This window comes from Pseudovibrio denitrificans JCM 12308, assembly GCF_001310815.1.
GTDB classification, from domain to species: Bacteria; Pseudomonadota; Alphaproteobacteria; order Rhizobiales; family Stappiaceae; genus Pseudovibrio; species Pseudovibrio denitrificans.
The window spans coordinates 1-57,671 of record NZ_BAZK01000029.1 but is presented as its reverse complement, the minus strand read 5'-3'; the positions used below and the strand labels follow the sequence as shown (position 1 = coordinate 57,671).

Below are 57,671 nucleotides of genomic sequence, written 5' to 3'. Positions count from 1 at the left end.
TCAACAAGGGCTCAATGTGGAGGTTGAAGTAGGTGATGAGGTCTGTGTTATCGTTTTGGTTCGTAGCGGATCATCTACACCCGTACAAAGTCGCTTAACTTATGATGTGACAGCACGAACATCCTTTGAGGGAACTGAACAATCAGATTTGAGAAAGAATACAGATCAGATTGTTTTGCAAAGTACCGTATTGAAACTTTTGAAATCTGGAAGCGCGTGTAACAAATCAGGAGAAGATTGCAATGGCGGCATTGCAACTGTTTCGCCTGGCGCAATCATTGAATACGAAATCCAGTTTGCCAATCCATCGGAAGAGCAGGCTACTGACTTGAAAATTTTCGACAGAGTTCCAGATTTTACCGAACTCTTCTCACAAGTGCAGTGCCCCAGTTCCCTTCCCTCAGGTATTGGATGTGAAGTTACAAGACCAGGGACTGGAGATAATAAGAAAGGGTATGTTGGACCATTGCAGTGGACGTTTTCAGGGAACTTTCAGCCAGGAGCTGAAGGCGCCGTGAAGTTCCGTGTGAGGGTGCAATAAGCAATAATTGTTGCTGCGTTTTGAAATGCGAAAGATTTATGGCGGCCTCGTTAGCTAGTAAGTACCACCTCATAGCCAACGAGGCCTAGCAAGTACCAAAACAGTCTTAGCACTCGCATAGGAGAAGCTACAACTTTAGTAAAAGTGTTGTAGCGTGTTTTAAGCAATTATAAATCGCGGATCTTATCTGAAACTCTCCGAAAAGACGATGGACTTAAGTCTCACGATAACTGTTATCCAATAAAAATGATAATATCTTTTCGGAAGTTATGCTTTAGTTCCTGAAGACAGGTTACGGATTCAGTAGTTTTCTAGATCACAATTTTGAGTTTGTTTAGGCGAGCTACAACTAAAATTACATGCTTATACTGAATAGGATCTCTTTACTTACGTTAAGGGAATGCCGCTGTCTTTTGATCAAATTCCCAAGAGATAACTCGGTAGCTTTTCTACTTGCCCAAACCACGTTAGTTGGCGTTGCTCGTATAGCTTGTTTCACGGATTTTGTTTTGAAAGCTGGAAAACAGGCGTTTGCTTATGAAAGAATGGATGACGGCCCGCTAATAATCCCTACCAAGGAGCACTCCTAGACAACATTTTTGTTGGTGGCAGACTTCTGCAGGTCTCTATCCAGAGCTTACCGAGTGATCAGACGGAAACTATCTGCCTGTTTCCTGAAACTGCTTTTCACGCTCAGCTATTTCGGGATAGGCATCGGTGAGTAGTTTGCCTCCAACGCCGATGTTGTCGTAGGAATGCTCTTCAATATGGATGGTCAGTAGGTCTGCGCCCAGACCTGTACTTTCTTCAAAAGCTTTGGTCAGCGCGGCGACACAGGCAACCTTCTTCTCCCGAGTAAGGCGCGGTGAATAAACAACGATGTGTGGCATAGTGCATTCCTTTCCTATCCTTAGATTTGTCTGATTTGAATGCTCAGGCGCTCAGCTTATCATGAATGAGCCAGCAATAAGGGTCTTCTGCCATCATATCATGGTCCACGGCCCATGCAGCCGCTCTACACCCACCGCACTGCCACTTGAAAGAGCAAGAGGCACATCCGCCTTCACATCGCGTTTATGAAGGGTCTTGATGTGTGGGGAGTTCGACCAGATTTCGCCAAATGAAGCTTCCTTCACATTACCCAATGATAAAGGGAACATGACACATGGCGTTACGTCTCCTTCTGGAGTGATACAAGCAATACTGATCCCGGCTTGGCATCCCCCCCGACATGCAGCAACATCTGGTGTAAGGGAAGCCAATCCAGAAGAGTGCGCGGACAAATACATGTGCGGATAAGCAGCCTTTGCAACAAGCCAAGTCTGCAACAGGGTTCTTGCTGTGTTTGGTTCCAATCCTTCAGTCAGTGCTCCACGCCCGGTGGGAACAAATTGGGACAGATTGAAACCATCAACTCCAAGCTGTGCGCAAAGCTCTAACATTTCTGGTAGCAAATGCGCATTGCGGCGCATGGCTGTGAAGCAAATGTGGGTTTTAAGTCCTGCTTCCAGCGCCAGTTCAACTGCCTCTAGTGCCTTGTCAAATGAGCCTGATCCACGAATAGCATCATGGGCCTCTCGGGTTCCGTCAATACTTATCTGTAAACGGGAGAGGCGAGCCTCCTTGAGCTTCCAAGCTGTCTTTTTCGTTAAAGGATATCCGTTGGTGCTTGTGCCCACGGTCATGTTGAGACTGCGGGCATATGCGATCAGTTCTGGTAAATCACGGCGTAGTAGTGGTTCTCCGCCGGAGAAGGCAACGTCGACCACGCCAACACTGTTCATCTGCTGCAAAATCTCTTTTACGCGATTGGTGGTGTATCCCTTGTCTCCCTCCTTGTCTGCATTGGAAGAGCAATGAATGCATGACAGGTTGCAGTGATTGCTTAGGATGAAAACCACATGCAATGGATAGGAGGGTTTAAACATGATCACCTCTCAGAAAAAGGATTGCAGGATACGGCTTTCGACAGATTTCAGATCCGGGTTCATGCCGCTGGTTTCATAAAACTCTTCAACTACATGCAGATGTTGAGCGATAAACTTGCGCAATCGCTGCGAGGCATTGCAAATATCTTCATAACTGCAGCCCGTGCTTTTGTGAGTGATGGTGTCTGAAAACAAGACGGCTTCTGCTAGCGTGGCCTGAGAAAACTTTGAGTAGTCCTGAAAGTTTTTAAAGCGCGGCTCCACCCCAAAACGGGCCGGATCCTCATGAATGGGCGTGTGCGGAAACAAGATCATCGGGCTTACCCAGCGCGGAATACCGCCAACTTTCATCGTGTCCAGGATTAATCGTTCTGTATCGCAAAGGGCAGTTTCATCCTCGCCGGGCAGCCCTGCCATCCACCAAGTAAATGGTTCTACGTTTGCTCGCACGGCCTCTGAAACACTGAGTACGACCTCTTCACGGTCAAAGTGACGGTTGTTGATTTTCGCCACTTTGTAAGAACCTGTTTCAACGCCAAAATCCACGCTCGCCAACTCACAGCAGGCTGAAAGGGAGGCATAACCCTCATAGCTATAGCTTTCAGGATGCGCAAAAATGTTGAGATGGTCGGGATGAATATCTCGGCAGATCAACTCCTCACTCAGTTCAATTAACTTGGCATTCCCACCCACGAAGAAGTTGTCCTGAATGGTGAAGCGCGAAACCCCCTCCCCCATGAGTACTTCAATCTGGTCCACGATCCGTTTTGCCGAATGGAACATGAGTTTGCGGCGGCCCTGAAGGCGGCCAATTACCGGCTCAACACACCAAGCACACTGGAAGGGACATGCTCCGCGCGTGGTTGAGATCGCGCCCGCATCTGGTCGAAGAGAGCGAGGTTTAAGAACGGAGTAGCGGTAGACCGGGAGCTCATCCATGTTTTCTTGCACCTGCGGAGCCTCGTTGTTTCCTGTGCAGGTCACCACTCCAGGCACCACTTTTGTGACTTTCCCAGCCTCAGCAACTTGTTGGCAGATGGAAAGCAATGGATGTTCTGCCTCTCCTAATGACCCCATCCACACTTAAGGCATTGGAGCGGACGATCTCTTCAGCAAACATAGTGGCGTGCTGTCCGCCAATATAGACGGGCACATGCGGGAGTAGTGTTTTTGCAAGGTGAGCGACCTCAAGGGCTCCAATACTGAAATGAACCCAGTTGAGACCGATAGCTATGACGATTGGATTCTCTTTGAGGATGAATGCTTTCACATCTTCTTCATCAAAACCATAGTGTAGAGCTAAAGGAACATGGAGCCCGCGCACTTCAAAGCCGTTTGCCTCAAGCCAGGCAGCATTGGCCAGCAACCCTAGCCCAAACTGCTTGTCATCTAAACAAGGGGAAGTCTGACTAAAGGCGGTTGGAGGCTGGATGAACAAAACCCGATTACGCTGCACCATGGCTTCACTCGAACTCAATGAGATTACGCTTGTTCAGTTCCTGCAAGAAAACAAGGACGGAGCTTCTTAGAGTTTCCTCCTCTTGGTCGGTTTCTTGAGCAAGTAGTTTGCCACCCAGATGAACAACATCATCTATTTCCTTGCCATCGCACTGATCAAAAATTGCTTTGCCATTGTTGCTGACAATATGAAGCTGGTCAGTTTTGGGATGATAGAGCAGGAAGTTACCTCCCTCTTCTGTTCGGCAACGCACACCCTCAGCATGGCGTACGGTTGTAAAATGCTGGCTCATCCTTGTGCCTCCTCTTTGCGAGTTGTACCTGAGCCAAACTCTGGCAAATCCGGTTTGATCCAGCAGGTAGGATCGCCGGCATAAGCGTCGCCATACCAGGCATAGCTGGCTGCGCGGCATCCGCCACATTTTGCCTTGTGCTCACACACTGAACAGTTGCCTGAGTTGATATTGTCGCGGGAGCGGATTTTGTGTAGCTCTGCCGCACTACGCCAGATTTCTGCAAAACTTTGTTGTTTTAGATTGCCGACCGGAACGGGCAGCACCACGCAAGGGGTAACATCCCGATCAACCGTAATTCGGCAATGAGTATATCCAGCCCCGCATCCCTTGTAAGGGTCGGCTTCAGCTCCTGGCAGTAGTAAGCCGACACGGCAATCGTGCCAGTCGACGTCTATTTTGCCTTTCCACTTTTGGCCTGCCTTGATCCAGGTATCTAAAAGGGTGCCCAACTCCTGTGGTGAGGGCATTAGCTCAACACCTCCGCGCGTCGTATAGACGTACTCAGTTAGGTTGATTTTCTCTGCACCAAGACGATATGCCAACGCAATCAGATCCTGTGCTTCACTCAGGTTCGGTTTCATAGGCGTGTAGTTGACTGTCACCCGTACGCCTGCTTCAGCAAGGTGTTGTATGGCCGCACATGCTTTTTTGAAGATGCCAGGCAGACCGCGATGGCATCATGGTTTTCAGCGGTTGCTCCATCCAGACTAACGCTCACATTGGAAACTCCAAGCTCCTGAAGCCTTCTGGCTACATCCGGTGTGACGAGTATTCCATTTGTTGCAAAGGTGACCCGCATTCCTAAGGAGGTAGCGTGAGCGATAAGTTGCTCCCAATCCGGCCGCAGCAAAACCTCACCACCAGAAAGCGCAAGAATAAAGACACCAGCCTCTGCGAGCTGATCAATCAACTCTAGAGATTCCTTGAGGGGCCAGTAATCCGGACCTCGGCCGAACAAAGCATCGGAATAGCAATGAACACAGCGAGCGTTGCAATCCAATGTGGTTTCCCAAACAACATAAAGAGGAGAAGAGAGCTTCATCGCGACACCTCAAGTATGAAGGCTCAACGGCGTCGAGACGCCGTTGTCCTTTACATATTTCTGAAGATAGATCTGTGCTCAGTTAGGCAACCATCCATGCCATCGCTGAGAGTGAGCCAAGGTCTTCGATTGTAAGCGAGCCGATTGGTGCAACCTCAGTTTTATCTGGCGTGCCGACATGAATGTCGAGAGAGCTAATCCGACCGTCTGACAGGCGGAAGTTGTGCGTAAATGGGGCTTGTAGTCCTTGCCCTTTCTGATCGACGATATAGCGCATGCCACTTACGACGATATGCTCATCATTTTTTGAGTTGGCGACGTTAACCTTAGATAGGTTGGTCGAGAACAAGCCTTCTACGCCCCTGGCACGATTTTTATAAAAGCCTGCTATTTCATCTTGTTTTGCAAATTGCTTTTCGCCAATTGCATCCTTGCCTGAAATACTCAACTGTCCATCTTCGTGCCACAACTCCATAATGGCATCAGTGTCAAACTTCTCACCTTTTACGGCTAGGGCGTCCATTTTTTTGACTGCAGAAAAGTACTTCTCTATCACGCACATATTACTTAGCGGCGTAAGACTGGCTTTGCTGAGATCACGAATATCCATGATTGTATTCCTCTCTTTTACGTAATTAGCTACTAAAAGGAAGTCACACGGCTATTTAATCTCAATGTTAATTGTTCTTACTTGACGTAAATCAACGCTAAGATTTTGAACATCGCAGTAATTAAATTGTATTAATCTATGTTTGTATTGTCTTTTTTGCTTTTTCTATAAAGTGTCTATTTGTGTTGTGTTTATGAGGGCGATGAATGAGATAGGAACATCTCGTTATGTGATTTGAGCATATTTGGATTAGAAATTATACTTTGATTTTCATCCCTTCAGTAAGCCGTAGTGTGTGCCAGTTTGTGACTTAGTGGGCTATTGTCTTTTAAGCGGTGCAACGTTCCAAGGATTGATATGTAGAAAATTTTGAGTTGCGGTTGGCGCACGCCAGCCACCGACTGGAAGTCTAAATGCCCTTTGAACTAAGTGCACTGGTTGTAGAGTGCACTTAGTCAGTTACGCTTCTAGCGCCATTTTTGTGCGTGTGGATCCCAGTTAGGCGAGGATGTTGATCCCCAATCTGGTGAAAGACCATAAAGTGTCTTTAGTTCTTCATCCGATAGCCGTCTGGTTTCTCGAGCGCTGTTTATCTTCTTTTGGTCGTCATTGCTCATCATGAGACCTTGATTGATTCCAAACGGTAAATCATTGTCTGCACTGGTGTGATCTTGCCTTACGCCAGGCAGCTGATTACCGACTTGACTATTGGAGTACTCGGAAGCCGTAGTACTTTGATCTTGTAAAGAAATGTCCCCGAATGGGTTGTCGGTCTTCGATCCTTTTTGATCGTTCGCAAATGTTGGCGCACACAGGGCTAACGAGAATGCGAACATGAGCATATGCTTATTCATTCTTCCCTAATCCATACTTTTGAATATTCTTGCTTATAGGCTGGTGATCTTTGAACTCATCAGATTTAATTCGTCGATAGCTGCGTTATTTTGAAGTCATAATGATGACGATTGCCCAGCCAATCGCGAGCCTTTATCGTAAAAGATAACTCGCTGGCGTATCTGTGTGAAAACAGCCGGATGACTTCAGCAAAACTAACAGCGTGCACGACCTCATAAAAATCGACGTCATCGTCATCATCAGTCCCGTCATTTAAGTATAGAGCAACTTTGCAAGCCACCTCCCCTTCTTCGAGAGGCATCTGCATAATTCGCTCTTTCATAGATAGCCTGGTAGCTGCACTCTGATGTGGTTTTGGCTTCCATTCGTTCACATTGGTGCGCACGTAATCGTTGATATCATAAACTTCGAGTTTGGGTGAGTAGGCGGCAACGATGTAAGCGTCGCCGTAGCGCTCAACTGCCTTCTCTGCAATGTCCTCATAACTCGTTGCTTTCTCAATAAAGGTGATGTCATCACCTGCTGATGTGAGCTGAAGAATCCACTTGTCTTCATAAGGATTGACGTTTTCATCAAAGAAAACCTTCAGTGCTTGCTTGGCTTCGAACTTATTAATTGTAGAATCCGCTTCCGTGCTGAACTGAAGGCACCAATCTTCAAACTCGCTTTTGTCATACTGGGCCATTTTACAAATCTCACTACAAAGGATGAAAACAGGGCGTACGAGCAAGGCATTGGCGACATGAAAGCACGAGAGGCAGTGTTGCTGTTATTGTGAACCCGTGAGAGCATCTAGCACGAATGCAAACTTGCAAATCTTTGATTTTTAGGACCTAAAACACCGAAGGAGTTTGAATATTGGGAAGGGAGTAGTGTTTATCATTGCGGACATGTTAGTCGTCCTTTCTCGAGTTATTGCGACTGTTTTGGTTTTGAACTCAGTAAGTAATGAGGTGGTATGTGATACGTTACTGAGCGTGCTTGACAGAAGTTGAATGCCGATGCTCTGTTTGAGGCTTGCTGACGAGTTATTGCAACTGCCCTACTCGTTTTTTTTCTTATGAACGAGTAATACCTTCCCACACGGAGAGAGAAACCAAGTTAAGTTCTTGTATTCACTTGCATCAATCTTCGTGTTGGTTTCATCGTACTCCTGTGCGTTGCATAAAAATGCATGTGGTATATGAAGATGATCTAATCCCGTATCCCAGATTGCAAAAGCAGCAGGTGTTGCGGTTTGACTGACATAATAGACGTCTTCAGAACTACGGAGTTGAGAGCTGACCTGACTTAACTGGTCCTGCGAGCGTGGTTTAATACAGTCGCAGGTGAAAGCTGATAGCGTTGCATTAATCGAGCCATTATGTGGAAGTTGAGCCGAGTTGCAATGAGCGCTACCCGTTTTTTTTATTGATATTTTTTGCTACCAGTTTGTAAAATGCGGGCAAACCCATAGTTATTAGACCTTCTGATCTAAGTACATTGTAAATGTACTTCCGGTTGAGTCCAGAATTTATACTTTTGTAAACCCGATCTTTTACTAGTTTAAACTGATTTTGAGCCTCTCCCCATGCAAGTGCCATAGGTTATACCTCTTTACCGTCGATGAATACACACGTGTCTTGGATTTTCGACATTGCAAAACACAATAAGCCACAGCGCACTGAGTTTGCTTGCTCAGTGTTTTGCAGTGTCAAAAAGACTAGTAAATTGGGTGTTCAGTTCTCCTATGCGAGTTCCAAGACTGTTTTGGTACTTGCAAGTCCAGCTAGCTATGAGGTGGTACAGAATAGCTAACCGGACTTACGTAGATATAATTCTACGTAGACAAGTAAACTCTATATATCTCAAATTGAAAAAAAATGACTAGGTATATTCAATCACAATTTTCAAAAACCCTTATGAAGATCAGGTGGTTGAAGGGATTTCGCAATAAACATGTTTAGATGATTAAAGTCCATATATCTTTTAAGCCGTTGAATATATTATCAAATTTATGATGTAGCCAAAGAAAAAGAGAGTTTGGCATTTTTAATAGGTGTGCTCGCGATTATTTCCACACAACATGAAAATTATAGTTCTACTGGAATTTTGTGCATAATAACATCATATATAATTATGTATAATCTGGCTCATATGAAAATATATACATATATTTATTTTTAAATACATGATTTATGCTTTCCGGCATTCAAGTAGTTTAATATCTGAATTCACTGCAAAATAGTATGAATTTTTGCATGGATGTATGAGAAGAGGATGGAGGAATAAGATGGTACGAATTTTATAGTGTGCCATGACCAAAGCTAAATCCCAAAGGTCTTAGCTTTGCATGTGTGTTTATCCGACTTTGTTTGGGCTGTTTTGTTACAAAAGGTCTCTTTGGCAACAAAATTTGGTATCCGCGAAGATTAGATGCGGGATTATCGCGATTATGGCTCAGATTAAGTAGAGGGAAGACAGCGTATTGGGGCGGGAAGGTTTTGGATTGATTATGCTGTTTGTACATTGAAAATACGCGGCCTTATAGCCTACAATTTTCCATATTCTTTTCCAGTATCCGTGTTGGAGATGATGATTAGATGACTTGCTTTAGAGCGCTTCCTTCCTGTTCATCGCACAAGGATGCGCGCCAAAGCTACTCCCTGCTGAGACACTTCCCGAGCTAAACATGGGGACCAACTTTGCCGGGAAGAGTTTGAGTAATGAGGGCTATCTGTCCGTGCGGCTAAGTCTTTGAGAGCAAGTAACTCTCGAAGCGCAGCACATATCTAAGGTTTTCGCTATCGTGTGGTGAGCTTAGAAACCGGCCAATTGCAGCTTGCCCCGACTGTCTGTTCTGCTTCCAGGTTAGTGACAACAAACAGCCTGCTCCAAGAAAACTTAGTGCCTTGAGCCTAGGGCAGCTCTCTCATCTCAGTTACGATTTTTGAAAGACTATTTATAACCACATCTGTAATCATTTGGCCCTTTTTTGCGCTTGCAGTGTTTGCATCACCAACGACACCGCTTCCGCCAGAAATGCGTTTCATGGATCTAATGTAATCGACCGAGTTTCCTCCACTCAGTCCTGCATCATAATGCTCCCCCACTTGTTCAAACTGTAAACCTTTTGGCACTCGTTCCATCTTTATTTTCTGAGGTTGCGCTAAAAGCATCACAGAAGTCTCGAACTCGCATGCATGTCCTGTGCCGAGTTTTCCAGTATCTGAGATACTGGTCAGTTGTTCTCCTGCAGCTCTCCACCAAGCTGTAAACAGAATGCGGGCACTCTTTCCGTATTTTGCGCCGAGTTTTTCCGCAATAACTTTGCCAATAGCGTTGTTTCCACCATGGGAGTTGAGAATGAGGATGTTTTTAAAGCCGTGGTGAAGGACAGATTCGAGAATACCCAATACATAGTTCATGAATGCTTCATGAGTAACAGTGAGTGATCCTGCGAAGTCCATGTGATGATCAGAACACCCAACCTTAACACAAGGCAATGTCAGCACCTGGTCACCGAGCCTTTTGTTAAGTTCCTTTAAAAAGAACTCTCCAATGTCTGCATCAACTGAGACTGGCAGGTGAGGTCCGTGCTGCTCAATTGCAGCAACATTTAAAACAACCGGTGTTTCACGATCGAAATTGTCTAGATCGACCGTGCTTAGATCTTCCCAGTTCATATCTCACTCCTAATCACTCGTATAACTTCAGATCGACGGGTCTAGCGATGCACGGCCCACATCTCGATTTCGACCTTAAATGTTGAAAGCAGGCCGGCTTGCACTGCGGTGCGAACTGGTCGAGGTTCTGGCATATATTGCTGGTAGACAACATTGAACCTGTTCCACTCATCCAAGTCTGTTAAGAACACATTGACCTTGAACACATCGCTTAGATCGCAACCAACAGTTTGGAGCTGTTTCAGGCAGTTATCGAGAGTTACCCGTGTTTGTTCTTCAATTGTCTCTCCAATAACATTGCCCTCGTCATCAAGGGGTGCTTGGCCTGAAATCAATGCAATCTTATCTGCTTTTACGATCAAAACAGGAGAGTAAGGTCCAGCAGTTACGTGCTGGCTTGCCTCTGCAGGAAGGTGCTTTCCAATTTCCATGTGAATTTATCTCCACTTATGTGTTTACGCTCAGGATCATTTTGTCGAGAAATTCACGGCTCGCAGCCTCAGCTTTCTCTGGGTTGTTTTGCTCAATAGGCTCAGCAATTGCTTCCAATGAGCGCACCATATTGTTTCTGATGACCAGACTAACCCGGGTTTTTGGGCGTTCACCGCCATAGCGAACATCCTCACGAGCTTTGATGATCAAGTCGAAGATATGTAACAAAAAGCTGTTCTCGGTGATCTCATAAAGCAGGCGGAAAAACTGATAGACACCTTCTTTGTAGTCTAGCCAGTCTTCTGGATTGGCTACACGTTCCAGGCGCGCGCGCAGTTCTTGCTTATGTTCGGAGTTAGCATAGCGGGCCGCGGTTGCAACAACCCACGGCTCAAAGGCCGCGCGGGCTTCAACATGCTCGGCCAGATTGCCTCTGGTGATGTCTACGCCATGGTCAAAGGTTTCAACCGCACTGTCCAGCCTATCTGAAACAAAAGTGCCACTGCCAACTTTGCGCAGGATAAGTCCCTTCTCCTCAAGATCTTGCAATACCCGCTGGACTGCTCCCCGGCTGATGCCAAATTGATCGGCAAAGGAACGTTCCGTCGGCAAACGCTGACCGGGAGTAAGCTCACCATTCCTGAGTGCGTTCAGTAAATGGGTATGAAGATCGGGCGAATGTGCGCCTTGTTTCATGTCTCTTGCATTTCCTTAAATTCGTAATTCAAGAACTACTAATACAACCGTTTCTCATTTGGGATTCCATTTTGGTCGCATCAATCCAATTAATCAACCAAAATAGATCCAATGCAGGTCATTTGTGTGTATCACGATCATTTATCGACAGATACTCGGTATGGTACCTAATTAATTCTCGTTGACTTCTAGATATTTCAGTCCAATATAGGTCCAATAAATCCAATTCTGTTGCGATTCCCATTCCAGCAGTCGTCGGAGGAAGCGTTTTGCGCGTTCAATTTTCGGGAGAGACCTATGCGCAGTTTTTGCGGTCAGGCTTCTAGAATTATCGATCTAGCTTTAAACAAGATCATTATCGTCATGTTTGCAATCCTGCTTCTGGACGTTTGGTTCGCTGTTTTGGATCGCTATGTCTTCAAGTGGCAGATAATTTGGACAGAAGAAGCTGCACGCTATTTGATGGTTTGGACCATGCTTCTGGCCGTTGCGACAGCTATGTACCGAAGGCAACATGTCTTTATCTCGTTTATCTACGAGAAGGTTCCACCAAGGCAAAGACTGATACTCGCCGCCTTTATTGACCTAATAAGCATCGCTGTTTTTCTGGCAATTGCCATTTTGTCTATCAGCTTTTCCTTCAAGGCACTTGGTACGCAAACTTCAATTTTTGGAATGCCACTAACGATCCCTCATGCAGCGGTGGGCGTCTCATTCTTTCTTACAGCAGTTCAGCTCGTCCTCATGTTCATCCGTGATTTTGGCAAGCTACCTGTTCCAGAGCTTGAAGTGGACGTATCCAATAAGACCAATCAGGAGACAGACCAATGATTGTTGCATTCCTGTTCGTGGTCAGTTTGTTGATTGGTATGCCCATTGGAGTCGCAATCGGAGTTGCAACCTTTGCCGGTTACATTTCGCTGGGTGGAGGAGTTCTTGATAACAACTTCCTCGTCATGGTCCCAAGCAGAATGTTCGCAGCCCTGAACAGTTTTGCCTTTCTAGCAATGCCTTTCTTCATTCTAGCTGGCGAGATCATGAACAAAACCGGTATTACCGATCGGATCCTTTTGTTTGCTAAAGCACTTGTAGGCCATTGGCGAGGTGGTTTGGCCCACACGAACATGTTGGCTTCCCTACTCTTTGCAGGTGTTTCTGGCTCTGCAACGGCTGATGCTGCAGCTTTTGGCCGGACCCTTGTGCCTGCAATGACGCGCAATGGTTATACTCGCTCTTATGCCTGCGCAATTACAGCGGCCGGTTCTATCGTAGGCCCAACCGTACCTCCATCCAGCCTTATGGTGCTTTATGGCTCTATCATGGGAGTTTCCATTGCTGGACTGTTTGCTTCTGGTATTTTGCCAGGTGTTGTAATTACACTGTTGTGCATGGCGTTAATCGCCTTTCGCGGTAAAGCTAAGAACCTGCCGCGGGAAGACAATATCCTTAGTCTCCTTATCGTCTGGGCAGCGTTTAAACGGGCAATTCTAGCGCTCTTGATGCCTGGTATCATTTTGGGTGGTATTTTGGGTGGCATCGTTACACCAACAGAAGCTGCCGCAATTGCTGTTGCCTATGCACTTTTCATCGGGATCTTTGTTTACAAGAACCTCAAGTTTTCTGATTTGCCTGAGATTCTGGCAAGAACTGCTCGCATCAACGGCGTTGTGTTCCTCATTGTTGCCATTGCCTCCGCTCTTGGCTGGTGGCTTGGATTTGAGCGTATCCCTCAGAGCCTTGCCAAAGGCCTACTTGCCATCAGTGAGAACAAAGATCTCGTACTACTGATGCTGATTGGCATCTTGTTGGCCTTTGGCATGGTCATGGATATTGCCGCTGTTCTCATCATCATGGGTCCTGTCCTCTTGCCAATCATGGCGCATATCGGTCTAGACCCAATTCATGCAGGCATCGTCGTTGTGCTTGCACTCAACATATCTTTAATGACCCCACCTATTGGCGCATGCCTCTTCGTTCTTTCTTCTGTGACTGGCGAAAAGATCGGCGGGATCATGAAAGATCTGTGGCCCTTCCTGCTTTTGGAAGTTGCCATCCTTCTGGGCTTTGCATTCTCGCCAGATATAGCCCTCTTCATTCCGAGATTACTCGGCTTTTAAAATCTCTTGGATATTCGGGAGTTAACACCATGAGATCTTTTCGGACATTACTTGCCAGTGTTTGCATCACCGCTTTGTTGGGAGGAGTTGCCAATGCTGAGCTGATGCGTATCGGACATGATGCGCCACCAGAAGCAAAAGGGAACGTTACGCACGCTTACTCTGCTGTTCTGGGATCTGCGGTAGAAGCTGCAACCAATGGTGAAATCGATGTTGAAATCTACCCAAACAACCAGTTGGGTAGCAGTGAAGAGCGATTGCAGCAGCTTCGCGATGGCATAATTCAAGGTACAGTCGCATCACTTGGTTCATTGACCCCGGTATACCCTGATCTTGATATTTTGAACCTGCCATTTGCCTTCGATAATATGGCAGCTGTTTACAAGGTCTATGAAGGCGAATTTGGTAAAAAACTTGCCCGGGCAATTGAAGCAAAACTAGGTGACGTCATTGTTCTTGGTATTGCAGATCCAGGCGGTTTCTTTGCGCTGACAAACTCCAAAAAGCCTGTGAACACTTTGGAAGACTTCAAAGGCTTGCGCATTCGCACAATGACCGTCCCAGCTCACCAGCGTCTCATTCAGGCTCTGGGCGCAGAAGCCTATCCTCTGGCATGGAGTGAAGTTTACACTGGACTGCAGACTGGTGTTATCGATGGGCAGATGAACCCTGTTCCAACCGTTTACCGTACAAAACTTTATGAAGTGCAGAGCTCTACCAGTTTGATCAAGCACCTCTATAACCCGCTGTTTTTCCTGGTAAACAAAGACTTCTTTGAAGGGCTTACACCAGAACAGCAGGACATTATGAGAGCAGCCAGTATGGAAGCTGTTGTTGCTACCCGCGGACTAGGCCGCATCTCAGAAGCTGAAGATACCATCGACCTGAAAGAAAAGATGGATGTCAACACTCCATCTAAAGAAGAAATTGCTCGCATGCGTGAAGTCGCAGTGAGCGAGATGGATAAATACTTCGATGAAACCCTAACTGATAGCGGTAAAGCACTGCTCGCAGACTTTAAAGCAGCTATCAAAGAAGCAAATGCATCTGTCTATCTGAAATAGGCAACACATTGCATATCTGGTCGGGGTATTACCCCGGCCACATTCTCTCGTCACTATCGGTAGCCACCATGACAAAACACACAATCAAGAAGTTTGAATTCACCGAAGTCATCGTTCGTGCCAACCCTGGCGTCATTAACTCTGCTAGTTTGAACAAGCCATTGCATATGCTCCCTGTAGGAGCAAAAGGAACGTGGTCAACTCAGTTTGATGAACTGCCGAAACTCATCGTACGTATGACGCTTTCAGACGGTACCGTCGGTTACGGCGAGTTTATGAGAGATCACAACACCAAACTAGTACAAGAAATTGCAGATAGTCTTCTTGGCGTTGCAATTGAAGACTTGTGCTTGCAACAGCTGCCTATTCTTTTGTGCCGCGAGTATGATGGTTTTGAATGTGCTATCTGGGATGCTGCAGCAAAACTACAAGGTCTTCCTCTTCACAAGCTCCTTGGTGGGGCAATACAAAGCAAAGTCAAGGTCACGGCATGGTCCAGTCATAGAACATTGGACGAAGTTGGCCCATGGGTACGCCAGTACCAGGACATGGGCTTTGAAACCATAAAGTTCAAAGCTGATTTGGAAGACGATGCTGTTGGCATGTGTGAGAAGATTGCAGAACATGCCCCTAAGATGAAGGTTATCTTCGATCCAAACCAGCGCTTTGAAAACCTTGGAGAAACAAAGAAGATTGTGCGCGGTTTAGAAAAAGTCGGCAACGTGATGATCCTTGAAGATCCGATGCCAATCTGGATGCTCCAGGACTATAAGGCCCTTCGCGAATTTACCGATATCCGCATTATCCGACACATTTCTCTACCTTACATCTGGCAGGGACAGCGCCAGCATGACGTTATAAATGCACTGATCCATCAGTCTGTTGACGGCTTTAACTTCAATGGTGGGTTGGCTGCGTTCCATCGGTTGGCTCAGGTTGCTCATTGCACCAACTTCTATTTTTGGCACGGTTCAGAGGTCGATCTTGGCATTTTAGAAGCCATGTATGTCCATCAGGCTGCAGCAACCCAAAACTGTATCTGGCCAAGTGATATCTTCGGCCGCAACATCCGCTCGCATGACTTACTGAAGACCCCGCTTAAGTTCGAGCCTCCCTTCGTCAATATTCCAGAAGGGCCCGGATTGGGCGTAGAGCTTGATGAGGATGCCATCAGTCAGTTCAAGCAGTCAGAATTTATTGTCGATTAAGCCGTGTTTTGAACGCAGATTTCCAAAGCGAGCAGATCGTCTGCTTGCTTTGGCAAACATGTATGCACTTTGAAACTGGACGGACAGTGGTCTGTCTAGTGGCAACGTAGCCCACGTAGTCTCAGATGCCGTCGGGTACCAAATCTTTTTTCAAACCACAACGTTAGCTTTCAGGTCTCCTTATGCCACATGCAAACAAGACATCAATCGCATGCATTGGAGAATGCATGCTAGAGCTCGCTCCAGCTGGGAATGGCTTATTCTGGCAGTCGTTTGCTGGAGACACTTTCAATACTGCCGTTCATCTGGCCCGTCAGTTTGGCCAGGATCTGGATGTCTCTTACATCACTGGTGTAGGAGACGATCCATTCAGCCAAAAGATAACCGCTATATTTGAGAAAGAGAATATTCGCACAGACGCTCTTCAATACATTGAGGGGCGCTCTTTGGGGCTTTACATGATTGAAAATGACGCTTCAGGCGAACGTTTCTTCCAATACTGGCGCAATGCTTCTGCAGCTCGCCTAATGTTTGATGGTTGGACATCAGGTGAGATTGCAAAGCTGCTGGTTAACTACGATTGCATCTATCTTTCAGGAATTTCGCTTGCCATTTTGGATACAAAGCAGCGGCAAAGCCTGATCGAAGCACTACTCGATGTAAAACAAGACTGCCTTATTGCCTATGATCCTAACTATCGCGCATGCCTTTGGTCTGACATCGACATATCCCGCCAAATCAACAAACAGCTAGCACAACTGGCAGATATTGCTTTGATCTCTAAAGAGGATCACATCGCTTTATGGGGTGTCTCATCCTCCAGCTCGATTGCAGCCACCTGGTCCTCATGGGGGACGAGTGAGGTCATCGTGAAAGACGGGGGTAAAGAGTGCCTGATCTTAAGGGATACAGATGAACTCAGCGTATCTGCACGAAGTAACATAGTTCCAATCGATACGACAGGAGCGGGAGACGCATTTGCTGCTGGGTATGTCGGATCGCGCCTGCTAAAAGACACAATACTCGAAGCTGCAAATAAAGCGCACTCCATTGCAGCAGACGTGATTCAGCATCAGGGCGCAATTATTGCCTTAGCTAACTTCAAAGAGAAAAGCGAAGCATAATCTGCTGATCGACTGATCTTACGATAACGCTATTCGATGAAACCACGCGTTCATAGGGGCAAACCATATTTGTAGGGCCTTGAGACTAATACTGATCTGCTACAACGCCATCACAATAAGAGATTAAAGGCATTAAGCAATCTTGAGAGAAATCCAAGTGGGTGATGCAGTGATCTACGACTGGAGAATTGTCACTCAAGCTCGCAATTATACGGTACTTGAGGAGCCACAGGCAATTTGGAATGTATCTCAGTTACTGCTCGATGATTTACTTAGCTCATGGATAATTACGTGCGGATCTTCTAAATATACATGGGTTTTCTGCATAAATTGATCCATCACCTCTAGTGTCGCTGATGGGATTTCTCTACCAAATATGCACTCTTGAGGACTATCATCAGCGTGAAACAACAAATCTGCTTGATGTAGTTCGACCAGATAAATGATTGCTGTCGCTGCACAAGTTGGTCTGGTGAAGTTATACATACTTGACCTCAAAGGTGATGGTGTTTGATCGGACAATGCTAGTCTGAACTAATTGTCACAAGCTGCTCTTTTTCACTAGTTAGTAGCTAAGGGCGAAGTGCTTCTTGTCGAACGGGCCTGTGGCCTCGGCAATAGCGTGGTGGCAGACGCAATTGAGTTTATCGAAAAGAACATGGTTCTTGAGCTTGAAGCTGCTTAAGGCAGAGCAGTCTTACCGAAGGCACCCTTAAAACGAGTTTGCAACAGGACCAGGCAGACAGATAATGATATGTTATTATATATCGATGGTAACATTAGATATGCCATAATAGATCAAATATTGATTCCTTCAAATCTAGATGATATGCTTTTATATATCAAAGGCAGTGATAGATATATAAAAGCATATCAAAATGTCGTACGAGACTGAACATATAGCCGCTTCTTTAAAGAAGGCGAGAGCGAGTAAAGGGATAAGCCAGCGAGAGCTGGCCAAGCGTTCCGGCGTGCCCCAATCGCACATCTCCAAAATTGAAAGCAATGCTGTTGATCTCAGAATATCCAGCTTAGCCTCACTCGCCCACGCGCTTGATTTGGAACTTGAGCTCGTCCCACGTAAGGCTGCTCCTGCCGTGAGATCTATCGCACGTAATGCAATAACTCAAAACAATCGCGGCAATGCTGATGCGCTGAATGAACTAAATCGTACGCTTCGTGCCCTTAACACCTTGCCTAAGGCTCTTCAGGAGAACACGGCGACACAAACACTTCACAAACAGCTCTCTGAAATAAGTAATTTAAGAAATACTATTCATCAGACAGGTGCTCTACATCAACTCCGAACCACTTTAGAAGCCATTGAGGGAAACGATGGCCTGAAAGAGATTCGGAAAGCTGCTCGTGACGCTAAGCGGTTACGGAATGAGCTTGTACACAATGTGGCTCCAACTGAAACACAAGAAAGTAAGCCAGCTTACAGCCTAGACGATGAGGAGGATGACGATGCCTGATGTGTCCATCCTCAATGTCTCGCTATACGGCAAGTTCATCGGCACAATCACGCTAGTACCCGGTGATCGTAGTCTTTTTGCCTTCAACGATGACTACGTCAATGACTCAAAGCGCCCAACATTAGGCCTGTCTTTCAAAGATCAGCTAGGTGAGTTACGCACCGACTTTAAACCCGTGCAGAAGAAAATCATGCCTTTCTTCTCAAACTTGCTCCCAGAAGGGCACATGCGCAAATATCTGGCAGAGCAAGCAGGTGTGCATCCAGAACGGGAATTTTTTCTTCTTTGGGCGTTAGGACAAGACCTACCCGGCGCGATTACGATCACACCCGCCGATGGTGAAGCATGGCCTCCAGAAGAAACTCAAGGCGCAGATGCGCGCCCGATCGACAAGGACAACATGCTGCGCTTCTCTCTTGCGGGGGTGCAGCTAAAATTCTCTGCCATAGAAAGCGCAACTGGCGGCCTGACTATTCCAGCATCAGGTGTAGGAGGTGATTGGATCGTTAAGCTCCCATCCCGCGAATATGCTGGCGTTCCAGAAAATGAGTTCTCCATGATGCGGCTTGCTTACATGCTAGGCTTGGATGTCCCAAAGATCGACCTCATCGATATTGAGAGTGTTTCCGGTCTGCCAGAGGGAACAGAACGCTTTGGTAAAACCGCCTTTAAGATCCAGCGCTTTGACAGGCTACCAAATGGTAAGCGTGTCCATATAGAAGACTTTGCGCAAGTGTTCAGCGTTTACAGCGATGACAAATACAAAAGCGCCAGCATGCGAAACATCGCCTTCGTGATCGCAGCGGAGACAAGCGAGAATGATATTCGCGAGTTCATTCGCCGCGTGACATTCAATACCCTCATCGGCAATGGAGACATGCACCTAAAAAACTGGTCGCTGATCTATCCAGATGAACGCAATGCAGCTTTAGCTCCAGCCTATGATTTCGTTTCGACCATTCCTTACATACCAAACGATAGCTTTGCCCTGAAATACAGCCGTAAACGGGAGTTCACCGACCTTGATGAAGATGAACTTACGCATCTAGCTGCAAAATCAGCACTACCCGCAAAGATGGTCATCGACACCGCCCGCGAAATGGCAGCCGATTTCCTTGATCTTTGGCATAAGGAAAAGGCACACCTCCCAATGTTTAACGATGTTCGTGAGGCGATTGATATATTGCAGAAGATACTACCATTAACAAAGGGCGGTGTGAATTAACTGCAAGTTCGTCGCCTTAACGGCTGCAGGTCTAAGTTTGTCCGTAATCCAAGCTCAGTAGCGGTGCAAATCTAAAACTCAAACGATTCTAGCTTCATATAAATGAGGGGAACCATGAAAACGAAATTTTGATATACGCACCAGAAGAGAAGCCGGAAGACGGCTGATCAGGACGACTTTGGTGTGATGGTGATAGCGAAATACGTTGGTTTTTGAAGTGATCCGCTCAACAGACGCCCCAGCTTCCTATGAAGCTGGCGTTTGGAATAACGCCGAACTAGTAACCGTGTTGCTAGACTACCAAACACCGGCGGCACTCATCCGCCCTTTTTAGGTACTCCATATCCATATAACTAGGGCACATCGAAGATACATGTGAAATACCCTCACTTCACAATTTCTGCCTTTGGCGCTTTCCAGGTTTTCATTTTTTCGAGATCAGGCTGGTAGATGCGCATGATAAGGTCGATCCCTAAATCTTCACGCTTTATTGGAAGCCAGTTCTCGGCTGGTACACCCTCGGGTTGCTCCGCTGCAATGTAAATTGCGATGCCTCCATCTGCATCAAGTTGCATGCCTGCATTTTCACCGACACTGTATTTGTTCTCCTTGTTAGGGATGAAATAGCCGTGTTTGGTGTCGTAAAGTGTGGCTGACCAGAATGCTATAGCCGGGGGCAACTGGTCCTTTGTCATCTTAATCACATAGTCGTTCAATGCATTCATTGGCTTGCCATCAGTCGTGGTAATGCCGGGATACATTGCTTGTGAAGCTGGTTGACCAAGTGGGCCCACGACCGATTGCAGGAACATTGCATCTATCGTCATCTGCCCCTTGGGCAAGAATAACTTTGTAAGAAATGGCGCGGCTTCCTTGGGGGTGTTCCATATCTTAAGTTCCGTAGCAAACATCTTTGCAGCTTCTGCTGCCAGTCGCTTGTAGTCTACAGATGGTGGAACGCTGGCAGCAAAGTTTTTCCCAGGCTTTACACCAACCCTCGACAATGCAGCCAGTGCCTGTTTGTCCATTTCGTATTTGTCTGGGTCAAATGTGGTGTGATTGAACACCCACTGCATAACTTCCAGATAGTTCGTGGCGAACGTTGTCGCATCATTTGAATATTGAGGGATATCGTATGGATCGACTGGTTTCGCTTTATGACCCTGAAACTCAGCCAGGGTCTTGAGGGTGACTTTCTGGATTTGAGCCATGTTCGATTTGAATTTCTTCGGATCATTGGCCTGAGGCATTACGCGAAGAAAAGAAATTCCATAGTCACCTGACATCTCGATGATCTGATCTACGCCTTGAACAGGCTCCCCGGAATAACCATCGGTTCTTGCCGAGTAAAAAAGGATGGTTGCAGGTTTTTTGAAGTCACCGGCAGACGTTGCCAAAGGAATATCGACATAGTGATCCAGTGCGGAAACTTCGAGTGAAACAAACTTAGATTGGAAGGCAGGATACTCAATAACCACAGCATCATTTCGCAGATCCAACATGGAAATCACATAGAGCGTATCATTGTTTGGCCGAGGCAGAGCTCGGACCGAAGCGTTCGCCAATCCCTTGGGATATTCAGTCTTGTTCCACCCGCCCGTAGCAAGTGGGTTTTTCTTATCTATTACGAAGTTGTTGAGGGTATTGAACAGCGCCACATACTGCGTTGAGCGTTTGATTAGGTTCTGGAGATCAGCTTCACTCAACGTATTCGCCTTTAGCGGTGAGGCCGCCAAAAGTATGCTTGCAGATACCATAATGAATGCATTGAGAAGGCTTTGCATAAGCTACTCCAGCTCGTTTTTGAAAAAGAACGGATGGCTTGGTTACCTTACTCAGGGTTAGTTGAAGAAGTGTCCAAAAATACACCTACTTTGTTCTTTACAAATACCAAATCAGATTACTTATCGGTGTCTGCTATAACTCGGCCAGAGTATAGTTGCCTCTTCAGCCCCCACAGGCAATGAAGTTGCATATTAGAGAGATATAATGGCCTGAGATGTGATGATAGATAGTGGCGCTAGAACTACCATAGCAAATATGGTGTTCTCTGAGTAAATTGCATTCTTTCAAAATCATGTGAGCCCAACTAACAGCGCTGCTCGCCTCTGACCTCATAATCGGGCTAGTTTGAGTTTTGTCGCTTCACGCTTTCAATATTGATGTACAGCTAATCAATAACATATCGTGTTTAGTGGTGGGCCAACACCGGACATTTAGGCTGTTCCATCAAGGGTTGAAGTAACATCCGAGCGATGACGCTGTAGAGCTCTGTGAGGCGAACTCTTTTCATTTCACTTATTGCGCGGCCCGAACGAAGAGCCAAAGCACTCCCTTATTCAAACACGTAAGCCTGTTCTATCGGAGCTTATGACAGATAAAATTCTGCATAGCACCACTGAATACAAATGAGCGGATAATGCGCAAATTTGCTGGTCTGTTAACGATTTGCCGTTTAGGGTATGTTGAAGGTGAAAATAAACTGATTTCTTACTGGACTAGATCACTTCCATGGCATCGGCTCAGCAACTCATAGGTCTCGTTAAGAGTCACGCAGAAGGTGATGCAGATCGATTCTATGACCTGGCGATGCAGCTTTCCGCGTCCGAAGAACAGAAAGGTCATAGTCGTCTGGCTGAGCAGTTACGTCAGTGGGCGGAGGTGGGGCAAAAGCCTCCTTCTGACAGAGCGCCAGCGATCACACCCATAGCCGCACCTCGTGGCGATTTGGCGCAGTTCCTTGCAGCTTCATATCCATCCGAGCGGCTGATTGATGTAATTCTGCCGAAACACGTCGAAGACGAGCTTACTCACTTAGTGATTGAGACAAGGAGGCGCGATAAGCTCGAGGAAAAAGGCCTGAAGCCAAGGCGGCGCGTTCTGTTGTCAGGGCCTCCCGGAACTGGAAAGACATTAAGTGCGTTGGCTCTTGCTGGTGAGTTGAAGTATCCGATGTTCTCTGTGATGCTTCATGGGTTGATCACCAAATTTATGGGTGAGACTGCCCAAAAGCTAAAAATGGTCTTCGATGCCATTAAAACGACGCGCGGTGTCTATTTATTCGATGAGATTGACGCCCTTGCAGCAGCTCGTGGAAATGAAAACGATGTTGGAGAAGCACGCCGAGTTCTGAATTCATTCCTGCAGTTTCTTGATGAAGATACTGGGCCGTCGATAGTAATCGCTACCACAAATTTACCCGAAATTCTTGATCGTGCAGTGTTGAGGCGATTTGATGTTGTGCTGCCATATGAAATGCCTGGCGCACCGTCGATTAAACAGGCTTTAGAGCGGCGACTTATTGGTTTTTCTATTGGTAGAATAGGTTGGAAGAAAGTAACAGATTCTGCACTCGGGTTATCGACAGCAGATGTGGTTGCTGCGGCTGAAGACGCCGCTCGACGTGCTGTGATTTCCGATACAGATAAGATTGCAACACAAAATTTGATTAATGCTCTTGAGCGGCGACGCGTTTTGCAAGGGTTAGAAAACGATTATAATGTCAAGAAATCTTCGACACTTTCATCTTCGGGGTCTCGGAAAGCCTCACCCGTTTCAAGCCAAAGTCGGAGGCGGTCCCAAAAGACCAAGTGATGTCCCTAACCGAGTGGCACATGCGCAAGCTCTCCTAAAGGCTATTGACGCTCTTCCAAACATTGAATTAGCCAACCTTCCTGGGGTTTATCTTGAGGTATTGTCACGTCCAAACGAGCGCTTGAAAAAAGACAGCCTTAATGCAAGTGATCTCAAGCTGTTACATTACAAAGTTAGCTCAAGTGATCCTGCCGGAGAATACCAAAACGGCTAACTTCAGGTTAAGTTGATAGCATCGAAGAACTCCAGTAGACCCAGTTCCTCGCAAAATATACAACTTGTGTCACTGATGAGCAATCGGAGGGACAAACAAGGTACACATAGGCGAAAGGTCGTTGCTCTTCATTTCTTTGAATGTGATCCAGTTTAGCCTTGGCGGCAATGCGCTGAATTCTGCTGCCTCATATACACAGCAACTATGTGTCTCGCCATACAGTTGACGAAGCTTACCAAACAGCTGATCAAACGCAGAATTTTCATATCTGTTTGCCATGTAGTTGATGTCACCTACTAGGCCAACCTGCCAGAGAATCGTCGGAATGCTTGTATTAAGGGCGATGTCTTCCTTTAGTAGCTGGGTGGCTTCGAAGGCTTGCATGCCATTGTTAGCGGGATCTATTCCTAAATCAGCAATTAAGCAAGAATCGGCGGAAACTCCCGGCAGCATGCGTGCAAAGTAACCTTTCTCGCGAGCCTGTTCCATCGCCAGATGCCCAGGATAGGCAAGTACACCTGGATGACCATATAGTAAGACGGTTACATTACGTTCACGGCATACTTCGGCCATAATCTCATCAACCATTCCTCGATAAGCCACACGTCTTGCAATACCTGGCGTATAATGATGGTACAAGGGATGTGCGTTCCCATTCATCATCTGTATCCAGTTGATTGTGAGTTGATCTATCACTAGATAGAAGACTACATCGGCACTTTTCACTGCGGCAACTGCCTCCAGGGTCAAGTGCGCGATGCTCGTGATACCTGACCCAGCAACCAAAAGAGATCCCTTACCGGCTCTTCTATTTTCGTTCGCCAATGCTTCATTTTCCTTGCGGCCAGCAGGTGGTATGGACGCACTGATACGGCGTTTATCCTCCGTCACCAGAAGCTGTATTTCATCAGGGTTCAAAGTATAGTCTTGATACACAGTTTCTGGCTGAGTGCGCAGTTTGCGAACCAAATGTGGATCTTGGGCAGCATCAGCAATGAGGTCAGGCAAAGGCATGTTGAGTTTCTCTTTTCCGATATGCCAGAGCAGTGAGAGCGAGGTAGGCTTTGGCTGAAGGAAGTTGCTCCTTAGAGCTAAGGCTAAGTTTCACGTGATTCAAGGATCGGTACAAACAGACCTCGCCCTCTAATTCAGGAGCTTCGCCGTATGAACGGGTTCCCTGCCAGCCGAGAATGTTTTTCATTTTGCTTGCGGTGCAAAGGCCTGTGTCTCTCAATGATGTTAAAAGTCTAAACTTATTGTCTAAGTCATCTGCCAAGTCTATCGGCTTGCCTGCTGGAGATGCGTATAATTCAATCCCAATATTCAGCGAGATGTTCTCTTGAATATCGAGAGCAAGCGCAATTGAGCCTCCTACAGGCCAAAGAGATGATAAAGACGCACTATTCAGGGCAGCTGGATTTGGGTGCCCTGCCTCAGCAAGGAGGGCTATTAGCTGCTCAGGCGACCTTCGCAACTTCATAAACACCAAACGAAGACCTGTAGTCGGTCGTGATAACCAGAACCCTGTCTCAATGGCATCTGCGTGGGGTGCGATTATTTTTACAACTCTCCCCGCCTCATCCCTACAAGCACGACTAACCGGAAAACTGAGCAAATCAGCGAGCTGGTCAATGACATCCGCATATTTATTGACAGCTTTGACAGGGACATTGACAAATAGCGATGGTTCTAAATGCCCGTCAGTCTTCATTTGAAGAAGATCAAACTCTAGCCAACAGTTGGGGATGCAATCAAGAAAATTGCGGCCCTCCCGCCACTTTAAAGCGAACCGACGAAGCCTTCGCCAATTCTCGTCAGGAGATACAATGTTGAGGAGATGCCCACTTTCCTTCTGCCTACGTAAACATATGAGGAAGTCAGCACCCGGGCTACTTTCACCTAGTGGAACCTCAAAACCAGCATGACAAAACTGAGGGAACATCTTTGCCAGAAACTGCAACCTCTCCCAATCTTCTGATCGCACTAAACCATTTTGCAATTGTGCGGCGTGATCCCTAAGGATCAACGCCGTGTTTAAACAATAACTTTTCATAGACCTCCCCGGAAACCTACTCAGAATAGTTAAAGCAACCGATTGAAAGGTGTAATCGCATCAACCGTGCGAAGTTTCCTCACTGCCCCAGGTGTGGCAACAGAACCAACTACCAGCAGTAACCATCTCTTTTTCAGAAGGCTTCTCTTCCAGGGTTGGTTTCGGAGGCAAGGGAAGATGACGCAAGTTAGCTTTATCTTCCATGATCCTGACTTTCATTCCATCTGGTACCTTCAGATTGTGTTCGTTGAAAACACCTTCCGGGTCAGCAAGTAATCGTTGTTTGAAGTCTTCATCCTGCCAAGCTTTCTTTACAAGGGCCGAATACCCGTCCCAGAATTTGCGTTCCTGAAGTTCTGAACTCATGCGTGTACTCCTCAGTTCTTTTGGGGGGATGACCGTTGGGTTGTTAATCAGATTACTCCGATACAACCCACGGCGCGGGAATCGCGTAGCTTAGTCCTGATAAACCAGCTTCAGCCACAACAGAGCCAGTTGTAATTCCAATCTGTGAGGCTGTTCGACGAGAAGCGTCAGCATCGACAAGTTTTTCCGAAACTAAGAAAGCAATATCTTCTTCGACTAGATCCGCAGCAATGGCTGCCGACAGTTCCGTCATATGACGACTGACTTCACATAGGTCACTGTTTGGCTCAAACACAGAGCCAGTCGTATTGAGGTTATCGTGGTAACATCCGCCTGGACAATGATACCGCGAGAAACAGTTGGAACACGCATCTATGCTGCCTACTGGCTTATCCAGATAAGGCTCACGATCAATATGAAGATCTTCAATATGTCCAAGTCGATAGTCAGACAGATCGGAAAAACGGTGACACAAGTATATGTCTCCACTGTTTGCCACAGCGACTGAGGCTTTACCTGCACCGCAATGGTGTTCCTTCACCTCACCAGTTAAAAAGGTTCCGACACGCTGGCATAGATAGTTAAAAGGATTGCGAATTGCATCTGCGTCGCGGTTTGCAATAGCATTTCTTAAGGTAATTGCTTCTTTTTCCAAAAAATCTATTGCAGTATCAATGTTCCATACCTTACCACTCGTCATTTTTCTGTCCTCTGATGTAGCAGGTGTCACATTAGTTAATCCGATCCTCTTAAAGCCTAGCGCTGCAAGGCTTTCTTTCACCGTATCCAACGCTGTATCCCCACACATAGTTGCCTGGCAGGAAGTATCTGGCATTTCTTCAAGCAACTTGACTGCTTTGGGGCGAACAATGTCGTAGCTATCCTTTCCATTCAGCATAGGACGTTGAGTATTCTGAATCTCTTTATTGCCATCCATACTGACTGTAACTTTGATGCTATGAGTTTTCAAAAATGCAATAATTTCATCATTCAGCAATGAACCATTGGTGGTCAGGCTGAAACTGAAGCTTTTTCTGGCTTCCTGTGCGCGTAGGTTCGCATAGGCTACAACTTCTTTAATCAATGAAAAATTCATCAGGGGTTCGCCACCAAAGAAACCTAATGACAACTGGCGTCTAGAACCAGACTTCTTGATCAACCAATCAACGGTACGCTGAGCAACATCAAAGGTCATCTTCCCAGGTTTACTATGAGGCTGGCTGAAGTTAGAGAACTCGTAACAATACGTGCATTTGAAGTTACAAGCATGTGTAACCAGAAGGGTGACTGACTGTATCTCAATCGCATCTCGCTTGTTTTTCACTGGAGATGAACCAGAGATCAAGTCATACTTCCAAAGCAGGAGTTCCTGTCTTGGAGATATCTTCCCATTGTCTTCTATCAGCTTCAGGGTTTCAGCTTCTTCTTTCGGAAGGTGTATGCTCAGGCGATCATCAACATTAATTAAGTAATACTTACCTCCAACGACAAAAATATAAAACGGACGTGCTGTCATCTTATACCCTCAGGTTCTCATAAGGTGTGTTCTTGGGCGATTGAAGGATCAGTAAGAATTCCCGGTGTAAACAAGTACTTCGGATCAAGACGGCCTTTTAAGTCCTGAAATGCACTATAAACGTGCTGCCCTAGATTCAGTCTCAAAGCATCTGGATTAAAACTCAGCTCCGTTTGCAAATAGCGGCGTAGTTCTGGATGCAAATATGACATCACAATGATATCACTCTCTAGCGCTGCCAACGATATTGCATCAAACTTGTCTGACCGCAGGGGAGTTCCCCAAATACCAGCTGCGATCAATGTTTCTTGTGATGCATGGATCAGAGGTGGGTTAAAGGTTTTAAAGGCAAGATTATACAGGTAGGCTGGGCGTATCTTCCAAACATGCTTATGTCGCTGTTGCAAGTCGGCTAGTAAGTCCAGAACCTCATTTTGCAAGCGCTGCGGAGCAAAGAGAGTGAACCAAGCAATTTTCTCCCAATCTGCCTGAGTAGCCCCGATATATCCGGCTACTCCTGCTGGATAGGACTGTGTGGCGTCATCTAAAGGCAAAATAGTCAGGGTCACCTCATAAATAACACCCAACTGCCCCATTGAACCAAAAAGCCACGGAAAGATTGCATCCTCGGGTCGGCATTGGAATACTTTTCCTTCTCCCGAAACAAGCGTGACTGATACAACGGTTTCCCAGAAGCCACCGTGTATGGCACTGGCAGATCCCAAACCACCAGCAGACAAATAGCCACCGATCGTTGAAGCGGGTTTGCCACCATCATTTAAAACGGGCAACCGGTATCCATAGCGCCTCAAGAAGCGCTCCACATCCCAAACAGCAACACCAGCACCTACGGTTACGGTGTTTGGGTGTCCAAAATGAAAATGTGAAAAATCCTCAGTTTGGATAAGATTTTCACCTGACCTAGGAAGAGAACTGCCATTCATTGAATGGCCATTGCCACGAATACGGATTGGCGTACTAGCTCATACGCCTTTTTTACAGCTTCAACCAGCGCCTCCAAGGTGCTTATTCGGATCGGTTGATAGTTCCTGTCACTTATCAGGTAGTCACTATAATCTTTAAGGCATTCGCAAGTCGGCTTATGTCGCATGCTTTACAAGCCTTGCTACTTCTTTGAGGTGTGGGTCACATTGTCTGGATATTAAATGTAAAGATCACTCATAAGACCGACAATTGCTCATTCTCAGGGCATTAATATTTCCAGCCGAAGTTTGCCTAGTATGAAATTAAAAAAGAATGTGTTTACTCAGGAAATAATCTCCCGGCCCTGTTGCTTCAACCTGACTGTACTCGGTTAGACTTGTTCTCTGCTTTGACAGAGGCAGCAACTACAGTGCTGGTTGATTGTCAGATTGTCATCCAGGAACGCCCAAAAGCTAATGATACACCCGCCCGCCTGATTGCCATCCGCAAACCACCTGCTACGATAGAAGAGGAGAAAAATGTTTGCGTCGTATCACCAGCAAAATAGGATAAAAGCTAAATCCCAAGTCTCTGATCGCCGCTGGGTACATGTTGCTGGCCACCTCCCTTCCCAAAGAAGATTTTGACACAGCGAGTATTGCCAATCTCTTCATCAACATAGCCTCGCCTCAAACACGCGCAAAAACATATCCAACAACGAAAACAAAGGTCAGATATCGACTCTAGAACTGCATCAATTTTAGCACTCTAACTTAATCGAATAACATTTCTCAATTAAACTGAATAAAATGTTTTTATTATTGAAATATATTTTCATATACAAGTATTTAAATTAAATAATATCAGTAATTGCATCTTTCTGTACTTAGTGAAATTATATCAATACCTAAATTGAGGGGTATATATCTATTTTACTTATGTATAGTTATTAAAAATATTATCCGTCTTCCTTCCATAAATAGAAAATATTTAAAAAGGCAATATCTCCACGAAATACTTATAACGAAGTAGTATTATAGGGAAAAAAATGTTTAAGCGATTTTATTTGGACTTAAATCTTGGCATGAACCTCAGCTCGCTACACGATAGGAAAGTCTACCTACAAATCACAGGTGAGAAGTTCGAAACCAAAATTATCACCGAAGATACCGCCAAGAATTGTACCAACACAATTGCTAAGACAGTTCTCAATCATAATCCAGCGGCCTTAAGTCATTTCTGTGATGTTCCGAGTAACATCATTAGCAAACGAAACGTCACCGAGATTCAAATTGTTGGCGAACCTGAGGAGGGTGCCAACGGTCTACCGCCATTGTATGGTATGCATAGCTACATTCCGGAACAGGTAAGACGAAATCTTGTCAAACGTGGCTACAAGCGGATGCGCAAAACCGGGACCTCGGTTCACGAGCTTGCCACGCAGACGCATCCAAAGCTAAAGGCCTATTTCGATATTGGCATCATACCCAAAGCGGTTTCCCTTGAGAACGTGGCTACCCATGTTGTAGAAACCGATCTATTAATATCACCATATGACACCGCAGTTAGCTTGTTGTCCAAGCATCCGGAGTTGGCCTCTAGCAAAGCCTATACGGCCGGCGTTGCACAGGAACATATCGTAGGAATCGATGATCCGCAGCAGCAGCAACGAGTGTTAGATCTCGCAACTTCTATCTCTAAACAGGGCCCTGCAACGAAGACAGGTGGATGGGCAGTCATTCGTCAAGCTGTTGAAACAGATGCGGATGGTCAAGAGCAACCCATGTTTGCCGATTACACACTTAAGGATGATCAGGGGGCGTCGTTTTCACCGAAGGTGAAGCAATGATGTATTACGACCTGTCCGCTGATACTGAAAGTTATGCTTCTTCGCCGGTTTCCCATGCGGTTGCCTCCGGACGAAACGACACCAGACTTGAGGGCCAGACCTGGGCCCAACCCCAAGGGATCGCTGCGAACCAGACTAACTTCTCACGTAAAGAAACCAAAGAACTGAATGCGCTCGCACGGACACAGAAAATGGGTCCGGATGCAGCAGATAGAGCAAAACTGTTCACCGTCTCTGAAAAGACTCCTAATCACGGACTAGCAGTGTTTCCAGACTCGGTGAAATACAATCCAGACGAAAACCTGTTCTCTATGGAGGTGAGGAACGAATATCTGCGCCAGCTCGGTAGTTATGTTGAGTTCTATTCAGACACTCAGATGGAGCAACCAATCGAGAGCCCTGAAATCAATGGCCAGTGGCCGTTCTACTTCCCTGATGGCCTGCGTCAACTCTTTGAAACCAACACAGAACGAGCTATCGGCACGGTACCGGCGATTAATACTATCATGGGCATACCCATGCCAACCGACCCAACCAATCTTGAGGTACCCTGGCCAAAAGAAGCTCAAGCCGCCAGGCTGATGTTCGGGGGCCTCGGTACATCGAATTGGATAAGTCCAGTTGTGTGGCCTGGGGTAATCTTAACCGGCATGTTTAATATCGGTCTGCCAATAGCGTTCATGATCGCTGGAGCCGCCTTAACCAATACCCAATGGTATAAGGATTTCGTTTCTAGCAGAGACAATGTTATGGCCGTGATCGGTGTTGCATTCCCTATCGTTGGTGCTGGCGTGGCCACTGGTGCCGCACTGGGCAATACCAAGAAAGTTCTGTTTTCTTTCGCCAACACTTTCATCGGCATGCTCGCGAAGAAAGGCTTTGAGAAGCTTGCCAGTTACGTAATGAAAAAAGTCGCCGCCTCAGCAATTAAGAATGCTCTGCCAATCGTCGGCTTCGCATTTCGCCTTGCTTCCATAGCTATGAGCGGCGCACAACTGGCAGTTACAATTGGCGAGATACTTTCCACTCCGGCGGTGTTGGAAGTTGACGTTTTGCGCCAGATGGAACTGGACTTTACCCTGCATCCAGATCCAGAACACGGTGAGCCAGGTCGTCCGGAAACCGCAATCTGGCCTCTGGTCGGTGAGCAAGTACAGGTGACAGTGACCTACGTAAACGGCACCAGTTACGTACAAAACCAGACTTTGCCGAAGACCAGTACGAATGATCCATTAATCTTCAGGTTCAAACCCATCGGTTGGGGCGGAAAATTCACAGTTACCGCCAATGTCTATTCCAGAAATGGCTGGCTCTGTGGAAAGTATGTCAGCAAGGAGTTAGATGCAGAACCGGATAGCAAGACCCCCGGGGTAAAGGCTATTTCCGGCACCATCAAAGAACAGTTAGTGCCGCTGACCGGCGATACACAGTACTACTATAAGCAGAGTCTTGAATTTGATGGAAGCAAGCACCTCTGGGCGGCTGGCAAGGTTTCAACTGCCACTTTGTCGGACCTTAATTGCTCGAATGCCGACCATTACCTATGTGAACTGGTCTCCATGACAGTGAACCAAAAGGCCTATCAAGCTGGCTATGTCTTTCGAGCATCAGGACAAGGCATCCCGAATGAAAATTCGAAGGGAAAGCCTGATAACGGACAAATCTATGCAATTCAAAATATTTCCCTGCTTAGCACAGAGACACTCAACGAGCGACTAAAATTCTCCGAAGAAGGGTTCTTAGTAAAACCAGGTATTGCCTACGACACTTTCGGTGTTGGTCCGAGTGCCGATAAAATCAGCCCACTAAATTTCATCCTGGACTCTCGAGGTGGCACCTACCGTTTGCGTCATGTGGATCTAATGAACTTCAAGCATGATTTCGGCCTGACGAAACCCCAGCGGAAAAGCTGGGGACAGTTCCTGATCCCGGATATCGACGAGTTAGCTATACATCCTAGTGGATTGGCCATCGCCATCAGTTACCAAGCTTCGAAGATGCAGATTCTGCAACTTCCGCCGGAACCACTTCCGGATGGGCAAGAGCCGCAGGCTCAAATCGTTTCAGGCTACGGTGTGCTGCAAGGGCTGATGCGCGGTCCAATCGCTGCCAAGGTCTCTGTCGATGGTGCCATCTATATCTTGGAATCCATTGGTCGCCGGATTCAGGCTTTTGATACCAAGGGCAACCCAGTGCCGACATTCCAGGGTGCGTCTCTCTTTACAATGGAAGGACCCGGTTTTGCCGCATCCCTAAATGACGAGAAGTTTTCGCCAGAGATCCGCGACGTGTTCATGAGTAAAGGGGTCGGCCATCTTTTTGACTTTAGAGACCCGAGTTTCGCCGCGATCTTAAATCAGGGCAAGTTGACCATGGACGTGGTCAATACTATGGCTGCTCACGGCATTTACTTATCCTTCAATGAGGATGCGAACGGCATCATCCCAGAAGGCAGTACCACGGTCACTGTAGACGAACCCGATGTAATGTGGACCCTGCATGATCCGCAGAAGAACTTTACTTATGAAATAAAGACCATCAACGGCCAAACAGACGAGTTCTCCGTCTCCGACCTGTTGAGCAATGTCACTGTCGATGCCATTGGGCGCGACACCCGTTGGGTCGTCAATGATCTAGCTGGTACCCAGTCCTTCTTGCTACTCGGCGTGCCAGATACGCCTCTCATCAAGGTCTATGAGTACCTCTCTTATTTTGATTTGAAGGGTGATGACAGCACAAGATATGTGGACTTTGCTCTGGAGGCCAAAGGCTACATCTATGTCTTGTCTTACCAGAACGATGGGGGAGCCCGGGTCCCGCACACTGCCTATTCCCTGGACATCCACAAACCCAATGGGGAATTTCTTGTCCGCACGCCGGATCCCAAGCTCCATGCTGATCCGGAAAAAATGGAGTTCGTAGCAGCAGCACGCTTGGTCCTAGATCCATTCCGCAACGTCTTCACCCTAGACTACAGCTCGTTCCAAGGCCCGAACGGGCGCACCGAACCCGGAGTGAGTACCTGGATCCCAACCACCCCGCTGTTTGACGACGAACCAGCAAAAATGTTGCTGTTCGAAACTAAAGATATCCCGGGTCTTGTGCACTTATTCAAAAAACACGGCGTTACAATCTCGCCGGACTCGACGGTTGAAATTGTCAACCCAGATGGCGACTTCCTACTTCATAGCGGCGGCGATACCTACAACGCGATCATTAGCTAGATACCAGCGGTGCTCAGCGCTTGTTCGTTTACGACATCATCGCATGACATTCATCTGCCATCGGCCAGCATTCCCCTAATCCCTGCAAAATCAGAGAGGTAGCCTATGCCCAAACATTTTCCAACTTTCGGCAAGCTGGGCTTAGCCACCGACAGCGCAGAAGTAGCACAGATCGTCGTTTCCGGGCACGGCTTCATTCAGTCCGACAACCCCGCAGGCTCGCTGGTGCCTTGTCACCGCATCACGGTTACGGATCTTGAAACATTAAAGGACTTATGTGGCAGTCCGATCCCCTCATTAAAGGACAACACCCACAAAAATGGGACCATTGCTGGGTTGGTTGCAACCTACCTTAACGGTCACCGTCCTCTCACCGACAAGGAGCGCTCTTTTCTGAGCGAGATGGTTCTCCCTGTTTCCGTTTCGGTTGCCGATGCAGAAGACATCACCATCAAAGCAGGTTCGGTCTTAACCCTCGGCGAACCGGACGGCCGTCCGGCCTCCTACGATTTCAAAAAGATAACCCTGGAAGAAGGTGGTCGCATCGAAGTGATCAGCCCGGTCACGGTCAACGCGACTAGCTTCGAAAAAGTCGTACCGAAATAAAGCATAAAACAGATAACTCCAACGTAGGAAGAAGCAATTGACTAAGCAACCCTATGAAGAAGCCCGCACCGCCCTTGCTGAATTCGGTATTAAAGATGCTCAGATCATGGCCATGACTAGCGATTTTAACAGCGCGCGAACCTCTCCGATGCGGGCCAACAGCGATCAAATCGTTTTATCAACGGACCCTAAGTTATCTCAGATCCCACCGCGTTTCATTCGTGTCCCAGACGTGGAAACGCTAAAGCGAATAGGTGGCATTCCAGACGAGAAATTCCAATCAGAAGACTGGGACAACGCCCTACCTATTCCGTCCGCAGCCACTCCCGGTGTTCTGGCGCAGGCTCGTCCCCAAGACAAAGTCATCTGCGATGCCCTGTTCGCCTACGTCTATGGCGATTCTAGCAAGGTTCAGGACTATCGAGACACGTTGAACCGGTTACGGTTCCCGATGAAGGTCGCCGTCTTCGCTTCTGAAGATGCGATCATAGTGAAGTCTGGAGAGGTGTACGTGATCTCCGATCCGAGCGGCCATGACAATCCAGTCTCTGTAGTCGCCCCGGAGGTAATCATCGAAGAAGGTGGTACAATTAGCTGGGAAACCACCGGTACTATGAAAACCGACAGCCTTATTGTCGTGCCGCGGGAACATGGGACAAGCGACGACCCAGTCAATTCTTATCAGTCCATTGGCGGAGATGCTGGTAACGGAGCTAACGGCAATAACGGTGATAGCGGCAAAAACGGCAAAAACGGAAGTGCGGGCAAGGACAATAAAAGCTCCTGCGATGTAGCAGCCACAAATGGAACTAATGGTAGCCGCGGAGAGGATGCTGCTATGGGTCAGGACGGGACCGCAGGACCTGCGGCGTCTCCTGTCTACGTAGATACGGGGACAATGAACGGCCATTTTGTTGCCGCAAGCAATGGCGGCAAGGGCGGCAAGGGCGGAAATGCAGGCAAGGGCGGAACAGGTGGAAGTGGCGGTGACGGTGGCGCTGCAACCTCCCAATGCACGGCTGGGAAAGGCGGAGATGGTGGAGATGGCGGCTCTCCTGCGAAAGGCGGTAACGGCGGTAAGGGAGGTGACGGCGCATCCATCTTTTTCAACTATAAGAACGGCAGCCCAACGTTTGACAACAACACTACCAGCGGCTCCAGCGGCGACGGTGGTCATAATGCCAATGGTGGTGCGGGAGGTACGGGCGGCACAGGTAGTACGACCGGTGCGAAGGGCACCACCAACACCGATACTGCAACTGGTGGCACCGGTGGTGCAGGAGGCAAAGCCGGCAGCATCTATGTAAATGGTAGTTCCATCGGATAGAGGAGTGGGTTGATGTACAAAGATACTCCACCGGACATCATCATTTTCGGTCCTGACGGGGAAAAAGGGTCGGATGGCACCCCCGGCACTGATGGCACCCCCAACGGTGAAAATGGCAAAGATGGCTATCGAACCGGGCATTGGCCCAACCGAAGGTGCGTTTCTGCAACGAAAGGCTGTACCGGCGTGTCGTCCTCTCAGAGCGGGAATGACGGGATGCGGGGAGAAGGTGGCCAAGATGCACCGGCTTATCTAATCCTTTGTATCTCCGGCAACGTCTCAGCCAGCTCCGTCATCACGCTCTCCGGCGATGGCAGTAAAGGAGGCGACGGCGGTAATGGAGGCAACGGCGGCAATGGCTCCAATGGCGGCAATGGTGGCAATCAAGATAAAAAGTGCACCGATCTTCCTCCCACCACTGGCGGCAACGGCGGAAATGCCAGCAGCGGCGGCAATGGAGGAGATGGCGGTAATGGGGGAGATGGTTCTCACATCCAGATCACCTATGGATCCACCACTTACACCGGGGTTCCCTTTCAGGCACTTCTGTTGGAGGATTTGCCGGTAAAGCCGGTAAAGCCGGTAAAGCTGGTAAAGCTGGTCTCGGCGGAGTGGGCGGCTCCAGCGGTGGCAAACGGGGGGACACCGGTAAGGATGGAGCGGAAGCAAAAAATGGAACCCCCGGCCAGCCCGGGGAGCCAGGGCAGCAAGGTAAACTACTAATATCCCAGTCCTGAGAAAGAGGCATTTGATATGAGTGAGATCGGTTCGTTTAATGGAAAGCTCTCGTTTAATGCCGACGACATGTTCTGGACGCTGGCCGGTGATGCAGAAGATAACAAAATCACTCTGGCGAAGAGCTCTAACACGGAAGAAAACCAAGCCGATGGTAGGCAGCTGTTCAACCGATATGGAGATGAGCTGTCTGCGATTCAGGCTCCGAACGGTCTCTATCTTGTTTATTCAGAGGACTTGAAAGCCTATACGGCTGACGAAGAACGGACGGCCAGCCCGTCCCTCTTCACCTTCGAACCAGCAAACACGACCGGTGTCGTGCTTATCGAAAACAGTGATGGTAAGGACTATTACGTTATTGCTGACAACGGCGTTCTCAGCCGTACTAAAAAGACCGGCGATGCCTTGGCCGCGAGCATCTTCACCACGACCATCGTGACGAAAAGTATTGCCGAGATCATCAGTCAGCGGGACGGTACAAAGATCGACCTGACCTGGGCCTATTTGGCGGGCCAGAACCTAACTGAGATTCCGTTTTATCAATCCACCCTGGATCATGCAGTTCTATCTGGGGCGACTGTTAAATCCACCCAATTCGCCGACGCATCCCTAGTCAGCGCCAACCTGTCAAACCTGGTGTGCGAAAGCACCAACTTTAGTGCTGCCGTGCTGGATCATGCGGTCTTTACAGAAACGACCTTTGACAGCCTCACCCGCCTAACCGGAGCTTCAGCCATTGATGTTGATTTCTCCGCCACTCGTTTTCCAGTCGGAATGTCGCTAAACAATTTTGAAGCCTCGGGCGCTGTGTTCGACGGAGCGACCATGGCAGGCGTAGTGATGAACGGCGCTAACCTGACCGCGGCCAGTATGGTTGCAGTGAACCTGAAAAACGCTTCCTTCAACGGGGCTGACTTGTCCGGCGCCCTTTTGACCCGGTCCAACCTGACGGGCGCCTCAATGCAAACGACCCAATTTGTAAATGCACAGTTGGCCGCAGCTGACTTTACCGACGCATCATTGAGCGAGGCGAACTTTACTAATGCCAACCTTAGCAACGCAAGCCTGATTAACGCGCGGGAGTTGACCAGGCTTGATTTTAGGGGCGCTCTATTGGTCGCCGTCGATTTTACCGGCTTCGATTTCGTCAGGCACCAGACCAAAGTCTCCTCCGATACAGATTTCACCCGAGCGTTCTTGGACAATTGCACCTTTACCAATATGGATTTGAGGGGTATCCGCTTCCTGTCAGCTTCCATTCGTTATGCCCAGATGGATGGTGTGAATCTGGAAGACGCCACGCTGACCAATGCAGATCTTAGCTTTGTAAGTGCGACAAAGCAGGTTTCCATGATCGGGGCAAACCTGTCCAATGCAAAGCTTGAAGGGGCAAACCTGGAAGGCGTGCAGATGGGACCGCTGATCACCCATGACGATGCCGACCTCGCCCTATCCGTGGATTTGGATCGCGGGATAAACCCCAATCTCAAACTCAGGTTGAGCGCAGGATCTTCCCTGCCTAAAGTGACCGTATTAGAACCCGGCGAGGCTTGGAACCTAACTGCCAACAACTGCATCTTGATGGTGCGAAAAGCAGAAGACAAGCTGCGCATCGCTGAAGTCGATCCGCACAAGACCGGCGCTATTTTAACCAACGCTTCATGCCCAACGCAAATTTGAATCAGGCAAACATGTATGCGGTGGATATGTCAGGGGTAAATTGGTACGGAGCAAGTGCCTCAGCAAAAGGGGCTAACTTGGAAAGTGCCAATCTTTCCCAAGGGAATTTCTCTACCATGGATTTCACTCAGGCAACCATGCGTGGGGTCAACCTATCCTTCTGCAATCTGGTCAATGCCAATTTCACCGGAGTGAAACTGTTACCAACCACCGGATTGGCCCCGGTTTCACTGTCTTTCTCCTCTCTAGAGGGGACTGATTTCACCGATGCGTTGCTCAACAGTGCCAATGTGACAAACGCGGCCGTTTGCCTACAAGTGGAAGGTAGTGCTGTAACGATCTCCGCAGTCCCTGTTTTCACCATCCCGTCCAGTCTGGCCCCTCGCCTCAATGCAGGGACGGTGGATCAAGAGATTATCGACGCCTTTAAGCTGAACGACGTCACGCTGACCAGTAAGTCACCCTTAGCCATTTTAAGTCTTGGGAAAATCTGGGCGATCCGAACCACACCCAGCCCGAGCGGCCAAAACTACCTAATCGAGACCAATCAAGAAAAAGGCTACCTCCAAGTTTACAAGCAAGGTTCTGAAACCAGTGAAATTGATATCCCAGAAATTTGGGCCGTGCCATTGGGCGCGTTGCCAGCGAGTTTGATTAGTGTTTTCAACAAGGGTGTAATCACTGAGGAGATACGAACCGCCTTCTTCGATGTCGGTTACCCATTGCTCCCGTCAGCAGGTTTGGTACCGGTGTCTGAAAATAAACTCTGGGCTGTGAACAACATCGATCCTGAAGAAACATCCCTGCAAGCAGGCTTCGGGCAATTCATGATCGTTGCCGAGAGTTTTGCCGGTGTTACAAAACTGAAATTGTTTGGCGCCTCCCCTCTTTCCGTGATCCGGATGGGCACTAACAACACCCAAGAAAGAGTTTTGGTGCCATTTGCTCCCACGGTGTTCGGTAAAAGCGCTTTAGGTGCAAAAACGACCACACCCAGCGGCCTGAAATATGAACTCCTAGGTCCTGCATTACCCTTCGAATTCCTTATGACTGCCGGCCTGCCTCCAAAGCCGCCAGAATGCGTGCCCGGTCCGTTCAACTGGTGCTGACAGAATTAGGATAAATCGCAATGAACCTGGAAAATGCAGTTGCGGTAGTCGGTTTTGGCTGCCGCTATCCAGGAGGCGTCAATGATGCTTCTTCTTTTCTAGATCTGCTCCACGATCGGCGCGTTGCGGTTCGTCCGCCCCCATCAGAGCGCTGGAATATGGAGCGTTACTTCGGCACGGAGACCAGCGGCCCAGCACGCATGTACACAAGAGAAGCGGGGTTTCTCAACGAATCTGTAAAACGCTTCGATGCAGAGATATTTGGGATTTCCCCGCGCGAGGCGCACGCCATGGACCGCAACAGCGGGTTATGTTGGAAGTCACCGTCGAGGCGTTGGAGAATGCAGGCCTGAATCCATGGAGATTGAGCGGGACCCGAACCGGGGTTTATTGCGGTGCTATGGCTGTGGACTACCAAAACCTGCTGATGCGCACCGCTAACACCCATCTGGTTGACACTCACACTGCTTTAGGCATGACACTTGGCGTGATCGCCAACCGTATTTCCCACGCGTTTGACTTGAACGGCCCAAGCTTGAGCATCGACACCGCTTGTTCAGCTTCACTCACCGCTTTGCATTATGCTTGCCGAGACATTCGTTCAGGCGAAGCAGAGTTAGCGATTTGTGGCGGCATCAACCTAATTTTGATGCCTGAATTCATGATGGCCTTGTGTCGAGGTCAGTTTTTGGGACCGAACGGCAGATCATTACCTTTTGATGCTCGAGCCAATGGATTTGGGCGCGGCGAAGGGGCCGGTGTCGTGGTTTTAAAAAAAGCTGATCAGGCCATGGCAGACGCTGACCCGATCATGGGGTTGATCCTGGATAGTCGAATAAACCAAGACGGGCGCACCAACGGCATGTCTCGCCCCAACGGAGACGCCCAGAAGCAACTAATGCACGAACTCTATAGTCAGGCGGGTCTCAATCCATCGGATGCGTCCTTTGTTGAAGCCCACGGCACTGGCACCGTGGTCGGAGATGCCATCGAAGCCGAGGCCATCGGAACCGTATTTGGTGCAGGACGACGAGCAGATGACCCAGTATTGATAGGTACTTTAAAAGGCAATATTGGTCATTTGGAAGCAGGCGCTGGAATAGCTGCCGTGATCAAAGCACTGCTGTCACTAGATCAAGGGATACTGCCGGCTCATCCCAGCTTGGAACAGCTTCGGACTGATATTGATTTTCGCGGCCTGAATATCGCTGTATCTGCATATGACGAGGCTTTAGCAAAGCGAAGTAATCTACGATTCGCCGGTGTGAACGGATTCGGTTATGGCGGAACCAATGTACATCTGATCCTTGCCGAAGCTCCTGAGAGTACGAAGGTAGAGAAACCGGCAGTCAATCCGTCACTGAAATCCAGCGTGACAGCCCCCCAAGTGATCATGCTTTCAGGTCGTGATCAGGCCGAGCTGCAACGAGAAGCAAAAAGTATTGCTGCTCATCTTGAAGCCACGAAGCACAGCACTGCTGATGTGGCTCGCGGCTCTGCTTGCTTACGTCCCCCTAATCGGTTTCGTGCGGCCGTTCAAGGTGTCTCTCACCAAGACTTGTTGGACCGGTTGACCTGTCTTGCTGAAGGCGAGGAAGCGCCGGGCATCATTACAGGTCAGGGCGGGAATAAAGTGAAGCCGGTCTTCGTCTTCAATGGCATGGGGGCACAGTATCCCGGTATGGCTGCAGGCCTGCTCGAAACCGAACCGGCCTTTGCTACTGCGGCGCGAGAGGTGGAGCAGCTATTCCAAGACCGCTGGCAGGTAAGTCCCCTATCTATCCTGTTCGACGATACCGCCGACCCGACTGCGGTGGACACACAGCAATGGTCGAATTTCATTGTTCAAGTAAGCCTGCTTCGGATGTTGCAAGATTGGGGCGTCCAGCCTGCTGCCGTCATTGGGCACAGCGCTGGTGACAGCATCGCCGCCTTGGCTGCAGGGGTAATCACTTTGGAAGAAGCATCCGCGATCGTCTATCATCGGGTTCGACTGATGCGCCGTCTGGCTGGTCATGGCGGCATGTTGGCCGCGGCACTGACAGTGGAGGAAGCGCAGTCTCATACCCGAAGGATTGGCGGACTGGACATTGCGGCAATCAATAGCCCCCGCTTGATTACCATATCAGGACATTTGGACAGTCTGAACCATCTCTTTCATGACCTCGAGACATCGGGTGTGTTTGTGCGACGGATACAGGTTGACGTCCCGTATCACAGTCATCTGATTGAGGAAATCTGTACCGAATATACCAACGCTCTTTCGTCAGTCGTGCCAAAACCCTCAGGAATGCCTTGGATATCCACTGTCTATCCGGACCAAGCTCATTCAGTTGCGGACGGCACTTATTGGGCTGACAACGCACGATTACCAGTCCGTTTTTCCGCTGCGTTAGACAAATTGCTGGATCTAGGGCATCGGCATTTTCTACAAATAGGACCTCATCCGGCATTGGCCGGGGCCATGGCCGAAATTGCCTCTGTTCGAAATGAACATATCCTGTGCACTGCGACACTCACACGCAAGCAATCGGCATTATGTGCCGTGGCTGAGCTTCGTGCGCAGCTCTATATCCAAGGCATGACAGCTGATTGGGAGCGGGTGCAACATAAAGGACGGCGGGTACATGGTGCTCTACCGCTTCGAAACTGGGCAGGTGAAACCTATTTTACAGAAAGCGCCAAATCAGCCATAGAACGCTTGGCGCCCAAAGCCCACGAGCTGCTCGGCGATAGGAAGATGGGCCGGGTCGACACTGGCGTAGCGTACTAAGCCCCACAACACCAGCCTTTTTGAGCGGGCATAAAGTTCGAAACCGGGTTGTGGTTCCCGCAGCCGTTTACATTGAGACAGCTATTGCCGCGATCCGTTCAGAGACTGTCCGACAGGTCAGACTAGAAAACCTGACCTTCTCCAGCCCCCTTATTTTGAAGCAAAACGACCACGTCCATCTGACCACCCGCTGGGAACCAGATGGCAGTATCATCGTTCAATCCACCTCCTATCCTTCCTATCCCGGTAGTGAATGGAAAACCCATGCGAACTTGCACGGCAATGTGATTGACAACGTCGTAGCAAGCTCTCATCCGGGATGGTCTTTGAAGAAACCGAAAACAATATGCGTCGACGCATTTTATCGTCGTCTCGAGGATTTTGGGTTGTCCTATACTGGTGGGTTCCAGGCGATCAAAGCACTACGGTCGATGGTAATTGTGCCGAGGCTGATCTGTCCCCCCCACAACCTGATATGGTGCTAGACCCATGTTTGCTGGACGGAGCCTGGCAAGCTGCATTGGTGTTAATGGATGAACCTCGCCTGCTGCTGCCTCAATCAGTTTCTTCTGTAACCCTGTTGTCCCCAATCACAGAAGCTGTATCCGCTCGTATTCTTGCCCGTTCCACCGCCGATGCCATTGAATTGATCGTAGACGTAGATCTCATTTCTAGCGATGGTTCTGTTTTAGCCCGGGTGGAAGGACTAGTCTGCGCTGAACCCCCAGCACCCGCGAACTCTGTCGATCTTGATCTTTATCGGTCAACTTGGAGCACACAAACCGTTAGTGAACTCCCATCCACTTCCCACCGGTGGCTGCTTTATGGGAAAGACGAAGCTTCCATAAGCATGTTAGCGCAGCATGCCCCCGTTGGGATCGACATCGTCAATACTATAAAGGACGTCGAGCGCCATGTTTCCGATGGCGCTGAGCGGATCGTTGTGCTGGCAGATTCGCAACAGGAAGATCCCGAGATACACCTTCTAGATCTGATAACACTACTCAATGCAATTCCGGATGAGATGAATAATCTCCGATTGATCGTTGTAACCCGCGCCAGTTTCGCGCTTATGTCCGGTGATGTGATCAGTGCAAATGGACATCGGGCGTTGTGGGGGGCGGTCCGCGCTATTCGTTGGGAACGACCAGACTGGAAAATTGATCTATACGATCTGCCTGACCGAATTACATCGCTTGACGGAAAACAGTTTTGGCACGCCTGTATTGAAGGATTAAGTAGCGAAGGCGCCATTCGAAATACGCGATTGCTGCGCCATGACTTAGACCATCTGCGTCAAACGGACATAGACAGCTCCACCGCCCGGATTAGCCGTTCGTCCATCCAAACTCCACTTCAGCTAGATCTCTCAGGACCTCGTCCTGTCTGGCGTCGGTTACCACACCATGTTGCTACAGTCGGGGATCTCAGAATACTCGCTGTCACTCCCGCGCCCGGTTTCCCAGGGCGCTATGATGCGTTGGCGACCTCTGCCGTCGACGACACCTTACTTGCCGTTTGTGGCTCAGAAGAATTGCTCGCTTCCGGAATCAATCGTTCGAAAATCAAGGTTAGCTGTCCGATTGACCTGCCTTTGCAGTCCCGGAAACCTCTACCCATGACGGCCCTCAGCCGTATTGAATATCTGCGAACACGACTGGCTCCTGGCGCACCAGTTTCGCTGGAACTCCCCGACGGACTGTCTCTGCGATTCCTCGTCGCTTTTCTGACTGCCCACGGGCACCCGGTGTATCAGATCGGCACAGCCCCGGTTCAGTTTTCAGGAAGTAACAATATGATTGAATTCTTGAGTAGGGATCGATTAGAGACCTTGACCCGCTTAAGTTATCTTGCCGAACAAGGAGCCATTTATGTAACATCCAAGCCGGATGAGGGATGGATGGGCAGTTCCCTCGCAAGGAGAGGATACGCAGTCGCAGCACTTTCTGAAACGCCTGAGACAGCCCCCGGAAGTTTGTCTCCTCTGCTGACCAGTCAAGGGCGACCGGACGATGATCTCCCCTCTGGCATTGAACAAAGCACGAATGTAATATGCCCATGGGATAGGCCACTTCTGACCCAAGGGGCTTCCTCCCTCTTGTCGCCCGTTATTGGTGGCTGCTGCCTCATTACAGGAGGGGTATCAGGCGTAGGCGCCGCTTTGGCCAAAACTATGGCACGACAGGGCCATCAAAATCTGGTTTTAGTAGGGCGACGTGGCCCTCAAACCCCTGGTACCTCGTCCTTGATTTCGGAGCTTCAGCAGCTTGGTGCAACCCCGCGCATAGAGGCGTGTGATGTCTCCGACGCCAGCGCCGTTTTAGACCTATTGAAACGGATCGGACCTGTTAAAACGGTCATCCACGCAGCCGGAGCGGTAATTGATTGTAGCATGGATCAAACAAGCGCTGAGGTTGTCCGTACTGCATTTGCCGCTAAAGTAAATGGGGCGAAGAACCTAAAGGCAGCTACGGCGGCCTCCCCTCCCGACTGCATGGTTCTGATCGGCTCCTTAACGGCATCGGTCGGTAACCGCAATCAGGTCGCATACGCGTCGGCGAACGCTTGTCTTGAAGAACTAGCTGATCTTTGGAGGCAAGCCGATGAATCGTCAATGGTGCTCTGCTTTGCCCCAGGTGCGATCAGCGATACCGGAACCGTGGCGCAAAGCAAAGCAATCGCGGCGCGCTTAGATAAACTAGGGATATCAAACATTTCAGTTAAACAGATCCACGACCGACTGAACCTCCTCACTCATGATGGAAATACCATCAGCTGCGCGATTTTCGCCGCCATTGATTGGTCTCAATGGGCACCCAAGGTCGATCCAAGATCGCCGCTCTATCGACTGATCGTTAGCAAAAAAGGCGCTTACCACAACAAGAAGAACTCAGAAGTGAGCTTTACCGCCTCAGAAATGGCGCTGGTTTTATGCAATGCTCTAGCTGCGGTATTGCGTGCTGATCCGGCATCTCTAGATACGGATAAACCGCTCAATACATTCGGGATTGACTCTTTAATGTCAGTATCTATCGCCTTGGAACTTGAACAGGCCACTGGAGTGAGTTGTGACCCTTTGGATATTCTAGCTGCGCGCTCGATTAACGAGCTCGCCGATACTCTTTCCATACGTGGGCAGCGGAAAGATGGCCCACCTAGTGAAGTTAGAGAGCCTCAGTTTGTGAGTACTTAAAAGGAGAGCACTCAAAAGGGCCTCACTACACGAAAGTGCTGAGTTTGCCCGGGATTTGAGAACAAAAAGTGATCGCACTATCAGGAGTGAACTTTCTTTGCGCGGTGGACGCAGCGTGACAATCTAGCTCGCTAACAAGCCATAGTTATTCTGGTGGGCCATGACCGGACACTCAGGCAGTTCAATCAATAATTGTTATGGTCTGAACATTGAGTTTTTCTTTCACTAATAGACCCGTTCGGGATTATTTAGCCAATTCCATCTAACAAAATACAAAATCGTCCCGTTCGGTTCTTTATTGTGCAATGTCGCATTATTTGCGTTAAAATCGTCCCGAACGGGATGATTATGATTGTCGTAAACGATCACAGCGAGCTTGGAACATTGATCCGCGCTGAACGCAAACGACAAAAACTAACTCAAGAGCAACTTGCCGCTCTCTCTGGAGTTGGTGTTCGTTTTGTACGCGAACTGGAACACGGCAAGGAGAGTTGCCGTATTGGGCTCGCCTTTGCCGTGATGCAAACACTCGGCATTTCTGTTGAGGTGAACAGTAGAGGCGGTGAAGCATGAGCCGTATCCTTGACGTTTATTTACGCGAAGAAAAAGCTGGGCAGCCCGTACAAGCAGCTGACGCTGGCCTCACATTTACCTACGATACAGACCACCTTTCCAAGAAAAATCCATCAGTTTCTGATTCAATGCCGCTTCGAGAAGAGCCATACTTAGACGCTATAGTAAGACCATTTTTCTCTGGCCTTCTTCCCGATGAACGCGCAAGAAAGAGATTAGCAGCCGCCGTCAGAGTTTCCCAAGAAAATGCATTTGGGCTTTTGGAGATTATTGGCGGGGGAATGCGCCGGAGCACTTTCGCTACTGCCTGAGGACAGTGCCCCACCTGAATTCAGCCTGACTGACACTGAGCCGTTAAGCGCTGAGCAACTTGCTCAAATTTGTGCTGATCAGATGGGCTCGAAGGAATACAAGAAGCAGGTGCATAGTTACCGGGAAAGCACAGCATTCATTGAGCGGTTGCACGAACTCTCTCCAGAGCTATTGTGCATTGGAAGTTGTATCGCACTGGCGGAACAGGAAGAGCCGGATGAGCTGAGAGGTTCACGTCCGGTTCTGTGAGAGCCTGAAGGTGAAACTCCTTCGTGCTACTCGACCACATATTCATTGAACACTCGCCAACTGAACGTAGAGGCGACAAGAGAGCAACTTGAGCTTGCTCTTTCAAATATGGCCTATGACATTTGAGGAATAACATTCGCTAATTTCAATCCAGCGGCCGAGCTTCAAAATAGCTTTCTTTCTGGAGCGCCAAACCTAGAAAAAATACCTAGTTCCAGTTGAAAAAACGCTTTGGGCAGTCTTGGATTTATTGTCTTTACAGCTGAGTTGAAGGTAAGGAGGCTGAAGGACAATAAAAAATGAGCCGATTTCCCATGCACGCAGACAGGCTTCTTCCGTCTGAAAAAGACATACACAATGAGATAAAAAAGACTACTCCATTTCAGATAAACAATTGCAACGTCACGGGTACTTTAGAAAACTACGAGTTTGATAAAGGGTGCCAGGTTCGCGTTGTCGTTTTGAATACGAAGCGTGATTTTGCTATCGACTTTGCCTCATTTCGAAATGAAGATTGTGTAATTTCCGGTAACTACTTGCTTCATGGGACGATGTTTACACGTCTACCAAATGGGACTGAGTTTGAGCTTACCCCGAAAAAAGCAAATCTGGTTAAATCCCCCCCCTCCCGCTCGCATTTTCAGTTCAGCAAAGGCAACAGATCCATCTCTTCACTTATTCCTTGTCAGAAAGCTATTTGTCGAGGTGTCTTGGTGAGCAAGTTCCTGCTTCATTGGCACCCTTTTTGGATGTCAAAGAACTGAACTATCAACTGCTTGAGTTTTGTCCAACAGCCGACATGAGACAGCTTATTGAGAAAGTTTTTGCATGCCAGTTCAATGGAGCCCTTCGAATGCTGTTTATCGAAGGTGCAATGCTTCAGTTAATTGCACTGAAGGCTAAGCTGTTTATTGAGGGAGAAACATTGGCTGAGCTAAATGCGTTGCCTGATTGGGAGGCTGCGCAAATCAAAGCAGCATACAAAATGCTAGTCTCTGATCTGACGTGCCCTCCGACGCTGAGCGAGTTGTCTTGCAAGGTCAACTTGGGTGAGCGTAGATTGAACGAGGGATTTAAAAAGCTTTTTGGGGATAGCGCGTTCGGAATTTTAAGAAATGAGCGGCTTGAATCTGCGCGGCGTGCGCTGGAACGAGGTGATGTTCCGCTTAAGCAAATTTCATATCGTGTAGGTTATCGGCACACCAACAACTTCATACAGGCATTTACAAAATACTTCGGGATTTCGCCCACCAAATACAAAAGATCATTGAACTTAGATACGCCTGATGGGTGATGAAACACTAAGGGAGCCCCTATAAGAAAGGTAACTGAAGGCTTGTGCCTTCAGTTACCTGATGTGCCACCCTATGAGTGACAGCATCTGCTTGTTTGTGGCTTCTGATTGATGGGGCCAACAAGCAGATAAGAAACTTGCTTTGCAAGATGGTGTTTGCAAAAGTGGGTGGCTCAAGAGTGTTTTGAAGCAGGATTGGGCCTTGGTGCTACGAACTTGGCGTAGTAGGCCAAGATAGGCAGAACTGACAAACTAAATGCAACAAAGTTTATTATGGCATTTAGATACACTGAAAGATAAGCAGAGCGTAACGTTGCACTGATAAGATTTTCAAGCCCCAGCTGGCTCAGCGCAAATAAGCTGAAACACACAAGAGTTGCTAGGAAATAAAGGCAGACAATTGCTGCTGTTGAAGTGAATGATATCAACCAGTTTGGGCGATATATGGCGTTCATAATGAACAGAGCTAGCATGCTAATCATTAATACAGCATCGCCATTGTAAGGGATCCCAAACACAAGATCTTTTCCCAGGTAAAGCAGCTCAAAGCCAGTGGTTAGCTCGTCTCTGGCAATGCAGGTAATGCCTTCAAAAACAAATGAGATAAGTTGGCAGTAATGGTAGTTTATCACTTCTTGAAAGAGGTTTATGAGCAAAACCAAAAATGATCGAACACCTGGGATAGAGAGCAGAAAGATCATACTCAGCCAATAAGGTGAAACCGGGCATGTTCTGTTTTTCAAACCGTATAGTATGGCCAGTGCGAATACATCGATGCAAAATGTTAGACTGGCCAAATCGTGAATTCCTAGAACCTGACCGGTAAAACGCATGGCTGCAGAAACAAACAGCATCAAATAAATAATGTCTTGTTTAACGGGTTGTTGGAACCGCTCCGGGCTGGAAAGTGACCAAAAAACTAAACTCACTAAGGCAACCAAGTATGCAAGAGTGACAAAATGGCTGGGTTGGGTCAGCCATGAGTTGAACATCCAAAGTGTAGGTCGATAGATCAAAAATGCCGAAGTCAAGCTCATAGCGATAGCAATGATCCTGATGTCATGTAAGCGATGTTTCATAAAAGAGTTGTTTCAGGTTGTTTGTGGGTTAGTTTACGATGGCCAGAAAGCCATGCTTGCTTTGTGTGTCATCACCGAAGTTCGGCAGCACTATATCTTTGGGTCCAAAGGCGATTTGGCGTCCAGCTTCCAAAACCAGCACTGTATCGGTTGCGCATATGACAGCTGGATGACGAGTAACTGCTATGACGATGCTGCCAGCCTTACGCATTAGTCTGAGGGTGTTCGCTAAGGCTAATATTCCATCCGTATCCAAGTTGGTGGCCGGTTCATCAAGAACGATGAGGAAGGGTGAGTTGTACAGTGCTCGTGCGATACCGATGCGCTGACGTTGACCTGCAGATAACAAACAGCCACTGTAACCAACTTGGGTGTCATAGCCTTCAGGTAAGTTAGTTATCATTGCGTGGGCATCAGCTATCCGTGCTGCTTCAAAGATTTCTTCGTCTTTGCGGACTTTTGAAAACCTGGATATGTTTTGCGCAACTGTTCCATCCAGTAACTCAACTTTTTGTGGCAGGTACCCTATGGCGGCCCCCAACTGATCTTCTGGCCATTGTTGAAGGTCTGTGCCGTCTAGAAGAATTGAACCGTTCTGGTTAGGCCAGACACCGACTAAGGTGCGAACGAGGCATGTCTTGCCTGCACCTGAACGACCAACGATGCCTAATCCATCGCCGGCGTTAAGAGTGAAGTCCAATCCATCAAGTGCAATATGTTTTGTGCCCGGGCAAGTGATTGCGACTTGGTGGACTTCCAAGCTCTTTTGAGGTGTTGGCAGTACCAGGTTAGGTTTTTGCTCTTCTAGACGGCCACAGATTTCATTAAGCCTACCACAAGCATTTCGATAAGCGATAAGGCTGTGCCAGTTACAAATGGCCTGTTCAATGGGTAAAAGCGTGCGAGAAGCGATTAAAGATGCTGCAACCATCGTTCCTGGGGTGATTTCTTGCCTAATGACCAAGACAGCCCCCATCCCAAACACTGCAGTCTCTGATACATATCGTAGTGTTCGTGTTGTCGTGCTTAATAGCGAGCTTTGATCATCCGCTTCAATTTGCTGCTGATAAACTTGGGTCTTAGCGTTATCCCATCTGTCGCATAAGGTTTTACTCATACCATGAGCACGTACGATTTCTGCATGGTGCTGCGCGTTTACATGAGCAAGGTCTTTTGGCTTCTTTTGGGCCTTACTACTTTGAGTTGGTGTTTGAATTATCAAAGCAAGGGATACAGCTAGCAGAGCGCAGACTGTTGCTAGAGACCCAAGCCAGAGATGAAACACAAACAGTAGTGCGAGATATATCGGCAACCAAGGCAAATCGAAGAGGGCAGCTGATCCTGGGCACGTCCAGAATTTTCGGACTGCATCCAGCTCCTCAATAGGATCAGTTGGCTTGTCACTCCAGTTGGTTTGAATCGCTGGATTTAAAGCTGCCAGAAACGCGACACGAGACAATGTCTTATCGATTTTCCGTGCGATAGATGAGTGGGTCAGACGACGCGCAAAATCTAATGTTGCATAGACAAGATACAAAAAGCCAACAACCACAGAAATACTAAATAGTAGGGATAGGTTGCTATGGACTAGTATGATGTCACAAATACTTTGTAAGTAGATGGGGAGTGTAAGGGAGAGTAAGCCTAACAGAAGGCTCAAGAAGCCAGCTATGGCGTAAAGTAAAGTTGTGCTGCAGGTTACATGATGTACCTGCTTCTTGAGCGTATCCAAGCTGAATATTTTCACTTTAAATAGTCTTCTTGTTTACGTATTTCAGAGCGTATAAGCTACTCAAATATCACGTTTATTGGAGTACCACGGAGTCAGTTGGGTCACTGACTCGTGGAGGGAGGGGGGAGGAATACTCTAGGGTTGACGTACTACCCTCCCCCTTTCTCGTGGCAGATGCCTTGCCATCAAGAAAACCAAAACAGTCACACTTTTGGAAACACTTAAGTTTGCCCTCAAGTTGAGGGCGCTGCAGTTTTATTGGGATCTTTGAGTTATTTTCATAGCGGTCGCAAAACTAGCGTACAACGAGATTAAATCTCGAAGTTGCAAGAACCTATACTTGTAAACAAACCAACGCTATCGCGGCTTACTACGTTACCGAGATAAGTGTTGACTGCCAAAGTAGTCGGGCGATGTATGAAACTATTACTCTCCTTATGCGAGTTCCAAGACTGTTTTGGTACTTGCAAGGCCTAATAGTTACGAGGTGGTACAGAATAACTACTAAGCTGCATAGTTTTTATCTATGCGATCAAGTGACTTATGTATAGCCCATCTATGTCGGCTTTTCTAGGAGATATGAGTGAAAAGTTTTAATTTGAAGCATTTTCACGTCATTCAGGGCCAAATAAACGCGATGAACAGGCAAGTAATAGCATTTTTCGATCTCAAAGACCATTTTTGCTAAATGAGGTTCTTTTTAAGTTATTGAAAAATAATTGTAAATATGTCCACTCACTTCAATGTGAAGGAAAATTCAACGGTCTATTGAGTTACAATAAACGAATGGAAATATTTGGAAAAGGGCATTTCAATTTGTTGAGATGTGCTTTTTGGCACGTGAGGTTGTATAATTTGCTATATGGTGCTCTGTTTTGATTTTTTTTAGCGGGAAATATACTTATTAATAGCTTGAGTTAGTTTCAGTAACTTTAAAAGAACTGTGTTTTTTAAAGTAGAGCGAGGATGCCGTGCTGTCAACAAAAGCGTTCAGATGATTGTAGCTCAACTGATTTGGGTGGCATATGAAAGTGATATGAGTGTAATCACACTTGTTCATTTTATGAGCTTGTCGAGTAATGAAAGTCGAGCGCGATTCCATTGGGCTGGTAGGGCAGCCGGTGTAGATTGCTTGTTACATCGCCTTGCCAATACAGTGAGATACAATGCAGTTGCTATTTAGATTTCTATGAAATGGTATTTAATGAAGTATAGGTGAATTGTTGTGATGTATAAATACATTAATAGTTTGTATTGTGTTCCTTGTTCGGAAAAAAATAAAGTTTCAATACATCTAGCGGGTGTATATTTCTAATTGATAGACACAAGATGATTTTGGTTACTTCTAAGGTGACGTAATTTTTGTGCGCAACACGTCTGGACTGCAGATTCTTCTTTATGTCTTTTAAGCGTGTGTGTAATGATGCAATCATATTCAGCAGATCGAATCTGAGGTGAACGTATTACAAGCGGTCTGATGGATAAGCATGCAGATGAACAAAAAGGCAGAGTAAAGCCACAAAAGAAACCCCCTGGAAGCCAGGAGCCGCCAAGGGGAACAAAATAGAAAAGTTTAGCAGCTATTGGTCTATATTGTTCTCCTACAACTTGCAAGAGTAAGCGTGCATTAATTTGTGCGACTGGGGTTGCTTACTTAGAAAACGGCCTTGAGCTTCCGATATTTATGGAAGTATTCGAGATGAACTCGTTTGTTCATAATTTGGATGAGCCCAAAACGCTGATCGGGAAAAGTAACACCTCAAGACGGCTAAATCGTGCAGCAGAACACGCTGCAAAAGAGTTTAGCGGGTTGCCCGTAGGTGTCAGTCGCTGGGACATCCTTTCTCTCGTCAAGAAGTTGCAAAGAGAACTGGGGCTGACGTCCACTCAAACGTCCCATCTTGAGTTTTTGATTGGCTATACCCGTGATCAGGATTGGCAGTTTGGTAGCCATCCTATTATCTATCTAACTGTGAGTGCGACAGCTGTGAAGCGTGGTGTCAGTGAGCGCCAGGTGTTGAATATTGAACGCGCACTAAACCGCGCAGGTCTGTTGTGTTGGCACGACAGTGGCAACCAGCGTAGATATGGTTATCGTTCTGACAGTGGTGATCTTGTTTCGGCGTTCGGGGTCAATCTGGCACCGCTGGCCGCCTGCTATGAACGTTTTTGCGTTCTTGTGAAAGCGGTTGAGGAAAAAGAACATGCCTGGAAACAACAAAAGATGCTTCTGCTCATGCACAAACGTGTACTGCGCGAACAGATTGCTTTGCACCCTCAGGCCAAAAATTACTGGACACGCTGAAGCTCTTCTTGCATCCCTACCCTGCCGGATAGGTGCTCGGATATCAATGGTCCAAATGCTGTCATGGAGCGATCAGATCCAACAGTTAGTTGAGGAGTTCACTAAGCTCGAGCCTGATGTATGCCTAAATGAAGAAGTCGCATTTGGTAGCAATGCTCATTTAGCAGGTCAGCTTTGTAACCCAAAAACTTCTGACAGGTCAGAAGTAAAGTTCCGACACATAAATACAAAAAATACAAATCTATTATTTTCTCATGAAAACGGTAATGGTGCCGATACGCAATGCGCTCTTGGCCGTCATCTTTTCAGACCTGGAGAACCTTTCCAGCATAAGAATGATCTGAAAGACCTCAGTTTCAATAAAGAGGCCCATGCTGAGAATCTCGCAGTTAATCGTCAGAAAATACAAGAAACTAGGATTACACCACAAAGTGGTGCAGATAAAAGATCATTTTACTACCCTTCTGGTATTGAGCATATCACCCTTGCACAGGTTCTAACTTGTGCTAGTCCAATGATGCATGACATGATCAAAGTAGAGCAGCAAACTGCAGAAACAGATTGGCAAGTGGTTATATCAGCTGCTCGGCCGGCTGCTCGATACCTAGGTGTATGTGAGCATATGTGGCAAGAGGCTTGCAGAAAGCTTGGCGAAACGACAACTGCTACCATCATCGTTATAGCTGAGCGTAAAGGCTTTGATCCATCAACTTTCGTGAATTCTTACAATGGTTACTTGCGTGGTTGTTTGGCTAAGGCAGAGCGCGGAGAGCTGCATCTTCATAAATCAATATTCGGCATGCTGCATCGCTTAAAGCAATAAGCGAGTTTAATGCGTACTCTCTTAGCTCATCTGGTACATATCTTGTCTATCGGAAGTGCATACAGATCGAAGTGGTTATGAACTCGCCTGCCGACTGTTTGCGCTTTGCTTGAGTGGATCTAGCTGCAGTTTGAAAAACTGTCGCTTAGTGTGGGGCAATAGGAGTTACTGAGGCCTACGCTTTTGATGACACCAACAAATGCTTCGTGGATGATTTTGTAAGTGCTTGGGTTAAAGTCATGCAGTTGGACCGTTTCGATTTGAAGCACGACCTTTAATGCTATCACCTGCGCCTGTAGTGGCATCATTGCAGGTGCAGGGCTTTTGGTATGCGCTCTTAAAGCTCTATCGCTCATGTAATTTACACATGTTTATCCACTCGAGGATAAAGCCTCCATCCTTCAGATTATACTTATGAAAAGGCGAAAATCGATGAATTGCTTTTTTGAAAAAGTACGCCAACTAAGCATCGAGGATGTCAGCTACCGAGATAAAATGTTGCAGAGAAAAAATGAATTCAGCAACTTCATCCAAAGACCCATCCCAGTAATGCGCGAAAATCACTCATCTATTTGAAAATGCTAATGTATATGCTCTCGCTTTCCTCTCTTTTTTGTGAATTGCACATATAAAACCTCCAACACATAGTTTTGATGCAAAACAATCGATGGTTGTGAGTAATTACAATGGTAAATTATCCTGAAAAAGAGACTTCGATTACCAGCGCCAGAAGTAAAGTAAGAGAATTCGAGGATGCGTGGAATACGAGAAACCCAGAAGTAGTCAGTTTGTACTGTGCTGAGGATAGCCTATGGCAGGACAAAGGTAGAGTAATATTAGGACGCCAAGAGATAGTCTCATTTTTAACTGGAAAGTGGAAGCAGGAACTCCATTTTCGTCATATGAAGGAGCTTTGGAGCGTTCAGCGAAACTTACTTACCATTCGTGTTGCAAGTGAATGGAGGACTTTGCACAACAATTGGTACAGGACAAGTGGAACTGAAATCTGGGAGCTTAGCGATGCAGGTCTCCTTCAAAAGAGAATAATTTGCGCGATCGATACGCAAATATCGAGTGATGAAAGGCTGTTTTGGTGGCCATTCGGTCGGCGCCCTGATGGCCATCTGAACCTGTCACAACTACACTTATAACTTTATCCTGCCGAAGTACGCCAAATGTTCTTCACTTAGCAAAACAGATCTCTGTGTTCATAATTCAAAGATGCATTCTCACATGTACAATCTTAATCAGGAACAAAGCAGTGTCGTAGAAAAAATAAGACCTAATGATGCTGATTTCATCGTCAACTCAAGTGGCTTTTATCAAGCAACGATTAACTCAGATAACCGCCCTTGCATTCACTTTAGAAACGGACCGAAGGGCTTTCTGCAAGTTCTCGGAGAACGCAAAATTGCGTTTGCTGACTACCATGATTTAAACCACCAAGGATTTGATTCCAAAGATAGATCTAGCGATCAAATCTCTCTGATATTGATGGACTACGCCCAACGTAGGCAGCTTAAAATAAAGGGGCAGTTTTCTCATTGGAGTGTCAACCAACAAGACTTATCTCTTTTCAAACTCACCGCTCCTAGAACTGGAAAGCGACTGAGAGGAATTATCGTCATTAATGTAGATAAATTAGAATGGAGAGCATGCCTCGATATTCCCGTGAGGTTATCACTGGAAGAACTGGATCCGCAGATATACAAAATCCGAGAAGAGTTGGTCAGGCTAAGAGTTGAAAATGCAAAACTTAGAGCACTAAGTTGAGATACCTTCAAACACGCCGTCCTGTCAGTTAGAACCTGATCTGACGGCGTACTCACCCGGATCAAGCCGTCAGACCGCTTATATGGATTGAGGGTCTGGTGCTAAAACGAACCGTATTCCCCTTCGTGCACATGGATGGTGTTATAAGGCAAGCTGAGCCGGTCGGCACTTGTTTCAAAGAACAAGAACACCTTTTGATCTTGCTCATCGTATGCTTCGCATGCCAGTTCTGTTCGCCCGCCAAACGCATCAATTTTCGTATTGCGACCTAGCAGCATACAGTTGGGACCGCCGATGGCCCATCGCTTGTGCCAGCCTTTTTCATAAAAAGCTAAGTGTAAGGATTGAACGTTATAAACGTGACCTTGTATGGAAAACTGTGCGTCGATCGTACCTGACCAATTAACCTTGTTGTAAGGCAGTAGATAGTTATCGATGTTCATAGGAAGCAGGTCTTGTTCAAACAGCTCATCAGCTTCCTTATCAAAATTGCTAGAGAAGTTGATGTACAGCTTGTTGCTTTCTAAGTACCTTATGTGACTGTGATTGGACAGTGACCCATTTGCGATTGCAAAGGAGTTCACACCTGTGAACTTTAGGTACTCAGTTCGTTCCAATGGACTTGGAAAAGCCATGGCTTGGGCAGCAAAGGAAATTGCTGAACAGCAGACTATAAGCGCGAATTTCGCCAGCTTTATCATTGCCTTATCCCTCTTACATAGTCCCAACCAACCAAAGATGATAGCTCTTTAAAATGGCGATATGACGTCGCCTGCCTTAATCGTGGTCACAAACTACGGTTAGTTGCCCCAATTACCTCTTTGGGAAAAGTGCGTTGCTAGCAAGACAACAAGGATGCTTAGTGAGCTTTAGGCCTTGCTCGTAGTCACCTTATGAATGGACCGGCGTTGAAAGTCCCTTTTCTCTGCGTCACAGAAAACTCCCTTAACCGCGCAAATCAACAAGTTATGCGAAGTCACTCCCCTGAAATGTCAATCGAGATCCATTCAGGGTGTCCTCTTCCAGTAGTGCTGTTGCAAACGCGTTGCCAAAGCTCACATAACTAAGCGCACCATTGATCGATGAAGTCGTGATGGGACAAAAGTATCGCCACTGGTTGGCAGTTCTCTGGCCGAAAGGCTCGCGGGTTATTCTGACTGTTGCCAAGCCAATGAGTTATGAAGGTGCAACTCCTTCGATCATAGTTCCATCCATTGGCTAACAGTGAGCGAGATTGTTTGCGCCAAACTTAAATCTGCGCGACATCGAAGAAACCAAACACCTGCACCAACTGCGTTGTGAAAATGCCTCTTGAGGATGAGAGGCATCAGTATTGTTGTAGCTCGCTTGATTGGATGCTGTTCTTAAGCAAGCAATTGGAACCGTGAAATTCAAAACTGTTCCCTGAACCTAACAGGTAAAAGCTACTAGCTCTAATCTAGCCCAAATCTCTCTTTTACAGGTTCGAAGAAAAGGCTCATCATCAAGTAAGTCGGCAGTGGAATACCTATACGGGCAGCTTCTATTTCAGCTGCTTCGACAATTTCACGATCTTGTGGGTCTGTTTTGCCAAAAATCGCTAATGTGACGATACTGCCATTGTCTACACCATTCTTGAAAGTGGCGCTCTGTGGTTGTTGAAACGAGAGTTCTGTGAACCTTCGAGCTATTGCCGATCCGTTCATGTTTGATAGAGCTTCAAAGCCATCCTGAAGCACATACCCTTTGTCTGTTTGGCTAAGTCTACCTTGCTAACGACCTGACAAACAAACGATATCATGGCACCATAATAGCCAATTACAAACTCATCCTGCCAAAAACTTGGTGGGATCCCGTGGTGATGCTGAAAGATGGCATGTTGTTGCCTGACCATCTCAATGGTTTGTTTCGTGACTTTCTTGCGAAATCTGCCAAACATTCTTGTCTCTTTTTGTTAGTTGCGCTGGCTTAGTGAGTATTTCTATCAGCAATCGCGAAAGGCAGCAAACGGTCTCAAAGTTGCTTTACGACCTTCTCGCATTTAAGTGTTCCAAACCTGTCCCTTCGCCTTAGGCACGTCACTTTTGTTGTCTTTGCCATCCACGCTGAGAGCAACTTACAAAAGCTAAGATTGCTGGCTGGAACGTATTGGGAATAGCATCTCCGTCACAGACAAGCATGCGGAAGTTGCTCCCGATAGATTTCAGATCTCACAGTGTCGGCGACGGATGATGAAACCGGAGGCAGACCAACCACTGGTCAAAGGGATTTCTGGTCGGGGTTGGTCTGCACAGCTGCACCTGGACAGTTAACTTTTCGCGATCGCAAAGGAGTTCACAGCTGTGAACTTTAGGTATTCAGTTCGTTCCAATGGATTTGGAAAAGCCATGGTGTGGGCGGCAAAAGAAGCTGCTGAGTTGCCAACTACAAGCGCAAATTTTGCCAGATTTATCATTGACTTATTTCTCTTACATAGGCCTACCCTAACCGATGTTGCAAACTGCAGTTAATTATTCACTTTTTGCGCTGAAAGCTCCCCTGCTCTGCTTTTAGTGTTTGTCAGTAATTACTTTGCCTGCTTTTGGGTAGCTGTCGCTAAGGCAGCGCTTACAAAAACGCAGCATGACACTTTGAGATTGGAGATCATTGACCT

The 57,671-nt window shown here is 47.4% G+C and carries 52 protein-coding genes and 2 pseudogenes (1 of these 54 running past the window's edge); 29 read left to right on the top strand and 25 right to left on the bottom strand.

The window, feature by feature from the left end:
- The coding region annotated (locus JCM12308_RS28405; RefSeq protein ID WP_164845355.1) for an Ig-like domain-containing protein crosses the window boundary (this coding region is incomplete at its 5' end): on the top strand, positions 1-541 show 541 of its 1,358 nt. Its footprint begins 817 nt before the window's first position.
- Between the two features lie 659 nt (positions 542-1,200).
- Here JCM12308_RS28405 and dmpI read toward each other — a convergent pair.
- The 14 genes from dmpI to JCM12308_RS24730 all read right to left on the bottom strand — a co-directional run bounded on the left by dmpI (position 1,201) and on the right by JCM12308_RS24730 (position 11,523).
- Positions 1,201-1,431, bottom strand: a complete 231-nt coding sequence (gene dmpI, locus JCM12308_RS24795) for a 4-oxalocrotonate tautomerase DmpI (protein ID WP_054785421.1) — start codon at positions 1,429-1,431, stop codon at positions 1,201-1,203.
- A gap of 93 nt (positions 1,432-1,524) precedes the next feature.
- The gene (locus JCM12308_RS24790) at positions 1,525-2,469 is read right to left on the bottom strand and encodes a radical SAM protein (RefSeq protein WP_054785420.1); all 945 of its coding nucleotides are present in this window, start codon (positions 2,467-2,469) and stop codon (positions 1,525-1,527) included.
- A 9-nt stretch (positions 2,470-2,478) separates the two neighbouring features.
- On the bottom strand, positions 2,479-3,282 hold the full coding sequence (locus JCM12308_RS24785; protein ID WP_244272022.1) for a radical SAM protein: 804 nt from the start codon (positions 3,280-3,282) through the stop codon (positions 2,479-2,481).
- Positions 3,282-3,404, bottom strand: a complete 123-nt coding sequence (locus JCM12308_RS32600) for a hypothetical protein (RefSeq protein ID WP_280138422.1) — start codon at positions 3,402-3,404, stop codon at positions 3,282-3,284. Before JCM12308_RS32600 ends, JCM12308_RS24785 begins: the two co-directional genes overlap by 1 nt.
- An 83-nt stretch (positions 3,405-3,487) precedes the next feature.
- On the bottom strand, positions 3,488-3,928 hold the full coding sequence (locus JCM12308_RS24780) for a cobalamin-dependent protein (RefSeq protein WP_054785418.1): 441 nt from the start codon (positions 3,926-3,928) through the stop codon (positions 3,488-3,490).
- 4 nt (positions 3,929-3,932) lie between these two features.
- A complete protein-coding gene (locus JCM12308_RS24775; RefSeq protein WP_054785417.1) occupies positions 3,933-4,220 on the bottom strand; it encodes a PqqD family protein in 288 nt (95 codons plus the stop codon).
- Positions 4,217-4,825, bottom strand: a complete 609-nt coding sequence (locus JCM12308_RS24770) for an SPASM domain-containing protein (protein ID WP_128647482.1) — start codon at positions 4,823-4,825, stop codon at positions 4,217-4,219. Before JCM12308_RS24770 ends, JCM12308_RS24775 begins: the two co-directional genes overlap by 4 nt.
- Positions 4,822-5,265 carry a radical SAM protein gene (locus tag JCM12308_RS24765; RefSeq protein ID WP_054785415.1) on the bottom strand — a complete coding sequence of 148 codons (444 nt, stop codon included), beginning with the start codon at positions 5,263-5,265 and terminating at the stop codon, positions 4,822-4,824. The genes JCM12308_RS24770 and JCM12308_RS24765 overlap by 4 nt, the downstream gene beginning before the upstream one ends.
- An 82-nt stretch (positions 5,266-5,347) precedes the next feature.
- The gene (locus tag JCM12308_RS24760) at positions 5,348-5,875 is read right to left on the bottom strand and encodes a nuclear transport factor 2 family protein (protein WP_054785414.1); all 528 of its coding nucleotides are present in this window, start codon (positions 5,873-5,875) and stop codon (positions 5,348-5,350) included.
- Between the two features lie 467 nt (positions 5,876-6,342).
- Entirely contained in the window at positions 6,343-6,729 is a 387-nt protein-coding gene (locus JCM12308_RS24755) for a hypothetical protein (protein ID WP_054785413.1), read from the bottom strand.
- Between the two features lie 65 nt (positions 6,730-6,794).
- Positions 6,795-7,415, bottom strand: a complete 621-nt coding sequence (locus JCM12308_RS24750) for a hypothetical protein (RefSeq protein ID WP_054785412.1) — start codon at positions 7,413-7,415, stop codon at positions 6,795-6,797.
- 2,212 nt (positions 7,416-9,627) lie between these two features.
- Positions 9,628-10,395: a creatininase family protein gene (locus tag JCM12308_RS24740; protein ID WP_054785410.1), complete on the bottom strand. Its 768-nt coding sequence runs from the start codon at positions 10,393-10,395 to the stop codon at positions 9,628-9,630.
- A gap of 41 nt (positions 10,396-10,436) precedes the next feature.
- The gene (locus JCM12308_RS24735) at positions 10,437-10,826 is read right to left on the bottom strand and encodes a RidA family protein (RefSeq protein WP_054785409.1); all 390 of its coding nucleotides are present in this window, start codon (positions 10,824-10,826) and stop codon (positions 10,437-10,439) included.
- A 16-nt stretch (positions 10,827-10,842) separates the two neighbouring features.
- Positions 10,843-11,523 carry a FadR/GntR family transcriptional regulator gene (locus JCM12308_RS24730; RefSeq protein ID WP_083417520.1) on the bottom strand — a complete coding sequence of 227 codons (681 nt, stop codon included), beginning with the start codon at positions 11,521-11,523 and terminating at the stop codon, positions 10,843-10,845.
- A gap of 297 nt (positions 11,524-11,820) precedes the next feature.
- On the opposite strand from JCM12308_RS24730, the gene JCM12308_RS24725 reads away from it, so the two are divergent.
- From JCM12308_RS24725 to JCM12308_RS24705, 5 genes are all read left to right on the top strand, one after another.
- Positions 11,821-12,354: a TRAP transporter small permease gene (locus tag JCM12308_RS24725; RefSeq protein ID WP_054785407.1), complete on the top strand. Its 534-nt coding sequence runs from the start codon at positions 11,821-11,823 to the stop codon at positions 12,352-12,354.
- Positions 12,351-13,640 (top strand): TRAP transporter large permease, encoded by a 1,290-nt coding sequence (locus JCM12308_RS24720; protein WP_054785406.1) that lies wholly within the window; start codon positions 12,351-12,353, stop codon positions 13,638-13,640. Before JCM12308_RS24725 ends, JCM12308_RS24720 begins: the two co-directional genes overlap by 4 nt.
- A 29-nt stretch (positions 13,641-13,669) precedes the next feature.
- Entirely contained in the window at positions 13,670-14,704 is a 1,035-nt protein-coding gene (locus tag JCM12308_RS24715) for a DctP family TRAP transporter solute-binding subunit (RefSeq protein ID WP_054785405.1), read from the top strand.
- Between the two features lie 8 nt (positions 14,705-14,712).
- Complete coding sequence (locus JCM12308_RS24710) at positions 14,713-15,912, top strand: mandelate racemase/muconate lactonizing enzyme family protein (RefSeq protein WP_244272021.1); 1,200 nt, start codon at positions 14,713-14,715, stop codon at positions 15,910-15,912.
- 182 nt (positions 15,913-16,094) lie between these two features.
- Positions 16,095-17,036 carry a sugar kinase gene (locus JCM12308_RS24705; protein ID WP_054785403.1) on the top strand — a complete coding sequence of 314 codons (942 nt, stop codon included), beginning with the start codon at positions 16,095-16,097 and terminating at the stop codon, positions 17,034-17,036.
- A 249-nt stretch (positions 17,037-17,285) separates the two neighbouring features.
- Here the strand turns inward: JCM12308_RS24705 and JCM12308_RS28010 are convergent, their stop codons facing one another.
- Positions 17,286-17,522, bottom strand: coding sequence for a hypothetical protein (locus JCM12308_RS28010; RefSeq protein WP_128647481.1), 237 nt, complete (start codon positions 17,520-17,522; stop codon positions 17,286-17,288).
- A gap of 392 nt (positions 17,523-17,914) precedes the next feature.
- Here JCM12308_RS28010 and JCM12308_RS24700 point away from each other — a divergent pair, with 392 nt between their 5' ends.
- On the top strand, positions 17,915-18,511 hold the full coding sequence (locus JCM12308_RS24700) for a helix-turn-helix domain-containing protein (RefSeq protein ID WP_054785402.1): 597 nt from the start codon (positions 17,915-17,917) through the stop codon (positions 18,509-18,511).
- Positions 18,504-19,736 carry a type II toxin-antitoxin system HipA family toxin gene (locus JCM12308_RS24695; protein ID WP_054785401.1) on the top strand — a complete coding sequence of 411 codons (1,233 nt, stop codon included), beginning with the start codon at positions 18,504-18,506 and terminating at the stop codon, positions 19,734-19,736. Before JCM12308_RS24700 ends, JCM12308_RS24695 begins: the two co-directional genes overlap by 8 nt.
- A 386-nt stretch (positions 19,737-20,122) precedes the next feature.
- Here JCM12308_RS24695 and JCM12308_RS24690 read toward each other — a convergent pair whose 3' ends face one another.
- The gene (locus JCM12308_RS24690) at positions 20,123-21,520 is read right to left on the bottom strand and encodes a DUF1214 domain-containing protein (RefSeq protein ID WP_054785400.1); all 1,398 of its coding nucleotides are present in this window, start codon (positions 21,518-21,520) and stop codon (positions 20,123-20,125) included.
- Positions 21,521-22,247: 727 nt separating this feature from the next.
- Between JCM12308_RS24690 and JCM12308_RS24685 the strand changes: the two genes are divergently transcribed.
- Positions 22,248-23,330 (top strand): AAA family ATPase, encoded by a 1,083-nt coding sequence (locus JCM12308_RS24685; protein WP_054785399.1) that lies wholly within the window; start codon positions 22,248-22,250, stop codon positions 23,328-23,330.
- A gap of 283 nt (positions 23,331-23,613) precedes the next feature.
- Here JCM12308_RS24685 and JCM12308_RS24680 read toward each other — a convergent pair whose 3' ends face one another.
- From JCM12308_RS24680 to JCM12308_RS24660, 5 genes are read right to left on the bottom strand one after another with little or no spacing between them, the layout of a single operon-like run.
- Positions 23,614-24,558, bottom strand: a complete 945-nt coding sequence (locus JCM12308_RS24680; protein WP_054785398.1) for an SAM-dependent methyltransferase — start codon at positions 24,556-24,558, stop codon at positions 23,614-23,616.
- Entirely contained in the window at positions 24,545-25,597 is a 1,053-nt protein-coding gene (locus tag JCM12308_RS24675) for a hypothetical protein (RefSeq protein WP_054785397.1), read from the bottom strand. Before JCM12308_RS24675 ends, JCM12308_RS24680 begins: the two co-directional genes overlap by 14 nt.
- Before the next feature lie 60 nt (positions 25,598-25,657).
- Positions 25,658-25,963 carry an NHLP leader peptide family RiPP precursor gene (locus JCM12308_RS24670; protein WP_054785396.1) on the bottom strand — a complete coding sequence of 102 codons (306 nt, stop codon included), beginning with the start codon at positions 25,961-25,963 and terminating at the stop codon, positions 25,658-25,660.
- Between the two features lie 52 nt (positions 25,964-26,015).
- Positions 26,016-27,479 carry a radical SAM/SPASM domain-containing protein gene (locus JCM12308_RS24665; RefSeq protein ID WP_054785395.1) on the bottom strand — a complete coding sequence of 488 codons (1,464 nt, stop codon included), beginning with the start codon at positions 27,477-27,479 and terminating at the stop codon, positions 26,016-26,018.
- A 17-nt stretch (positions 27,480-27,496) separates the two neighbouring features.
- The gene (locus JCM12308_RS24660; RefSeq protein WP_305080180.1) at positions 27,497-28,450 is read right to left on the bottom strand and encodes an FAD-binding oxidoreductase; all 954 of its coding nucleotides are present in this window, start codon (positions 28,448-28,450) and stop codon (positions 27,497-27,499) included.
- Positions 28,451-29,451: 1,001 nt separating this feature from the next.
- On the opposite strand from JCM12308_RS24660, the gene JCM12308_RS24655 reads away from it, so the two are divergent.
- The 15 genes and pseudogenes from JCM12308_RS24655 to JCM12308_RS24590 all read left to right on the top strand — a co-directional run bounded on the left by JCM12308_RS24655 (position 29,452) and on the right by JCM12308_RS24590 (position 47,327).
- Positions 29,452-30,252, top strand: a complete 801-nt coding sequence (locus JCM12308_RS24655; protein WP_054785393.1) for a hypothetical protein — start codon at positions 29,452-29,454, stop codon at positions 30,250-30,252.
- Positions 30,249-33,476: a hypothetical protein gene (locus JCM12308_RS24650; protein ID WP_128647480.1), complete on the top strand. Its 3,228-nt coding sequence runs from the start codon at positions 30,249-30,251 to the stop codon at positions 33,474-33,476. Before JCM12308_RS24655 ends, JCM12308_RS24650 begins: the two co-directional genes overlap by 4 nt.
- Positions 33,477-33,581: 105 nt before the next feature.
- The gene (locus tag JCM12308_RS24645; protein ID WP_054785391.1) at positions 33,582-34,082 is read left to right on the top strand and encodes a hypothetical protein; all 501 of its coding nucleotides are present in this window, start codon (positions 33,582-33,584) and stop codon (positions 34,080-34,082) included.
- A 37-nt stretch (positions 34,083-34,119) separates the two neighbouring features.
- A complete protein-coding gene (locus tag JCM12308_RS24640) occupies positions 34,120-35,409 on the top strand; it encodes a hypothetical protein (RefSeq protein ID WP_054785390.1) in 1,290 nt (429 codons plus the stop codon).
- 12 nt (positions 35,410-35,421) lie between these two features.
- Positions 35,422-36,132, top strand: a complete 711-nt coding sequence (locus JCM12308_RS24635; RefSeq protein ID WP_054785389.1) for a hypothetical protein — start codon at positions 35,422-35,424, stop codon at positions 36,130-36,132.
- A gap of 30 nt (positions 36,133-36,162) precedes the next feature.
- Complete coding sequence (locus JCM12308_RS24630) at positions 36,163-37,824, top strand: pentapeptide repeat-containing protein (protein ID WP_054785388.1); 1,662 nt, start codon at positions 36,163-36,165, stop codon at positions 37,822-37,824.
- On the top strand, positions 37,806-38,933 hold the full coding sequence (locus tag JCM12308_RS24625; RefSeq protein ID WP_128647479.1) for a pentapeptide repeat-containing protein: 1,128 nt from the start codon (positions 37,806-37,808) through the stop codon (positions 38,931-38,933). The genes JCM12308_RS24630 and JCM12308_RS24625 overlap by 19 nt, the downstream gene beginning before the upstream one ends.
- A 20-nt stretch (positions 38,934-38,953) precedes the next feature.
- Positions 38,954-39,663 (top strand): annotated as a pseudogene (locus JCM12308_RS33155) (beta-ketoacyl [acyl carrier protein] synthase domain-containing protein); the annotation flags it as partial.
- 60 nt (positions 39,664-39,723) lie between these two features.
- Positions 39,724-41,706, top strand: a complete 1,983-nt coding sequence (locus JCM12308_RS24620) for an acyltransferase domain-containing protein (RefSeq protein WP_373282416.1) — start codon at positions 39,724-39,726, stop codon at positions 41,704-41,706.
- A gap of 20 nt (positions 41,707-41,726) precedes the next feature.
- Positions 41,727-41,855 (top strand): annotated as a pseudogene (locus JCM12308_RS33150) (hypothetical protein); the annotation flags it as partial.
- Between the two features lie 170 nt (positions 41,856-42,025).
- A complete protein-coding gene (locus JCM12308_RS24610) occupies positions 42,026-44,899 on the top strand; it encodes an SDR family NAD(P)-dependent oxidoreductase (RefSeq protein WP_054785384.1) in 2,874 nt (957 codons plus the stop codon).
- Positions 44,900-45,247: 348 nt separating this feature from the next.
- Positions 45,248-45,472, top strand: coding sequence for a helix-turn-helix domain-containing protein (locus tag JCM12308_RS24605; protein ID WP_054785423.1), 225 nt, complete (start codon positions 45,248-45,250; stop codon positions 45,470-45,472).
- Entirely contained in the window at positions 45,469-45,783 is a 315-nt protein-coding gene (locus JCM12308_RS31930; protein ID WP_083417528.1) for a HipA N-terminal domain-containing protein, read from the top strand. Before JCM12308_RS24605 ends, JCM12308_RS31930 begins: the two co-directional genes overlap by 4 nt.
- Before the next feature lie 82 nt (positions 45,784-45,865).
- Positions 45,866-46,033: a hypothetical protein gene (locus JCM12308_RS31925; RefSeq protein ID WP_244272020.1), complete on the top strand. Its 168-nt coding sequence runs from the start codon at positions 45,866-45,868 to the stop codon at positions 46,031-46,033.
- Positions 46,034-46,649: 616 nt separating this feature from the next.
- Complete coding sequence (locus tag JCM12308_RS24590; RefSeq protein ID WP_506344901.1) at positions 46,650-47,327, top strand: helix-turn-helix transcriptional regulator; 678 nt, start codon at positions 46,650-46,652, stop codon at positions 47,325-47,327.
- A gap of 173 nt (positions 47,328-47,500) precedes the next feature.
- Here the strand turns inward: JCM12308_RS24590 and JCM12308_RS24585 are convergent, their stop codons facing one another.
- Positions 47,501-48,406 carry a hypothetical protein gene (locus JCM12308_RS24585; protein WP_054785380.1) on the bottom strand — a complete coding sequence of 302 codons (906 nt, stop codon included), beginning with the start codon at positions 48,404-48,406 and terminating at the stop codon, positions 47,501-47,503.
- Between the two features lie 28 nt (positions 48,407-48,434).
- Positions 48,435-50,138: a type I secretion system permease/ATPase gene (locus JCM12308_RS24580; protein WP_054785379.1), complete on the bottom strand. Its 1,704-nt coding sequence runs from the start codon at positions 50,136-50,138 to the stop codon at positions 48,435-48,437.
- A gap of 1,684 nt (positions 50,139-51,822) precedes the next feature.
- On the opposite strand from JCM12308_RS24580, the gene JCM12308_RS24575 reads away from it, so the two are divergent.
- From JCM12308_RS24575 to JCM12308_RS24560, 4 genes are all read left to right on the top strand, one after another.
- Complete coding sequence (locus JCM12308_RS24575) at positions 51,823-52,443, top strand: helix-turn-helix domain-containing protein (RefSeq protein ID WP_054785378.1); 621 nt, start codon at positions 51,823-51,825, stop codon at positions 52,441-52,443.
- A gap of 46 nt (positions 52,444-52,489) precedes the next feature.
- On the top strand, positions 52,490-53,266 hold the full coding sequence (repC, locus tag JCM12308_RS24570; RefSeq protein ID WP_054785377.1) for a replication initiation protein RepC: 777 nt from the start codon (positions 52,490-52,492) through the stop codon (positions 53,264-53,266).
- A 686-nt stretch (positions 53,267-53,952) separates the two neighbouring features.
- Positions 53,953-54,417 carry a DUF1348 family protein gene (locus tag JCM12308_RS24565; protein WP_054785376.1) on the top strand — a complete coding sequence of 155 codons (465 nt, stop codon included), beginning with the start codon at positions 53,953-53,955 and terminating at the stop codon, positions 54,415-54,417.
- An 82-nt stretch (positions 54,418-54,499) separates the two neighbouring features.
- On the top strand, positions 54,500-55,039 hold the full coding sequence (locus tag JCM12308_RS24560) for a hypothetical protein (RefSeq protein ID WP_054785375.1): 540 nt from the start codon (positions 54,500-54,502) through the stop codon (positions 55,037-55,039).
- Between the two features lie 101 nt (positions 55,040-55,140).
- On the opposite strand, the gene JCM12308_RS24555 is transcribed toward JCM12308_RS24560, so the two are convergent.
- On the bottom strand, positions 55,141-55,740 hold the full coding sequence (locus tag JCM12308_RS24555; RefSeq protein ID WP_128647475.1) for a hypothetical protein: 600 nt from the start codon (positions 55,738-55,740) through the stop codon (positions 55,141-55,143).
- 374 nt (positions 55,741-56,114) lie between these two features.
- On the opposite strand from JCM12308_RS24555, the gene JCM12308_RS28400 reads away from it, so the two are divergent.
- Positions 56,115-56,261: a hypothetical protein gene (locus JCM12308_RS28400; RefSeq protein WP_164845353.1), complete on the top strand. Its 147-nt coding sequence runs from the start codon at positions 56,115-56,117 to the stop codon at positions 56,259-56,261.
- A gap of 211 nt (positions 56,262-56,472) precedes the next feature.
- On the opposite strand, the gene JCM12308_RS24550 is transcribed toward JCM12308_RS28400, so the two are convergent.
- Complete coding sequence (locus JCM12308_RS24550; protein WP_054785373.1) at positions 56,473-56,724, bottom strand: hypothetical protein; 252 nt, start codon at positions 56,722-56,724, stop codon at positions 56,473-56,475.
- Positions 56,725-57,671: the final 947 nt, after the last annotated feature.

What these genes read in the sequence shown, in the direction of transcription:
- dmpI (WP_054785421.1), bottom strand. Translation starts at nt 1,431, where the DNA reads ATGCCACACATCGTTGTTTATTCACCGCGCCTTACTCGGGAGAAGAAG.
- JCM12308_RS24790 (WP_054785420.1), bottom strand. Translation starts at nt 2,469, where the DNA reads ATGTTTAAACCCTCCTATCCATTGCATGTGGTTTTCATCCTAAGCAAT.
- JCM12308_RS32600 (WP_280138422.1), bottom strand. Translation starts at nt 3,404, where the DNA reads ATGAGCTCCCGGTCTACCGCTACTCCGTTCTTAAACCTCGCTCTCTTC.
- JCM12308_RS24780 (WP_054785418.1), bottom strand. Translation starts at nt 3,928, where the DNA reads ATGGTGCAGCGTAATCGGGTTTTGTTCATCCAGCCTCCAACCGCCTTT.
- JCM12308_RS24775 (WP_054785417.1), bottom strand. Translation starts at nt 4,220, where the DNA reads ATGAGCCAGCATTTTACAACCGTACGCCATGCTGAGGGTGTGCGTTGC.
- JCM12308_RS24765 (WP_054785415.1), bottom strand. Translation starts at nt 5,265, where the DNA reads ATGAAGCTCTCTTCTCCTCTTTATGTTGTTTGGGAAACCACATTGGAT.
- JCM12308_RS24760 (WP_054785414.1), bottom strand. Translation starts at nt 5,875, where the DNA reads ATGGATATTCGTGATCTCAGCAAAGCCAGTCTTACGCCGCTAAGTAAT.
- JCM12308_RS24755 (WP_054785413.1), bottom strand. Translation starts at nt 6,729, where the DNA reads ATGAATAAGCATATGCTCATGTTCGCATTCTCGTTAGCCCTGTGTGCG.
- JCM12308_RS24750 (WP_054785412.1), bottom strand. Translation starts at nt 7,415, where the DNA reads ATGGCCCAGTATGACAAAAGCGAGTTTGAAGATTGGTGCCTTCAGTTC.
- JCM12308_RS24740 (WP_054785410.1), bottom strand. Translation starts at nt 10,395, where the DNA reads ATGAACTGGGAAGATCTAAGCACGGTCGATCTAGACAATTTCGATCGT.
- JCM12308_RS24735 (WP_054785409.1), bottom strand. Translation starts at nt 10,826, where the DNA reads ATGGAAATTGGAAAGCACCTTCCTGCAGAGGCAAGCCAGCACGTAACT.
- JCM12308_RS24730 (WP_083417520.1), bottom strand. Translation starts at nt 11,523, where the DNA reads ATGAAACAAGGCGCACATTCGCCCGATCTTCATACCCATTTACTGAAC.
- JCM12308_RS24725 (WP_054785407.1), top strand. Translation starts at nt 11,821, where the DNA reads ATGCGCAGTTTTTGCGGTCAGGCTTCTAGAATTATCGATCTAGCTTTA.
- JCM12308_RS24720 (WP_054785406.1), top strand. Translation starts at nt 12,351, where the DNA reads ATGATTGTTGCATTCCTGTTCGTGGTCAGTTTGTTGATTGGTATGCCC.
- JCM12308_RS24715 (WP_054785405.1), top strand. Translation starts at nt 13,670, where the DNA reads ATGAGATCTTTTCGGACATTACTTGCCAGTGTTTGCATCACCGCTTTG.
- JCM12308_RS24705 (WP_054785403.1), top strand. Translation starts at nt 16,095, where the DNA reads ATGCCACATGCAAACAAGACATCAATCGCATGCATTGGAGAATGCATG.
- JCM12308_RS28010 (WP_128647481.1), bottom strand. Translation starts at nt 17,522, where the DNA reads ATGTATAACTTCACCAGACCAACTTGTGCAGCGACAGCAATCATTTAT.
- JCM12308_RS24700 (WP_054785402.1), top strand. Translation starts at nt 17,915, where the DNA reads ATGTCGTACGAGACTGAACATATAGCCGCTTCTTTAAAGAAGGCGAGA.
- JCM12308_RS24695 (WP_054785401.1), top strand. Translation starts at nt 18,504, where the DNA reads ATGCCTGATGTGTCCATCCTCAATGTCTCGCTATACGGCAAGTTCATC.
- JCM12308_RS24690 (WP_054785400.1), bottom strand. Translation starts at nt 21,520, where the DNA reads ATGCAAAGCCTTCTCAATGCATTCATTATGGTATCTGCAAGCATACTT.
- JCM12308_RS24685 (WP_054785399.1), top strand. Translation starts at nt 22,248, where the DNA reads ATGGCATCGGCTCAGCAACTCATAGGTCTCGTTAAGAGTCACGCAGAA.
- JCM12308_RS24680 (WP_054785398.1), bottom strand. Translation starts at nt 24,558, where the DNA reads ATGCCTTTGCCTGACCTCATTGCTGATGCTGCCCAAGATCCACATTTG.
- JCM12308_RS24675 (WP_054785397.1), bottom strand. Translation starts at nt 25,597, where the DNA reads ATGAAAAGTTATTGTTTAAACACGGCGTTGATCCTTAGGGATCACGCC.
- JCM12308_RS24670 (WP_054785396.1), bottom strand. Translation starts at nt 25,963, where the DNA reads ATGAGTTCAGAACTTCAGGAACGCAAATTCTGGGACGGGTATTCGGCC.
- JCM12308_RS24665 (WP_054785395.1), bottom strand. Translation starts at nt 27,479, where the DNA reads ATGACAGCACGTCCGTTTTATATTTTTGTCGTTGGAGGTAAGTATTAC.
- JCM12308_RS24655 (WP_054785393.1), top strand. Translation starts at nt 29,452, where the DNA reads ATGTTTAAGCGATTTTATTTGGACTTAAATCTTGGCATGAACCTCAGC.
- JCM12308_RS24650 (WP_128647480.1), top strand. Translation starts at nt 30,249, where the DNA reads ATGATGTATTACGACCTGTCCGCTGATACTGAAAGTTATGCTTCTTCG.
- JCM12308_RS24645 (WP_054785391.1), top strand. Translation starts at nt 33,582, where the DNA reads ATGCCCAAACATTTTCCAACTTTCGGCAAGCTGGGCTTAGCCACCGAC.
- JCM12308_RS24635 (WP_054785389.1), top strand. Translation starts at nt 35,422, where the DNA reads ATGTACAAAGATACTCCACCGGACATCATCATTTTCGGTCCTGACGGG.
- JCM12308_RS24630 (WP_054785388.1), top strand. Translation starts at nt 36,163, where the DNA reads ATGAGTGAGATCGGTTCGTTTAATGGAAAGCTCTCGTTTAATGCCGAC.
- JCM12308_RS24625 (WP_128647479.1), top strand. Translation starts at nt 37,806, where the DNA reads ATGCCCAACGCAAATTTGAATCAGGCAAACATGTATGCGGTGGATATG.
- JCM12308_RS24620 (WP_373282416.1), top strand. Translation starts at nt 39,724, where the DNA reads ATGGCAGACGCTGACCCGATCATGGGGTTGATCCTGGATAGTCGAATA.
- JCM12308_RS24610 (WP_054785384.1), top strand. Translation starts at nt 42,026, where the DNA reads ATGGTCTTTGAAGAAACCGAAAACAATATGCGTCGACGCATTTTATCG.
- JCM12308_RS24605 (WP_054785423.1), top strand. Translation starts at nt 45,248, where the DNA reads ATGATTGTCGTAAACGATCACAGCGAGCTTGGAACATTGATCCGCGCT.
- JCM12308_RS31930 (WP_083417528.1), top strand. Translation starts at nt 45,469, where the DNA reads ATGAGCCGTATCCTTGACGTTTATTTACGCGAAGAAAAAGCTGGGCAG.
- JCM12308_RS31925 (WP_244272020.1), top strand. Translation starts at nt 45,866, where the DNA reads ATGGGCTCGAAGGAATACAAGAAGCAGGTGCATAGTTACCGGGAAAGC.
- JCM12308_RS24585 (WP_054785380.1), bottom strand. Translation starts at nt 48,406, where the DNA reads ATGAAACATCGCTTACATGACATCAGGATCATTGCTATCGCTATGAGC.
- JCM12308_RS24575 (WP_054785378.1), top strand. Translation starts at nt 51,823, where the DNA reads ATGGAAGTATTCGAGATGAACTCGTTTGTTCATAATTTGGATGAGCCC.
- repC (WP_054785377.1), top strand. Translation starts at nt 52,490, where the DNA reads ATGGTCCAAATGCTGTCATGGAGCGATCAGATCCAACAGTTAGTTGAG.
- JCM12308_RS24565 (WP_054785376.1), top strand. Translation starts at nt 53,953, where the DNA reads ATGGTAAATTATCCTGAAAAAGAGACTTCGATTACCAGCGCCAGAAGT.
- JCM12308_RS24560 (WP_054785375.1), top strand. Translation starts at nt 54,500, where the DNA reads ATGTACAATCTTAATCAGGAACAAAGCAGTGTCGTAGAAAAAATAAGA.
- JCM12308_RS24555 (WP_128647475.1), bottom strand. Translation starts at nt 55,740, where the DNA reads ATGATAAAGCTGGCGAAATTCGCGCTTATAGTCTGCTGTTCAGCAATT.
- JCM12308_RS24550 (WP_054785373.1), bottom strand. Translation starts at nt 56,724, where the DNA reads ATGAACGGATCGGCAATAGCTCGAAGGTTCACAGAACTCTCGTTTCAA.